This is a genomic window from Pseudoalteromonas sp. 0802 (assembly GCF_013350085.1).
Taxonomy (GTDB): domain Bacteria; phylum Pseudomonadota; class Gammaproteobacteria; order Enterobacterales; family Alteromonadaceae; genus Pseudoalteromonas.
Genome location: NZ_JABVXE010000009.1, coordinates 57,672 through 115,342 on the forward strand (window position 1 = coordinate 57,672; position 57,671 = coordinate 115,342).

Below are 57,671 nucleotides of genomic sequence, written 5' to 3' on the forward strand. Positions count from 1 at the left end.
TTGGTATGGACCAGACTCGAGTAACATCACATTCAATAACCCATTTGCACCAAATCCAGATTTAATACCTTCAGAAATATCCATCATGCATGCAAAGCCAACCCCCTCTCCAGGCAAGCTAGGATTGGTTGAGTTATAATTAAACTCAACTTGATACATCCCCTCAGTGCAAATATCTTGTTTGCAAAATAATCGCTCATCACCAGACTCAGCCCCATCAGGTGATACAGGATCTTCACTACATAAGCCTGCACCATAAACCTGTGCGTTAAATGATACTCCTCCAGATTGTTGCCAATCTAATGCAGTTACATCTTTGTAATTTACTTTTCCGCTTACTTCTCCATCACAACGAGCTGCATGTGCTGTAAACACAGCTTTTCCAGCCCCACCCTTTGAATTAAGAGTGCCGCCAGCGTTAACTTGAGCGTCTAACTTTGCACATCCACCCATAATAGCGAATGATGTGATTAACAAACCTAACTGCGCTTTTTTCATATTAATTCCTTGTTGTTTGTTTTTATTAAAAACAGCTAAAACCACTCAATAATAAAATATATTTAATTTATACAATTAGTTATGAGTGACAAAACAAGTAATAGAGGAAGTAAAATGAGAATTCAACACACTAAAAAGGGTAATAACCATGGCAAGAAAAACGATTAAATTTACTGTAAAAAAACACCTTATTTAACAATATATTAAAATTATTTTTACACAATATAAAAATGTATCAATCTGTACCAAAATGTAATCAAGCACTTAAATATTACAAAAACAGATACCAACTAGCACTTTAGCACTACAAAAATTAAACTAAGTAAGGACTTATACAGAAAAGAAAAAAGGTGACCAATCCTATGGCCACCTTTTTAGATCAAACTCAATTAACTATCCAGGGTAATTGGTTTGGATTTGCTAATGTTAACAGCAAAGCCCTTAACATTGATATTTTTATACGCCAGTTAAGCGTTCTCGGCGTTTTTTCCACAATAAGAACTGATAACCAAGTAGGCCATCGGCCTGAATATTGATCCGCCCACCTGCGGCTTTTATCACTTGCAATTGCTTTGGCTTATCGTCGAATTCAAATTTGAATTTATATGACGTCAGTGTTTGCTCAATCAAACTAATGGCAAGCTCGTGCTCTTTTGCAGCCTGAATGGTGACCATTTCATCCTGATTAAAGCGGTACTTAATTTGTTTATTTGTTGCGATTAGTTTCGGCATCAAATTAGCGATATGTTCATTCCAGTGCGCAGACTTTTTTGCGTATTCCATTGAAGCCGCTTCATCTAGCTCCCATGTGGTCAATAGCTCTTCAGGAACATTAAACCCTTTGTTGCTTGAGCTTGCAGCTTGATGGGTTTGCGCACTAGCTTGATCAGGAATAAAGCTTAGAATACATAACCATATTATTGTTATTAATGAACTTTTATACATTAGCAGGCCTTTGTTACAAAGATATTGAAATAAAGGCCCAGCCACCTAGCCGGACCTTTAAGCGCATAACACAAAATGGTATTAGTCATTAATATGTGCGCAGCGGCCAAATTCAGCACCTGCCGACACCGCATCAACCACTTGCTTAGGGAAGCTAAGTTCACGGTCGCGGCCGTTGTCACATACAAATGCCTTATTCGCGTCAATTTCTATTGATAACACTGCGCCAGCAATGCCTGCCATGATCTCAGAACCATCAGCACTTAGGCCAAACATGTTATCAGTAAGCAAGCCTTTTGCTTCAGTAACACCTTGCTTAGCAAAGAACTCTGCTGATGACATCCAGCCAATACCTTTTAAATAAATAGCGCCAACAAAACCGCCAGATAGAGGGCTACCAGCACGTCCGGTGATCATCGATAAGTCCTCATTTGCATCAAGAACCATCACTGAAGGTAAGCCAAATCCTAGTTCAACTAATTCTTCATGGCTGTAGCCTAGGTCGCAATAGTTGGTCCAGAAACTTATCGCAGGAATGTTGTCACACCAACGTAAGCTACCAATTTTTTGAGTTGTATTGGTTACTGTATCCCATACTTTTACGCCAGCAGGGCGACGGTTTTCGATGGCGCCAAAGGCGACATAACGACCATTTTCAGAAATAACTGAATTGTCGATTGCACCAAACTCCGTGTAGGTATCAACAAGCTCGCCATTCACCCAAGCAATTTGCGTAAAGCCATTCGTTGAACCTGTAATGGTTTCGCCATTACCAGAGATACGATCTGCTCGCGCCCATGCCGTACGACGAATTTGCTCATCGCCATTCATAATAGCGATTTCTTTACCGCTACCATAAGTACGGTCAACCATTTGGGTGCCAGGTAAAACGCTTGCTTTACCCGTGTTTGCATCCCAAACAGTAGGCATACCAACTGAACGCGCAGCTTCGCCTTCAGCACAGCGATTTGAACCATCGTATGGGAAGCGTGTTGTACCAACAATCAACTTACCATCATCATCCATATCCCAGATGCTATGTGAGCTTTGCCCCTGCTGACTTGAAAGCGAGCAACTATTCCCCGTTAAATCTTCAAGCATTGATACTTTGCCAGAGTTTATATCCCAGACGCCACCTTGCATCACGCCATTATCGTTAAAGTGTGCAGTAATGGCAGCTTTAGTTGCTGTTTTGTTCATTGCTGTGCTTGTAGAGCTTAATAAAGCGTAGCCATCAGGGCTTACTAAAGTATCAAACGAATTAGTCGCACTGTCGTATAAGAAAGGAATACCCGAAGAGGTTGTTCCAAGTGCTTTTTTACCGTTTTTAGCGTGATTCATTACAAACGCTGAAATCAGTGGCGTATATTGAATACCATCTTGATAACCGTTGAAGAACATCTCAACTTGTTTAGTTTCACCCGCTGAAACAACTATCTCTGTCATCGCACAGGCATTATCTATTCCCGGGTTTGCACTTTCGTTGTCATTCCAATATTCAGCTTCAGAAAGAATATTCGTTTGCTGAGTTGGATAACCACCGGCATTGATCTCTTGAGTATAAAGAGCATAACGAGCACCTGGCGTTAAGCCATTAATGGTAAATGAGCCATCTGGGCCGATACGGCCTTGTGTCATGTTACCTGACTGTTGGCTGATCACATCTTCGTAAGGGTTATCAAGGTTACGCGCTATTAAATTCACCCCTGAGTACTCTACTCCCTCTTTTGTTAAGAGCTTACCTTGAATAGAGCCAAACTGTGATTGGTACTGCGCTGTAGGATAAAGATCTGAGATATTAACGATGTCATCTTTCACATTAATGGTGTGTTGATTTGCACCAGCACTGCCGCGCACATTAATAAACGGGAACATCGTCTCAATGGCAGAATAATCTAACATACTAGAGCTGGTAAATTTAGTGACACCTTCACAACCTGGTACACCGTCGTATTGCGGACTATAGCTTGCCGACATATACACTAAATGGCCATTTGCTTGCGAGTGAGACATATTGATCGCATGGCCAAACTCATGGGTGAATACTCCACCAACTTGCGTGCCATCGGTATCACTAATATCAACAAACCAGCCATTCATTAAAGCTGTCGCTTCGATAATTTCGCCAGTTTCTTCGTCGGCCCATTCAGGGAATGCAATACCTAAAACAGCGCTTCTTGGCACACCAAAATAGTTTTCTAAAATGCCACCATCAGTGTCGTAATTGACCCAAAAGCCATAACCATTCTCAACACCATAAATTTGATCAACATTTTCTGCAGTCACATCCGCAATGCCTGTTTTCTCAAAAATCGTGCCCTGTACTGACATCTCGAAGGTCGACGTTTCTACATCAGACCACTCTTTCACAGCATTCGCCGTTACTTTGTTGGCTTGCTCAATCGTTAAAAATGTATAATCTCGGTCCAGTTCAGTGTATGCAGGGATCACTGTGCCATCAGGTAAAGTAACATCAACGTTAAAAACAGTGCCTTTTTCAAGTACAGTGAAGGTTTCGACATCGTTACCGTCTTTATCTTTGATAAGTTGGCCGCCATCTGTCCACACTGGAATACTGCCTTTTGAGGTGTCCCATTTATATGGCTGCATTGTCGGTTCATGAATATAGAGTGGGCCACCGGCTAACGCACCTGTCGAAATAGTTGCAAGGGTTAATGCTGCTGCGATTTTAGAAAATTTCATTATTGTTGTACTCCAGACAGTTTACCTACTAAATCCATAAAAACTCCCACATCGACTGCACCTGGTGTGGTTAAAAGATTTTGTTGCTCTGCTGATAAGCTGCTGGTATCTAACCCTTCAAAAACACCTTTGTTAGCAAAAATGTTTTCTACTTTGCCATTGCGCACTACAAATTTACCTTGAGCAAGGCCTACGGTCGTTTGAAACCCTGTGATTGATGCTGGCTTATACATAAAGGCAATCACTTGTTCGCCTTCTTGCCATTTAGAAAAACCTTCAGGCGTTGCGCCTAAATACACTTTGCCATTGCCCATAGAGCGAGGTTTTATCAGGCCAAACTGACGAAAAGTGTAATTTGAATCGTCTTTTAACTTGCCTTTTGCATCTGACGAAACCTGAATAGTCACTTCGGTATAGGGACGATTGTTATCAAAACCATCTGTTACGCTTACCACCTGGCCAGCAATAATGCTCTGTGACTCAACAGCCATCTCTTGTAAGTTTTGTTGTTTTAGTTTCATTGCATTGGCTGCGGGGCTCAAAGTCAGCATTGTGCCAAGTGCAAAAGCTGACGCGCATGACAACTTAGAAAGTGCACTGCGTAGTTTCATTGTTCTCTCCTTTGATTATTCAAATTAAAATGAAAGTAAGATTTTTTGTTTAGAAAAAATCAATTCACTAATATTTTATGATTGAATAAGTTCAGGAATTCACGAAAAACCATGTAGCGTTTTGTACACTTAAATTTAACATTTCGATTACAATTTTATTGTTGCTATTTTTCTCTGAAAAGATAGATTAAAGATTCAAATTAAAAGCAGATATTATTGATTTTTAATGATTTAAAATACCCCCAATTTATCATCGAAAATTAGCTTACCCGCACAAAAGTGAACAAAAGGTTAACAATAACAGTTGGTGTTTTTACACTTTTAAGATGCATTATGGGAATGGTAAATTAATAGCAATTAGCTTAGCTAAGTGAGCACGTTCTAAGCGAGTAGAGATTAGGTATGTCAGCAGAGAAACCCGCTGACATTAAGTGAAAAATAGTAAACTAAAACAGCTGCACTTCTTCAGTTTCAAGCGCAAAGGTTTTGCCGTTTGCAAAACTAATATCGATATAAAAAATATGGCTACTTTCAACTTCAGGTGCTTGGTTAGGCTTTAGCTCAATAAATATAGGTGCAGTGGTTGGTAATACAGCTCTCAAATCTTCTACACTGGCATAGTTGCCATCACTGTAGTAATCAAAATCATTAACAAACATCTCTGTGATATCAAACACGCTATTTAAACTCGTACCCGCGGTGAATTCATTGTTGTAATCAGCGCTTGAGTAAATATTAATAGCTGTAATGGTGTTCGCGCTCCCTAGTACCACAGCTGGGATAGCACACTCGGCATACTCTTTATTAGGGTCGGGCTCATTTCCTTCACTATAAACGCCTTCGCCAATACCACCTAGTTTAATGGTATAGGCATCATAGGCGAGTGCTGTATTAGCTTCGCTTTGCTCTGGGGTGACAACATAATTATTAATATCGATTGCAATGGGGTAAGGAGAGCACTCAAGCTCATCGTTTGAGTCTGAATTACAGCCAGCTAAACAGCTTGCAAGTAAACTAGCCAGTAAAAGATTTTTCATTATTGTCCTTATTAGTTTTATCATTTCCTGAGTTAATAATTGCCTATAAAACAGCCCACAACAAGTACTTAACTGCTAAAATTCGCTCACACTTTATACCCGTGTTGCTATACATGGTTAGGGTTCATGAAAATGCCATCAAATGACTATTTAATTAAATTAGGAATTTTCACGTAAAGCGCGTATAATTCGCGCCCGTTAATATTTAACCTTTTAAATTTAAAATTATTGGAGCATAAAGATGGCTTTAGAGCGTACTTTTTCAATCGTAAAACCTGATGCAGTTGCTAAAAACCACATCGGTGCTATCTACAACCGTTTCGAAACTGCTGGTCTTAAAATCGTTGCAGCTAAAATGGTTCACCTTTCAAAAGAAAAAGCTGAAGGTTTCTACGCTGAGCACAGCGAGCGTCCTTTCTTCGGTGCTTTAGTTGAGTTCATGACATCTGGTCCAGTAATGGTTACTGTTCTTGAAGGTGAGAACGCAGTACTTAAAAACCGTGAAATCATGGGTGCTACTAACCCTGCTGAAGCACTAGCTGGTACTTTACGTGCTGACTACGCAGACAGCATCGACGAAAATGCTGTTCACGGTTCTGACGCTGTTGAATCAGCTGCACGTGAAATCGCATACTTCTTCGCTGACGAAGAAATCTGCCCACGTACTCGTTAATTTCGAGTTCACAGCTAAGTCTGTGATGCAGAAGAAAAAGGGCTTTCGGGCCCTTTTTTAGTCATTAGCTAAGCCTATTGTAAATCTGTTTAGCTAATGACTAAGTCGATTAAATAATGTACAATCGCGCACCCAAACTACTTACCACCGTCACTGATTGAGGTTGTTTCATGGCCACTGAAAAAAAGATTAATTTATTAGATTTAAACCGAGATGCAATGCGTGAGCTTTTTGTATCATTCGGTGAAAAGCCATTCCGTGGCGATCAGGTGATGAAATGGATTTATCATTTTGGTGTAGACAATTTTGACGACATGACAAACGTCAACAAAAAGCTAAAAGAAAAACTAAAAGCTGAATGTGAAATTGTTGCTCCTGAAATCTCAGTTAGACAACAGGCAAGTGATGGCACCATCAAATACGCCCTGATGCTACAAGGTGGCCAAGAAGTAGAAGCTGTTTGGATCCCAGAAAAAGACCGTGCAACTTTATGTGTTTCATCACAAGTAGGTTGTGCCCTTGAATGTACTTTCTGCTCAACAGCACAACAAGGCTTTAACCGTAACTTATCAGTATCTGAGATCATCGGTCAGGTATGGCGTGTTGCAAAAGACATTGGTTTAGATGGCGATAGCACTAAGCGACCAGTTACTAACGTGGTAATGATGGGTATGGGTGAGCCATTACTAAACCTTAAAAATGTAGTACCAGCAATGGAACTTATGATGGACGACTGGGGTTTTGGTTTATCAAAGCGTCGCGTTACTTTAAGTACATCAGGTGTGGTACCTGCTCTTGATTTATTAAAAGAGAAAATTGACGTAGCGCTGGCTATTTCACTTCACGCACCAAACAATGAGCTGCGTGATGTACTGGTACCAATTAATAAAAAGTACCCTATCGAAGAGTTTTTAGCGGCGTGTCGTCGTTATATTGATGGCTCTAAAGCAAACAAAGATGTGACTATCGAATACGTTATGCTACAAGGTGTAAACGACAGCACAGATCAAGCACACGAATTGGTTAAAACTCTTAAAGGTACACCTTCAAAAGTGAACCTAATTCCGTTTAACCCATTCCCAGGTAATGAGTATGGCCGTTCGAGCAACAGCCGCATCGACCGCTTCTCTAAAGTATTACAAGCAGCGGGAATTACCTGTATTGTTCGCCGTACCCGTGGTGATGATATTGACGCAGCTTGTGGGCAATTAGTGGGTGATGTTGTAGACCGAACTAAACGTTTAGCGAAAAAGAAAATGCGCGAAGATAACGCTATTGCGGTAAATGTTCACCAAGCATAAGCGTAACTTTTAAAGATAAGCCTTTGTGACAAACTCGTTATTTTTAAAATAATAGATGCAACACAAAGGCTTTTCGGTAAGATAGGCATACGGAATCAAAGAAGAGATTAGGTAATGCGTTCTATACTTGCCATTACTGTTAGTGCAATAGCATTAACAGGGTGTGTTACAGAAAACAGCTACAATGGTAGCGACAGACCCGTTGTTGAAAAAAAGATTAATAATACCGGTGCTGCTCGTACTCGTATCGCACTTGCGTTACAGTACTTAAAGACAGGCAACAACTCGCAAGCAAAATATAACCTAGAACGTGCCGCAGACTTTGCCCCTGACCTTCCTGAAGTACACTATTCTTTAGCTTATTACTATCAACAGGTTGATGAACCTGAGCTAGCAGATAAAGCCTATCAACGCGCACTAAAAATCGCCCCTAATGATCCGAACACCTTAAATAACTACGGTGTATTTTTGTGTGGCATTGGCGAATACGACCGCGCTGCGGAAGAGCTTCTTAAGGCGATTTCAATTCCTAGCTATATCCGTGTAGCTGAAAGTTACGAAAACTTAGCCTTGTGCGCGATTGAATTTGATGATTTTGAAAACGCAGAAAAATACCTTAAGTCAGCACTAAATCACAGCTCACAGCGTCCTTCTTCAATGATAAGCCTTGCTGGTTTGTATTACGCAAAAAGCGATCTTCATAAAGCTGAAGATATCATTGAAAAATACGAGTCTTTAGGCCGAGTAACACCTCGAGCACTCATGCTCAGCTACTTAATTCAGCAACGCATGGGCCATATTGAAAAAGCTGAAACAACGGCAGGTATTATTCTACAAACCTATCCAGGTTCAGTAGAAGCAAAAACCATTTCATCTGGACAAACTAAACGCTCAGAATTTGAAGTTCTACGAGAAAAATACCGTCAAGCGCAGCTTGAAGAACTGAAAATCTCAAGCGATAACAGCACGGTTAGCAAAGATCAGCCAAAAATTCGCATCGTGAAAAGAAAAGCACCTGCAAAACAAGCTGTTGTTGCACAGACGTCAGTGGCTGCTACTGGGCAAAGCCTTGTAAAGACCACAAATGTTCCAACAACTAATGAACAAGCTTCTCCAGTTGAGCAGCCAACTGTAAACAAAACTCAACCCGAGCCACAAACTGTAGCGCAAAGTAATAAACAGGTGCCTACTGAGGTAAACTCAGACAGCGGAGAAAAGCCCGTAACAGAGACACTCGCCTCTTCACAAACGAGCGATACAACGCCAGAGACGCTCACAAAGCAAACTGACGAAGGTTTCCAAACAGTTTCCTCTCGTAAAGTTGAACAAACTCCAGTTATTGCAAAGCAGCAAACAGACGCGCAAAGCAATGATGAAGTGACCATAGTGTCATTTGGTGCACCGCAAACGCCAAGCGTTCAACAACAAACGCCAGCAAACTCGCAAAATACCAAAAATGATGCCAGCACTGTGGTGTTTTACGAAGCAGAAAAAGACGAAAACGTATTTAGTGGCAGTCAAACAACGGCGTCAACCGCAAATAGCACTGACTTTAGCGTGACAAACGAGCCGCTTAACTTACCCATGCTGAACGCAAATGTACCGGCGCTGAATATCCCGTATCATATTATTGAAAATGGTGAAAACCTCTTTAGCATTTCGGTGCGATACAATGTTAAACTACAGAAGATTTTGCTGTGGAATGGCTTAAAAGAATCGGATCGTGTACAAAACGGTACTCGCATTTATTTGAACGATCCGAACATTTATCACGACATCAATGATGGCGACACACTCTTTAGCATAGCCACACAGCATAGCGTATTGATCGATCAGTTAATGCGCTGGAACAAATTGAGCCCAGATGTCGCCCTAGAACCTGGGCATAGACTCTTATTGGTAGATCCAGACTCATACGCATTATGAATGAAGAAAACAATTTAGAACAACCACAAGAAACGCTCGGCCAAGCGCTAAAAAAGCGCCGCGAAGACGCAGGAATGAGCCTTGAGCAACTTGCTGGTGCATTAAAGTTATCAGTTTTACAGTTACAACGACTAGAAAACGACGAGCACGAACTACTAGGCCCTGCGACCTTCGTAAAAGGTTATATCAGAAGCTATTGCCGTGAGCTTAAAATCGATAGCCAAGCCATGCTTGAATTACTGCCTGAGCACGTTGAGCCTGAGAAAAAGTCAAAAATGCAGAGCTTTTCTCGCCGCACAGAAAAAGAAGCACATGACAGCCGTTTAATGCTGTTTAGCTACTTTATCTTAGCGGTGATCATTGGCTCGTCTGTGTTTTGGTGGTGGCAAAATAGCAACCAGAATATCGAAGAGCCGGTCACGACTGCGATGCCAAATCAACTTGAAAGCAGTGATATTTCACCTGACTTAGCTGTAGAAGCACCAGCTGAAGAAACCATTCAACCACTCGCTGAAGGCGAGCAAGAAATCGCTCAGCCTGAAGCTGATGCGCCAACGACCAGCAACGAAGCACAAAATCAAGCTGCATCACAAAACCAATCTGCTGCTCAGCCACAAACTGAAAAGGCAGATCCTGAGCACAGCGAAGTGGTGATGCACTTCAATGAAGATAGCTGGGTAGAAATTCACGATGGCAACGGCGATCGCATCGCTTTTGGTGTTAAAAAAGCAGGTTACATTATGACAGTAACCGGCCCACAGCCGTTTAATGTAGTATTAGGCAAACACCAAGTAGTCGATATTACTTTTCAAGGTCAAGCCGTCGATACCTCACATTTTGCCAAAAATCGCTTAGCTAAATTTACTTTACCGTTATCAGAGTAACCGCAATGTTTTCAGAATCTCCTATTAAACGCAGAAAATCGACCCGTATTAACGTAGGTAACGTACCAATTGGTGATGGTGCGCCAATTGCCGTTCAGTCGATGACTAACACCAACACCCTAGATATCGATGCAACGGTTGCACAAATTCAAGCTATTCAAGATGCCGGCGCCGATATTGTGCGTGTGTCTGTACCAACTATGGAAGCAGCTGAAGCATTTAAAAGCATTAAAGAACAAGTCACTATCCCGCTGGTAACAGATATTCACTTTGATTACCGTATTGCATTAAAAGTGGCTCAGTATGGTGCGGATTGTTTACGTATTAACCCTGGTAACATAGGTAGCGAAGAGCGTATTCGTGCCGTTGTAGACTCAGCACGTGAGCATAACATTCCGATTCGTATTGGTGTTAATGGCGGTTCATTAGAGCGCGACTTACAAGAAAAATACGGTGAACCAACACCAGAAGCACTTCTTGAATCAGCTATGCGCCACGTTGAGATCTTACAACGTTTAGACTTTGATCAATTTAAAGTATCTGTTAAGGCGTCAGATGTATTTTTAGCGGTTGGTGCGTATCGTTTACTTGCCAAAGAAATCGACCAGCCTCTGCATTTAGGTATTACCGAAGCAGGCGGCATGCGCTCAGGTTCTGTTAAATCGGCTGTTGGTTTAGGTATGCTACTTGCCGAAGGCATTGGTGACACATTACGCGTATCACTTGCTGCCGATCCGGTACAAGAGATCAAAGTGGGGTTTGATATTTTAAAATCATTACGCATTCGCTCACGCGGCATTAACTTTATTGCCTGCCCTAGCTGCTCACGCCAAGAGTTTGATGTGGTAAGCACCATGAACCAGCTTGAAGAGCGCCTTGAAGACGTGGTTGAGCCTATGTCAGTATCGGTGATTGGTTGTGTAGTTAATGGTCCTGGCGAAGCACTTGTAAGTGATATCGGCCTTGCTGGTGCCAACCGTCGCTCTGGCTTATACATCAATGGTGAGCGCCAAAAAGCGCGTATCGATAACGATAATATTGTCGACCAACTTGAAGGCTATGTGCGTGACTTTATCGCTAAGAAAGAGAAAGAAACGCCAATCGACATCAAAATCGTTGAATAATTCGCATATACTCGGCAAACCCTTGGGTTTGCCGTTTACCTTTACCGCTTAGACGGTATAATGACGGGTCAATTTTTTAGTTTTTCTTGAGGCGCGATTTTTTCAGCGCAAGTACAGTATTTAGGATTTATCAGTGGCAAAACAAATTCAGGCAGTTCGTGGTATGAACGATTGTCTGCCAGGCGATACGCAAATTTGGCAGAAAGTAGAAGACATTTTACGTGAAACAGTTTCATCGTTTGGTTATCAAGAAATTCGTTTTCCAATTGTTGAATCAACCGACCTATTCAAGCGCTCTATCGGTGAAGTAACCGATATCGTCGAAAAAGAAATGTACACCTTTGCAGACCGTAATGGCGATAACTTAACACTTCGCCCTGAAGGTACGGCAGTATGTGTGCGTGCAGGTAATCAAAACGGTTTACTGTATAACCAAGAACAACGTTTATGGTACATGGGCCCTATGTTCCGTCACGAGCGTCCACAAAAAGGCCGTTACCGTCAATTCCACCAATTTGGTTTAGAAACATTCGGCATTGCCACTGCTGATATTGATGCAGAAGTTATTTTGCTGACAGCCCAATTATGGAAAGAGTTTGGTATCAGTGAGCACGTTCGTCTGGAGCTTAATTCATTAGGTTCAAATGAAGCGCGTGCAGACTACCGCGATGCACTTGTTGCTTACTTAGAGCAACACGTCGATGTACTTGATGAAGACTCTAAGCGTCGTATGCACACTAATCCTTTACGTGTGTTAGATAGCAAAAACCCTGATGTACAAGCTATTTTAACTGATGCGCCTAAACTATCTGAGCACTTAGACGCTGAATCAAAAGAACATTTTAAAAATTTATGTGAACGTTTAGACGCTGCAGGCGTCGAATACACGGTAAATGAAAAGCTTGTACGTGGCCTTGACTATTATAACCGCACTGTTTTTGAGTGGGTAACCGATAGCCTAGGCGCACAAGGAACCGTTTGTGCCGGTGGTCGTTACGATGGTCTAGTTGAACAACTAGGCGGTAAAGCAACACCAGCGGTAGGTTTTGCAATGGGTCTTGAGCGTTTAGTGTTATTACTTCAAGCGCTAGAAAGTGTAGGTGACATCCGCCGTAGTGCTGATGTATATTTGGCAGCCATGGGCGATAAAGCCAGCATTCAAGCGCCAATCATTGCCGCTCAATTACGTAAAGATGTTGCAGGTCTACGTGTTATGGTGCACGCAGGCGGTGGCAACTTTAAAAAGCAATTAAAACGCGCAGATAAAAGCGATGCTCTTGTAGCGGTTATTATCGGCGAAGATGAATTAGAACAAGGCGTTGTGACTATTAAGTACTTACGTGAGCGTAAAGAACAAGTCACCTTAAAACTAGAAGAAGCGAAAACGCTACTAGCTGAGCTTATTTAAGCCCAGCTAGCAACAGAGGTAAGCATGGAAATTTATTCAACAGAAGAACAACAAGAAGAAGCGATCAAACGCTTTTTCCGTGAAAATGGTTTAGCACTTGCAATTGGTATTGTTGCAGGTTTAGGTGGTTTATATGGTTGGAAAGCTTATAACCAAAACCAAATCACCACAGCTGAGAAAGCATCTGACTCTTTCACACAACTTGTTGAAAGCGGTGCCGTGCTAGAAAAAGCGGATACGTTTATTAAAGACAATGGCGAGTCAAGCTACAGCACGCTAACAGCATTTGTTGCGGCGAAAGAAGCCGTTGACAAGAATGACCTTGATGCAGCAAGCGAAAAGTTGAACTGGATCATCACCAACGAGCAAAACCCTGAGCTTAAAGCAACGGCAACAACGCGCCTTGCTCGTGTTCACCTTGCACAAAAGCAATATGAGCAAGCGCTAACAACGCTAAACGCCCAGCTTCCAGCATCATTTGCTGCTGCAGTCGCTGAATTAAAAGGCGATGTTTATGCTGCACAAGGCGACAAAGATCAAGCTCGCAGCCAATACCAAGCTGCTGCTGAAAATGGCGGCCTTGAAAACAATCCGTTATTACAAATTAAACTTGATGACTTAGCACAAACTAGCCCAGCGGCGTAAGGGGTTAAGATGAAGAAGTTAACAGCGGCAACACTTGCTCTGTGTATCGCAACCCTGACTGGGTGTTCGTCCAGTGATGACGAAGAAGAACTGGTACTGCCTGAAATTGTTAATCAATTTGAGACAGAAGTGGTTTGGCAAGAATCAATCGGTGATGGTGTTCAGCACTATTTCTCGCGCTTAACGCCGGCTATTCATAACGATGTTGTGTATGTAGCAAACCGCGAAGGTGAAGTTGAAGCCCTATCGCTTGAAAATGGCGATACGCTATGGCAAACCGATGTGCGTGAAAACCCAGCCTTCTGGCCTTGGGAAACCACAGAAAGTGCCAAGCTATCGGGCGGTATTTTACAAGCTTACGGCAAAATTTTCGTTGGTTCTGAGCATGGTTACTTAACTGCTCTTGACCGTGAAACAGGTGAAATCGTTTGGCGCAAAACTATGCCAGGCGAAGTACTTGCTAAACCAGCTGCAGGCGACGGCCTAATTTTTGTAAACCTAGGCTCAGGTAAATTATTAGCTGTACACCCAGATACAGGCGAAGAGCGTTGGAGCTTTGAACAAGAAGTGCCACCACTTACATTACGAGGTCAAAGTTCACCAACTGTAGCCAACGGTGGTGTATTACTAGGTCTTGAAACAGGTAAATTAAGCGTATTAATTTCTGAAAATGGTTACTCTGCGTGGAGTGCTGAAATTGCTTCTCCAAAAGGTGCGTCTGAGTTTGAACGTTTGGTTGATGTAGATACACAAGCATTAATTAGCGGTCCATATGCTTATGCAATCGCCTATAATGGTAACTTAGCAGCCGTTGATATTCGTTCTGGTAATGTTGTTTGGAAACGTGAGTACAGCAGCTACCGTGATTTATCAATGGATAGCCAGTCTATCTATGTTGTTGATAGCGATGGTGTTGTTTACGGTCTAGATAAAACATCAGGTATTGAGCGTTGGAGCCAACCGGCACTGCGCGGCTGGTACTTAACAGGCCCTACCGTGGCTGGTAAATATTTAGCACTAGGTGACCAAGAAGGTAACCTACACTGGTTAGACAAAGAAACGGGTGAGCTTGTATCGCGCGAAGACTTTGACAGCTCAGGTTTCTTTATTGAGCCAGTTGTTGCCGGTGACAAGTTAATTTTATACACCCGAGATGGTGAAGTTAGCGCGGTTAAAATTCCAAACTAACTTACTAATAGTAAACGTTATTTTTCTAAGGCTTCGCTTGGCGAAGCCTTTTGTTGTTTTTTTAAGAGGTAGTTTATGCTTCCCGTGATCGCTCTTGTTGGGCGACCCAATGTGGGCAAATCCACATTATTTAACCGTTTAACACGTACTCGTGACGCCCTCGTAGCCGACTTTCCAGGCTTAACACGAGATAGAAAATATGGCCAAGCTGATTACGATGGCTATGAATTTATCGTGGTAGACACGGGTGGTATTGACGGTTCTGAGCAAGGTATCGAAACTGAAATGGCTGAGCAATCTCTACTAGCGATTGAAGAAGCCGATATCGTGCTATTTTTAGTTGATGCCCGCGCAGGTATGACCGCCGCAGACCAAGCGATTGCTAACCACCTTCGTAAACAACAAAAGAAATGTTTTGTTGTGGCAAACAAAGTGGATGGCATTGATGCAGATTCATACTGTGCAGAGTTCTACCAGTTAAGCTTAGGCGACGTACATCACATTGCAGCGGCTCACGGCCGTGGTATCACGCAATTACTTGAAACAACTCTACAGCCTGTTATTGCAGAACTTGCAGGCGAAGCTGAAGAGCTTGAAGAAAGTGATGACGAATTGGTTGATCTTTACAGCGAAGATGAAGAAGGCGAAGACAACCAGCAAGCCTTTGCTGACAAACCAGTAAAGCTTGCTATTATCGGTCGCCCTAACGTTGGTAAGTCAACACTTACAAACCGTATCTTAGGTGAAGAACGTGTAATCGTTTACGATATGCCGGGTACAACTCGTGACTCTATCTATATTCCGATGACACGTAACGACAAAGAGTACATTCTTATTGATACCGCAGGTGTTCGTAAGCGTAAGAAAGTAAGCGATGTTGTAGAAAAATTCTCTGTGATCAAAACCCTTAAAGCAATTGAAGACGCTAACGTTGTATTGCTTGTGGTTGATGCGCGCGAAGGTATTTCTGATCAGGACTTAAGTTTACTTGGTTTTGCCTTAAACGCAGGTCGTTCATTGGTTGTTGCTGTTAACAAATGGGACGGCCTTGATGATTACGTTAAAGAACGTATTAAGTCAGAGCTTGACCGTCGTTTAGGTTTCATTGATTTCGCACGTTTACACTTTATCTCTGCTTTACATGGCACAGGTGTGGGTCACTTATTTGAGTCAGTAGACGAAGCATACGAGTCAGCGACTAAGCGTATTAGCACAGCGATGCTGCGTCGTATTATGGATATGGCGCAAGCCGATCACCAACCGCCACTTGTTCGCGGTCGTCGTGTAAAACTTAAGTATGCTCACGCAGGTGGCTATAACCCACCACGTATCGTGATCCACGGTAACCAAGTTCATGACTTACCTGATAGCTACAAACGCTACCTAATGAACTACTACCGTAAAGCATTAGGTATTATGGGTACGCCAATCAAAATTGAATTTAGAGAAGGCGATAATCCATACGCGGGTCGCACTAATAAAGTGACTTTATCGCAAAAACGTAAAATTCGTGCATTTGCGAAAGAAAACCGCAACAAGTCTTAGTTGCCAAGAATGACGTTAAAACCTTGTAGGTTGTATCTACAAGGTTTTTACCAATAACCTAAGCTCTGATCAACATACAGATCTCCAATTATTTCTCCCATATCTTTTTTCATTTGACGTACTTGGTTCTTATGAAGCTTCCTTGATTCACCGATACGAGAGCTTGCTACGGCAACAAGAGAATATAGTGCCCTACTTTTTCCTTCAATAGCCTTTCTCCGACTAACAACATCTACTTCTTGTATATATTGTTCTTTTAAATCAACGAAGTGGAGATACACTAAAGATATATCTTGTTCTTCAGGATATGTTTCATCAGCACACCAGCAGCTCAGTTGAATTTCAACCTTATGAGTAATAACGTCTAAGAATCTAGGCTTATATATTTCTTTTTTTTCTATTGGGTGAATGATCTGGAGAGATCCTCCATTAACTAAAATACTTAAGTAACTTATCGTGTTTATTGTTAAAGTATTATCCGTTGTCATTGACTCAATAACTATTTTTTTATTATCGGTAACTTGAATTAAGTAGCCATTTTCTGTGTTTTTTGAAAATAAAACAATTTTTATTGGGTAATAAATAATTACTCCTAAAAAGCTTAACAAAAAAATAAAAAAAAGATATATCTTTCTATTTAAAAACAAAATACGGCCCCTCAAATCAGCTTTTAAATATTTATAAAAAGCCATAATTAATCATTACTTTTATTCATCAACTATAGATAAAATCAAAGGGAAAACTTCTTCAATGATAATATTATTAGATGTATCTCTAAATAAAAACTTTAATTCAGTTGGATACTGAGATTTAGGAGTATCTACATCAGCAATAAGTTTGTACTCAACAAGTGCTGCACCTCCTAAACAATTCATGCTAATTAATTTAAAAGTAACTCCTTCAGGTAATGCTGACAAATGATAAGTATAATTATATATGCTAGCAAGCTGCTGCTCAGATAAAGGTATATCTTCGATTTGGACAGGGCTTTCATTTTCCTGAGCAATCTCTATAAGTTTTCCTTGTACAGTTTTTTTGATAGTTACATTTAAGGATTTACTATCAGACTCAAGATTATTTGTTGCTTCTATATTTAATTCATGTGTACCCTCAGGTAATTGCAATACATGAGAAAACTCACCGGCCTCATTAAGGTTTACTGACTGTTCATTAATTACTATTTCAGCATTCGGATCTGTAACGTACCCTTTGACATTAATTGCATTTTGATAAAAAACACTCCTATTTGAGGGGTACAATAATTCTACAGATAATGGTTGAGATAGCACTTCAAATGAAACAGTTTTAGTCACTGATTGATAGTTATTATATGCATTAAAAACTACCTCATGATTCCCTTCGCTGTAAGATAAAATCGTGGAGAATGATCCATCATTGCTAACTATAACTGGCTTCATATCTATCGTGAGGCTCGCTAGAGAATCGCTTACACTTCCTGAGAAAACTATATCTGAACTCGAATAACTAACACTATCTTTGGGTTCAGTAATAGTTAAGTCTAGCTCCCCTGTCCAAACATTAACAGTATACAACTCGTTTATTTCCTGCTCAGAGTTTGATAATTCTAACCTAATTAAGTTTACACCCTCATCTAAATTTAACTCAAATGAAAAGCTGCCCAATTCAGTAATGGGAACCTGACTTCCATTTATTAACAACGTTGCCGAAGGATCATTTACACTGCCAGTAATGGTGTAATTATAAGTACTTATAGTAAGTTCTTGACTTAAATTATCTAAGTTTAACAATAGACGTTCAATATCAAAATAAATATAAAAATCTAAAATATCAGTATAAATAACCTCTCCTAAAACATTTAAAAAGTCAATAATTAAAGTTGGCTTATATAAACCTGGAGAAACATAATCATCAATGAAAAATTGATATTCAAATATTACTGTATCTTCAGGTTGTCCTTCTAAACTTTTATAATTAGCATTAAAATGGATTCCGCTATTTTCGTTATTTTCAAGCCTTACTCTATAATTAGAGAATGCTGAAACAACTTGACTCGAAGCCTTAATTTTCCACTCATTTACTACACCACTATTAGGCTCTAACTCAATGTGGCTTTCTGAAGGGATAATACGTTTAATCACTTTAGTTGCTTTTGTTTCTCCAAACGCATTTTTTGCGATAATTTCAAATATATTTTCTCCCTCATTTAAAGTTGCAAAATAGCTAAAGGAGCCACTCAGGCTATTAATTTCAATAACTTCACCATTAACAGTCAAAACAGCTTGCTTACCATTAACTATCCCCCCTATTAACTCTTCACCTCTACTGGTCGTGTAATAATCATCTAATGGGGAAGAAAATATAATCTCTGGACTACCATACTCCACTTTAAAATTGACCAACTTTTCAGTAGTACCTGCACTATTTTCTGCAATGATAATTACTTCATGTTGACCCTCAGAAAAAACAGCACTGTAAGAAAAAAAGCCGCCACTTGATATTTCAACTAGATGACCATTTATAAATAGTTCATCTATAGGTATTGATAGATCTACTTCACCCTTAATATAAACCTCATCATTTTCATTAGTTATTTTTACGACTGAATTGTTACTTGGGGTAGAAACATCATAAATAGGAGGAGGAGTAGGTTTTCTTAATACAGTAAGTGACTCCTCTGCCATATTATCATTTATAGATGAATGAGCTTTAATAGTAATCGTGTTTTCACCTATAAGTAATGGCATATCATACTCATGATACAATCTGTTTCTAAACCACAAATTATCGTCATACTGTTTTTCAGCTAAAGTTCCATTTACATAAACATTAGAAAGGTTATCATTTTCAACTTTAACTCTTACTTTAATATTTGGGTAGAATGTCTCTTCAAGATCTACAGGGGTTACTATATCAATTTCAGGTATTAGATCAGGTCCAGTAACAACATCTACAAATTGAAAAATACTCATATCATATGAGTCGGGATCAAGGCCTTCATTATTATAATGAGCGAAATTATAATGCTTCCATAATGAATCAAACCCTTGTACTGCACCTCCTTCATTAGTTTTGAAACCATATGAAACCTCTCCAACGTAAAGTCCACCATAATTTTCTTGATTCGGGCCAACCTGGTACCAGCTAATCAAATTTAATTTATCATATGTCGATGATCGTTTCTCACTCTCCCAGGTATACCCCGGCCCTAAGTATGTCACAAATATATCACTGTTTTTTTGTGTAACGATTTGACCTGATTGCAAGGTATAAACTAACTGTTCATATTCTAAGTTTAATTGGGAAGTTAGTAATTCGCCTTCATGATTACTAACATCAATAACATAAGGGCTATCAGACAAACTCACGCTTCCTGCAAATAATAGTTTCTCTTCAATTCCATTATCTAAAGTAGTAGGTATAACATCAAGGCTATGATTATTAATAGCGGCTGATGTAGGAGTAAAATTTACAGCTGATGCTAAAATCGTTGTTTTATCTGAATGAACTTTTTCATTATCTTCATGATTCCATATATATATTTTGGGTTCTAAATTTATCTCAACATATTCGCCTTTAATATCTACCTTCTGATAATAGATTAGTTCACTTGAGTTATCATAAACTCGTATCCCACTAATTTCTTCAAATTCATCGCCAACTTCAACACCTTTTTGATATATTTCATATGGGAATTCAACTAACAATTTTCGGCGAGATAACTCATCTAGTCCTAAATCAGCAACAATGTTGCTTTTACCCAATCGACCATACGCACCATACCCTCTTGGCTTATTATATGGAGCTGGGGCGCGAAAAAGGCCACTTTTAGAGTCAAGAGCGTAGCCTAAATCAAAAGTGATTCTTTCAGCTCTAGCATACAAATCATCTTCAATTGTCATCCAGACTTTAACCGATTCTAGAGTGTGAACCTTTAATTTAAACTCTTCATGCTCATAGCTAACCACACTCACTAATTTTTGAATAGTTCCGTCTTCATATTCAATGTCAACTATAATAAAGTTTCTACCTGGAATTAAAGGAGCTTTATAATCAATATTTAAACTAATTTCATTTACGTTATCAGATTCTCTCCAAAATCCATTATTAACCCTAGCTCTCTTTATATTACCATCTGAAAACACATTTATAACCGGGGTAGAGGAGTGGAGATATTCTCTATCTGAAACATTTAAAACGCGCGCCTCATATTTATTCCTAATCACTTTCAACGGGTACTGGCTTAATTTACCATTCAATTCTGTAGTAATATAAATCCAATTAATATCACTTGATAAAGGGACAAACGCTGAAAAATTTTCACCTTTAACTAAAGCGTCAACACCGTTAATTTTTACACTAGTATTGGCTTGAGAAGTTGTCCCTACAATTTCAACTTGCGCACCAGAAACATGTTGATTATGTGAATGAGATGTGACTAACAATCTAGGATAAGCTTCAGGATAATAATCTAAGCGATATTCCTCTTCTGTAAGCACGCCCTCTTTATTAATTTCAAATAATAAATAGTTTCTTCCCGCTTTTAAGTTAATGGGTATATCGAAGTACCCATTCTCTAGACTAATTGGTTGGTCGCTATATTTTAATGAATCAGCTTCTAATACTCGCCCTTGAAATCTAACACTACTTTCATTAACTGTTTCTCCATCATAGTGTGAAGTTACAAACATAGCTCCCCCACCACTTTCATCTATCAAAGTAATAACAACCCAAATATCCTCGATATAAGGAAGAGAGCCAAAAACATCAGTTGATTTTACTGGAACGTAAAAATGATGTGCGCCATACTGTTGATTCGTAGCTACAGCACTAAACTCAAGAATAATGCCTGGACTTCTGCTTTGATCCGCACTGATAAAGTTAGCTTCAAACCCAATTTCATTTATACTTGGGTAAGAAGAAGAAGAGCCATCTAATTCTGCTGATTTGAGCTCAGCATCATAAAAGTATTCAACATATTCAGGAATAACAGGTAACTTCTCTTCATCACCAACTACAGATTGATATAACTCAACTTTTTTTGATGTACCGGCTGGTAAGGAAAGAACAATTGGAGAAGAGGAAACTTGGATACTTTTTTCAATTTTGGTTTCAAACTCACCGTAAGCAGTTACAGTAATAGTGTTTTCCCCTTCATTTAAAAGAACGGGATATATAATAAAATTACCATTTTCTAACACCCCTTCAACACCATTAGCAATAATACGTTCAGCTCTGCTATATGTTCCAGCAAGAGTTATAGATTTAGCTCTAAGAGGTTGGCCACTTTCATGACTTGTAATTTCAAACGATGGAGGTAAAACAAACCTAATCGTAAATTCAAAAAGTATTGGTAATCCATATTCGTCCCTGCCTTTTAATACAATAAGATTATCTCCTTCAGAAAGCTCAAAATTTATCACTTCAAAACGTCCGTCTATGAGCTCAACAGCTTTATTGTTAATTAATAAAACACCTTCTTGTGTATAAATAAAGCCCGAAAAATCAATACTCTGCGAATTTACAGTTTGAATATCATCTAAACTATTTATTGAAACTCCTTGTTGAGTGTTAGATGGTTTGTCTATTAGAAAAGAAGAATTTGCTTCTATTTCATAACTCTGACTTTTATTGATTTTAAAGTCTTCCCCCTGCAGCTCACCATTCAAATAAGCCACTGTTTTAAATAAGCCTGACTCTAAATCAACTCCAGATATAGACTTAATTTTAGTTGGACCATATTTTTCTAAAAGCGAAAAAGCCGTTTCTCCAACTTTTGTACAGGGTAATGCAGTTAAGTTAACACCAATTGAAAACTCTATTGATGCACAGTTTATTGCCTTAGCTTCAGGCAAAGCATATTCTGAAATTGAGTCAACAACTACACCACCATATACCTCTAACTCAAAGTCACTTCCTACCCATGTTTCTCCATCAAATACATATTCATCGGTTACATTACCAGCTAGGTTTACTCTCGCTAGCCGAGTAATAAACTCTTCACCACCTAATACTTCAACTAAACTTGAGGCCACTTTAGAATCCAGAGCCTCTATTGGATAATAAATGTAGTTCTTTCCTTTAATTAATTTAAGGTTAGGAGTTAAAAGATCCGTCCCTAACAATAATTCCTGACTATTACTTACCCCATCATTATCAAAATCCGCATTCCCATCACTAACATTATCGGACCATGAGAATGCATTCATTGGATCTGTATATAGCTCATTTAGCTCAATATCATTAGGAACCCCATCTCCATCTATGTCTTCATCACATAAGTCACCCTCTTCATCTCCATCAAGGTCACTTTGGTCTGGATTATGGAAATCAGGACAATTATCGACCGCATTTAAAATTCCGTCGCCATCGATATCCTGAGGTGAAAAGTCACACGCATCACCGACGCCATCACCATCAGTATCAATTTGATCAAAGTTACTTGTAAATTGGCAATTGTCATCCTTAACGAATGAACTACCGGCTACGAGCATATTTAATAGTTCAGTGTGATCTGAAGAGCTATAAGCACTAAAAGCGGAACCATCTATTGATGTTAAAAAAAGTTGACTTCCCATCTCAGGTGTGTGGGAAGGTAGCCGAATGTTAATGTCTTGGTTTAGTGTGGTAAGTTTTATCAAACTACTGGGTTGATTAATTAACACACAATCACAGTTCTCACCATCAACAATTGAAACTAATTGCCCTAGTTTGCTTTCATCTTCAGGAGAAAGTTCCTTTTTAGTAAATTTATGTAGGCTCATGTCGAACTCGCCTAGATAAATTTGCTGATTTTGATCTATGGTTTGCTTTGCAAAATAGATTTTCGCATTGAAGTTATTTGCAAATGGTAAATCAATAACTTCAACTGACTCAATACCATATAGAGTAAGAGCAATATTTGATGGCGCTCCAAGCTGTTTATAATCTAAAATACTGTCGTTATCGTCATCGTCATCACACTCATCTCCATAACCATCCGTATCATTATCTTTTTGAAGGGTATTTGCTATTGTCGGACAATTATCGATAACGTCACCAATTTGGTCACTGTCAGTATCGAGCTGATCTGGGTTAGCAACTAAAGGTGCATTATCTTCAAAGTCTGCTATACCATCACCATCATCATCATCATCGCATACATCTCCGAATTCATCGTTATCAGTATTTAGTTGACTAGCATTAGGTATTGCAGGGCAATTATCATTCCTATCAGAAATACCATCATTGTCCTTATCCGCATAAGGAGGGTGTGTGTTAATATCTTTCGGATCATAACCTCCCTCAACTTCATCGCCATCAGAGAAACCATCTCCATCTGTATCGATTGATAACGCATCAGTAAAAAAAACCATTAATTCTTGATAATCGCTTAATCCATCATTATCAGTATCAACATTAACAGCTGAAGTACCTGATATTTTAACCTCTTGATAATCACTTACACCATCTCCGTCGGTGTCGGCTAAACTAGCTTTTGTTCCTAATTCAAATTCTTCAATATTAGAAAGACCATCACCGTCAAGATCAAGAGACGCATCATTAGTATTAGGGTCCATTCCATTCTCTAACTCATACCAATTCGGTATACCATCACCATCAGTATCAATCACACTTGAAACTAATAATTCATACGGTATTCTTTGGAGGTGACCTAATTGCGAGTTGTCTGGCAAAGAATAGCTATTGTCTATTATTCCTGTTGATGTGTGCCCCTTTAATTCAACTGTTGATTGCCGCAATAACATGTGCTTTTCACCATCTGATACATTCGACAAACTGACAGCAGCCATGTTCTCAGGAAGAGAGTCCCCCACTATATGAGAAATAGGGTATTGAGTATCAGAGAATTTAAAGTAAATTAATTTTCCAGAAGAGCTTTGCTCACTCTGAGAGGTAATAAATGCAGCCAAAGTATCATTTAAAACTATATCTTCTTTGCTCATCGTTTTAACATGAAAAAGCGCACCAGACTTAGGTAGAAGCTCTTTGACACCGCTTTCAAGTGTTTGCTCAAGCCCAAAATAGTAATGAGTATTAGGTTCTAAATTATACACCCGAACCCTAAATAACCCCTGTTGTAACATTTTCTGCTCGAGGCCATTACTTTCTGCATATGTAAATTGAAATGAGCTAATACTTGCTTCTACTGGCTCATTACCCTTTGGGTCCAAAAAAACTCTTAAATTACCTGTAGAGTCTTTTGGCGCAGCCCACGCCACCACAAAAGAGCGAGTATTCACATCAGAAATCTTTACACTCGAATTAACGAATTCGCCAGCCTTCGTAATTAAACTCATAAAGCCGATTATAAATACCAGCATTAAATTCCATTTATTATTCATTGCGTTCCTACTCCTGGCATTCAATTGACGTTGGGTAATTAAATGTACAACTAATTTCATTAGTATCATTACCGGCTGAATCTGATACTTTTAATTTTACTGTGTTTAAGCCTTCTGTAAGCTCAGAAGATTTTGGTTCATAGATAAGTTGGAAGTGCTCAGGGGAACTAGCAACCGATGATTCATTAATCTGTGAAATTTGGAGGTGTTCAAACCAAATTCGCGCAAAATTTGGAGCCTGATTCAACTTCAAGCTATCTTGAATATTTAACCCATTTATTTCAGTTCCATTCGGTAAAGTAATATTTAGAGTATTTAAATCAATGCCACTTACCTCTTTAATCCCTGGGTAAATATCAGAATGACTCCCCAGCCCTTCATCACTATCATCCACGATAAATGACAAACTAATTGGCTGTGGATAAATCCAAGAAACTCCTGTTAAGTCCTTGACGTTCATTTCTTTCGCTACATTCCACCAATGTATATCAATCTCGGTTTCAGCAGTCGAGCCTGCAGGCGCTACACTCGTAGATCCCACTAATATGCCGTGAGAAAAGTTAGGGATCACGGCCTTAACTACAATAGCCTTCCTGGAGCTAAACTGGCCTACATTATCAACGTTAACGACAGCCTCTCTTGCCCTATATGCTCGAGCTTGCAGCTCTCCACTACAAAAAATAACTTGGTTTGCATTTTCAATATCAACACAACTTAAACGTGTATCAGTTGGGATTATTTCTGTTCCAATTTCTTGATCATTATGAACAGTGACATGAACTTCATCTCCTTTGTGTATTAGTGGTACCAATTGTGAAAAATCACTTCGGTTAATATCATAAAATACAGATGCAGAATCAGTGAAATGCCATCCATAATCTTGTTCATTACTTCCGGTATAATTTCTCTTAATATAGACATTGCTTAATATCGCAGCATCGCTGGGTACTAATTGTGAAGGGTCAAATTTCAGCTTTCTCATAAACCCATGAGGTTTAAACACTAATGGTTCATCTAAATGTTGTCCTATTAAAGCACTAGATATAGGCTTTACAGATGCCAAAACAGGCCCCATATCAACATCAAGATCAAAACTAATAATTTGGCTTCCTACTTGGAGGTTTAAAACGTAAGTTTCTGCTAAACCTATGGATCCTTTATTACCAAACTCATCTATTGTTGGTATTACATCACCTATACTAATTGAGCCAAGCCAAATACCGCGTTCATTTGTTCGAAAGTCTTCAAGCTGAGTCCCATTGACATACCCTGGCATCACAGCAATACCAGAGGAGGGCGCAGGAGATAATAAAGTGATTTTTTCATCTGCTACTGGATTCCCAAAACTATCTTTTGCTATAAAGCCTAAACTATTGATGCTTTGGGTATATAAAGTTTCACGCAATATAGAAGAACGATTAGACGATATTGAAGCTACAGGCCCAGCTTTAACCTCAGCCGTAAAAAGCAATGGCGCAGATTGACCAGGAATAGTCATTAGTACAGCTTGAGGAAGTTCAATAATTGGTTGGCTTAAGTCACTAGTATCTGAGTTTAAGTAGAGCTGTTCACCAAGCTTATGAAAAACTTCTACCTTTCCATTAGCATCAGATTCAACTTTAACTCGTGTTTGAGTAGCTTCGCCAGATTGCTTACCAAGTTTACCGCCACCAGAAATAACTAGCCATTCAACAGGCACACCAGGAATACCTTGTCCCTGAGCATTCAAGAATGTCGCACGCCAAGGCTCCGGAAGCATTTGACCAACAGGGCATTTATTAGCACAGTTTTGTTCTGTTCTATCTATTTTAATTTGTGCAATTGGCTCTTCAATTACTTTCACATTCAGTAATACTGGCTCAATATCATTAAAGCTAGGCACACTTACTACTAATTGAAAGTCATTAGTTAAATCAGGTACAGCAACTGCTACCCCAATCAAACCATAATTATCTGATTTTAGAGTTTTAAGATAGGAATCATCAGATACAGTATTAATGGAGTCCGCAGAAGTTGCATTTAAATCTTTTGTTGTTAAAGGCAAAGATAAGCCCGTTACTTTCTTATAAGCCTCTGCGTTATTGTTGCCAGTTCTTTGAGAAATTACTACATCAGCATTTGATACAGGTTGACCACGCTTATCTGTAACGAGCATTAATATAGGTTGTTTTAACTCCGTTCCTTTTACAGCAACTTGTGACTCTCCCATTAAAACTGATGTTCTTGCAGCTCCTTGCGGAGCATCCAAATCAAACGATAACCTATAAGCCCCGACCGATTTGGCCGAAACAACTAATGTATATATTCCCGTTTCTTTAATCTGAAAGTTTTGAATATTTACTTGTGAAGAGCCAGTAATTGCATCTTTTTGTAATAATAAACCGCCATAAGGGTTTAATATTTGTAGGCTTAATCCAGGTTCGCTGTTCACAGGAATTAAATTAACATTTAGTTTAGATCCATCTAACGCAACAAAAGTATAAATATCTTGTTCACCAAGGCTACTGATAGAGCCCTTAACTTCCATACCCGATAATAATTGACTTAACGCATCATCTTTCTCTTCTACTTCAGTAGACTTCACCGACAAAGTGACACTATTGCTAATAAGCTCATTAGTAATTACCGTAAGCTCATATTCGGCAGGTGTTATACTATTAGGAAGCTGTATTAACAGAGAATTATGTGACGCACTTTGTATTGGTAGACGCTGATTTCCCAACAATACAACATTCAAATTCACATCAGCATTAAACCCTTGCCCAGAAATAAGTACGTAATCACCAGGTAATGCTGATCCCGGTGAAATAGCACTAATAATAGGTGGACTAACATCAATCTTAGACAATTTGAACTTGCCAATATCTCTTAGCATTCGAATTTCAACAGCAACTCCATGAGTCAAAGAAAACTTATCACCCATTATTTGATTGTTGATATATTGAGTTTCTAAATATTGTTTCTTTACAGAGTCATAAAACCTAACACTTTCAACAGTGTAGCTTGATCCTATAGCCTCAATTAGTTGATATGAGTCAAAGTTTGCAGGGGGGCAAGTTATTGCAACTAGATTTAACCCTTTTTTCAGCTCAAACTCATGGCAATAAGTCGCGCCAGGAAAAACTAAATCACCTCCTGCATCAGAGCTTATTAAATAGCCCTCGCCTTCTTGAATATCAAAATTAACACCTTGTGGTTCTCCATCCACCATAAATGAAAATTCAAACCCACCCGTTTCCTGGTTAAATTTTTCAATACGATTTATTTTCATGAAGGTAGAAAGTTGATTCAGAAGAGAGTATGAAGTTAAACCGAATGGTACTTTCTGAGGGTAACCAAAATAATTTAATCCTGCTTTTAACTCGAAACTAAATTCACTCGCTATTTTTTCATTTATGTAAAAATCAATGCTCTCAACATTTAACCCAGCAGTAACATTAAATAACATGGGTACTTCAGTACCACTTTCGTAAGATGACTCGGATAAATCATAGTATTCCCTTTCAAAAAAAGTATTCTCTGGTGGGTTTACTATAGATGTAAGACGCTCAGCTTCTAACCCAGGGTGAGTACCATCAAGAGGTTCAATTTTTAAAAAGTAATTACCTACTGGTAACCTTAAGTTATATTCACCATCAATTAAACTATATGTACCCACTTCTTGAACGAGAGTGTCACTATTTACTGCATAGACATGCGCCCCTCTAATAGTATTACCAGTAACTCCATTAAAAACTTGACCACTAATTGTACCATAGCGCTGTTTTGCTTCGTCTTTTCCCATATAACTGACTAAAGTAGAAATATCATCATTTTTTAGCAATGCGCCTCTTGATAAATCATTATCGGCATATGGCGTCATAACACTGAATTCAACTGAACTGTGTGCTAATCCTATACAGTGGCCTATTTCGTGTAGTGCGACATTATGAAGTAACTCTTTAGTAAAGGTTTTAGACCCATCAAAAAAAATATCAGCATTGAAGATGCTACCTGCTGGGTATAAACCAACTGGTATATCACCCTCACCATCACCATCAAGATCGTTATTATTTTCAGTAATTAACACTTCTTCACCAAACGATGAAGTTGAACATACAGCAAGCACACTAGACGGAAAGTCATATTCGCTATTAACAAACGAAATTACATTAATACCATCAATATAAGCTGAAAGTTGACTACCATCCCCACTTCCTCTTTGTTTAGTTGTTCCCTGATACTCAAATGTTACGTTACTATCGGGTAAAACCTGCCAAGCAGAAAACGCTTCATGTAACTGCTGTTCAACGATCGAAATAGACAAAGGTGGATAACCAAGTTCATTTAAGTGCCATTTATAAGGAGAATTAGTTTCTTCCCAGTGGATTGGTACGAGCTGATTGTCATTGTTATAAACATATCTCGGACTGCCTGCCAAAGCTTGTATTGAAACAAAAGTTAAGAGTGGCCAAATCCATTTTGCTATTTTCATTACTTTAATCCTTTTAGCGCTTACAATCAGAGCTAATTAAAAGTTGCTTTAGATATGACTGCTTGGCATTTGTGAGCAAATCGATGCCCATTTTTATTGGCGCAGTCAATTCGCACCTGTATTCAAGACTAAGTGAGTCAGTGCCTTCTTCATACTTAAACGAATACAACTTAAGGTTCAGCTCTGAAAATGATTGCTCTTGATCCCACCAAGTAGTCAAAGCAATATGATCACTCAGCGGCATAGTAGGGGTACCTTCTAGAACTAAGTTTGTTAGGTTAAAAATGCTATTCCTTGTACTGGCGCTAACTGAGATCGGAAATTGAGCAAACTCCGGAATAGCCAATAAGTAGTGACCAAACTCACGGTTAGCACTTGGGGCAATAACATAAGGTAATTGTTCACTAAATGACATTTGCTTAACAGAAGGAAGTTGAAAATTTATGCCAATATTATTTAAATTTTTAATAGACTTACTTATAGCCTGCTGCTTATTCCCTAAGTTGAAATAGGTTGCATAGCTGGCATTCTCAGAAATATATCGTGGTTGTATAAATAAAACCTCAGCGCTATGTGGAGTCATATTGAAAGGTAAGAAGTCAATTTCTTCAGCAGCTAAAAACCCACAAAAAAAAGATAAAAATAGAAAAGTGTTAAACTTAATAACCATATTTTTTAACTTCCATGTTAGTTAATATCTGATGAAGTTTTATCTTCAACTTTAGAGGCTAACGTGTCCGGCTCATTAATGCTCTGCACATCAACACTTGGTTGCTGCTTTAAACTAGCTATCCCTGTGGCTCCTAAAGCAAGGCTTTGAGCATTTAAGCGTGAAATAATAAATTTATCAGTAAAATTAACTTTATTAATTTTCTGGTGCTTTAAATTAATAACCTTTCCAGTAACTGATTTAATATTTTTAGATTTCTTAATGTTAGCTTTATAAGCTTGATTAAAAAGCGCATCAGACAATGTTTTATTTTCGAGCTTGGCTTCATCTGCATCAATTATTTTAATAAAAGAATTTTTCATTAAATGATTTAAGTCTTCTACATTTTTTATCTCTTTTGCATTTACTATATTAGTGGCAGCTCCAACTGAAAACAGCCCGATTAATATAAACCTAATCATTTTCATTGCCTTTTTTTGATTTTTTATTAAGCAAAAGTTGTTTAATACGATTTTTTGCGCTTGACAAAGTAAGTACTTCTTTTTCAAATACTATTTTATTTTCCTTTGCTAATGACTTATTGATTCGTGGTGAGCTAGCGCTCTTTTTAATACCATCAGATAAAGCTAGCTGTTCAAAATCAGGCAAGGTCACCTCTTCAGTTCCAACACCAGACACTTTCACCATCGCATTATCCCCTTTGACTAAACGCTGTTGCCCTTTATCATCTACCTCAATAAAAAAAAGCGCTTCTTCGTCTTTTTGCAACGTAATTTGGTGAGTAAAGTGTTGGTTAACAATAACATTCAGCACAGGGTGCACAGCAGCGCCCCCTAATTGAGTAATCACAATTTCGTTTTCAGGTACTCTGCCATAAACACTTGCAGATATATCATCTCTAACTAAAACTCGGTGATGCGTAACAATTTGCCCTTTCTCCCATTGCGAATTATTAGAAATGACACGTCCTTGCACTATTTTATCGGCTAAACCGACCTCATTACTGAAATCCTTAGCGATAACTGCATTACTTAAACAAAGAAAAATAAAAACAATCGACCTCATCACTTACTCCTTTTTTGACTCAGGCTCAGCAATCCCTTTTTGAACGCGTAACCTTACGTCAGGCGTTTTACTATCAAATAAAAGAACGTGATTTTTATCGTAGCCAGGGTCATAAGCAAATGCGCCCTGTTTATTTGCATAAGTGCCAAACATTTCACCAGGTATTGATGTATCTGAGTGCCAGTAATAACTGTTCTCTTTTGAGCTATAACGCGTTTCGCCATCATCAAAAATAGTATATTCAGCCCCGCTACGCTTTACATAACGCCTTGCAGGGGTTGTCGGTGTTGCATCTAACAGCGCACCATGAGCAAGGTTGTCACTTGGATTACCATTTATATCTCGGTGATTATTCAAATCAGCGGCCTGTACTAATAAAGTAACGCGTCCATTTAAATCGTTATTAAACAGCGATTTTAAAGTCGTTGAAGGTACTTTTATTTGCCAACAGTTGCTGGTCAGATTGTCTGATTGCCCTACAGTAAAGCAGCCTTTAAAACTTGAGTTAGTTAAAATCGCACTCTCTAAATTGCGGTTTTCAAAAAAAGCCTGCTGACCGTTTAACGCAAGCCCCAATAAAAACTCACTATTCTGTGCGTCAGGTGCTCTGATAGCTTCGTTAAACTTTAAGTTAATGCTAATTGCTTTATCTTGCGTTATAAAAGATAAATTGGGAATCGTTTGCGCTTTGTAGCGCTGGGCTATAAAGGCAAAATCTTCTGTGGTGTGTTCGTCCTCTCCTTCCTCATGAGCCATTGTAATGCGCCCTGTGTTATTAATTTTACCCTGCCATTTCATTCCATAGCGTTTATGCCCGTCTTGTAATACTTCAACTTGTTGTAAATAGGGTGGTAAATTTGCAACATCGTAAAAAAACTGACTGTAGCCCACTAAAAATTCAAGTGAGTAAGGAATAAGCTTTTCGGCGAAACGCTCTAACAAACTATCTCCGTCATAACACCTAAGCTCTGTTTTAGAAGAATACCGACACGTTTTAACCAAAGGGTTACTTACTGAATAAGGTTTTGTAATGTCTTGACGAATATAATTCGGCCTAAGTAGCATTTCTCCCGGTGCAATCGGCTTACCCGCTACTTCGCCTTCATAGACAATCCCTTTCATTGTTTGTTCTATGTAATAATAACCTTCAGGGCCGCCAAATACACTGGCCTCCCACCATTCAGCCCTTAAGCTATTGAAATAACCATCATAGTGAAAATCATGTGCCTTAAATTCACCACTCTTGTCGAAAGTCTTAGCAGCAGCATGCATTATTTCGTATTCTGGTAATACACTGCGCTTCCCTAGATTGACCCTTAAGCCACAGGCATTAAAATTAGGAACTTTAGGGCGATCAAAATCGCTTAAATCCCCAAAATAAAACATTTTACTTAGCTCGCCACTACCGCAAAGTTTACCGGCAGCTTCGTAAGACGCTTTTGTCGCTTCAAAGTCATAGCGCCAATACTTACCATCTTGTTCGATTAGTAATGGATCAGAATATGAAAAATCGAGGGGAGCGACTGAAAAATCGATAGATAAATCCGCTTGAAACAAAGCCGTATTATAAATACCCCGCGACATATTCGTTGGGTCTAGGTAGTTATCAAGCAAAGCGTACGTTGCAGGGTCTGTTTTACGTCCCCAAATCTGCCCAGCATGACTGATGGCTTTACTAAAGGTAGCGGACCTATACCAAATATCTGTATCCCACCCCTGATTAAATTCATAAATCTTACTGGGAATAAAGTGTGCCTCATAATCATCAGGCTCCCCGAGTAAATCTTTAAGTCTAGTTAAGTGCGCATCACCATGTATGTGTGCAATTGAGCTCATATCTTCTGCGTGGTGCAATGCATGACCAAATAACCACATGGCTTTAGCGCTGCTTAACTTTCGCCCTTCCTCTTCCAAGCTTCGCCAGCCATAACCATCGGGGTCCATTTCGTTTAAATCATCTATCGTATTTAAATACCCCATGGTGTGTATTGCATCGTTAAAAAAACGCCCTGCGGTTATTTCACTCGGTTCAATTTTAGCGTAAGTTGCTTCTATGGGCCATGTTGCACCAACTAACTCGTTTACACGGCCTAACCAATCATCAACAGACAGGGCAGCCCCAGTATAAGCATGCTGAAAGTGCGACATCACACGATTTGTTGGGGAGTCTTCCATTACCACCCCATCAAGTACATTAAGGCTTTTTTTTCTGAATGCCGGGTAGTTGGGGCTTGCCTTATCCTCATCTATTTCTTTTTCTTCTTTTCTTGCGAACTTTGGGTCGTAGCCCCATAAATAAGGGTAAGGTTGGTCTAGTTTCACCGCATAATGTGCATCTCCCACCAACTTAGTAACATAATCTGGGTGGGTTTGGTAAAGCTGAAAATAATTATTAACACTTTCATCTTGGGATTTTAGAGATCTATAAATAGCTTCTGTAATCCTGGGGTGACTGGTATTAGTGTCATGTGCAACACAGTTAAACGTTTGTATCATCACACAGACAACAAACCACTTACTTATTCCCTTACAAACCTTCATACTCAACCTTCCTTGGTTTTAAAATTTGCTTTCTGCAGTCAACCATATCCCAACAATCTGTTTCAGGTACACCGTAATACCACGCTTTAAAAATAGGTTGATACTTTTCAATCACACGTTGTTGCATGCGTTTTGAAAAATGGGGTAAGTAAACCGTTTTAGTCAACGTGATATGCCTTGCAATCATCTGTCCTAAATTAAAACGCTCTTGGCGATACATCATGTCTGCTTCTTTAAATTCTCTGCTATCTGGTGTGAATTTTTGCATGTCTTGTTTATAACCAGTCGCCCAGCCAGCTACTTTATTCATTTGTTCAGCAAAGGGCTTAACAGTAAACGTAACATAAATGGGGTCATCAGCATCGGTAGGTGGAAAACCTCGTGGAAACACGCCTTGGTGATAATTAGGATGGGTCACAGTAAACTCAATCGATGCATAGGCATTAGGTTGTAATAAATCTAACCGCTCCCGCGGGAAGGTGATTTGCTCATTCGCATAGGCTGCTTTAAAATATTTATAACCAAATTCAATACCGCAACTACTATGACCACACGACTCTGAATAGCCCGACTCTATTAAAAAAGGGAACTCTGGCACTGAGCCATCTTCTGTTTTAATTGTCACAACGATGGGCCCGCGATAACCATGCGCTTCATCAAATAAAAAATCACAACCTGTGGTAAACAAACAGGCCAGTAACACGCTCATAAACACCACTAATTTTTTCACACTATTGACCTTGTATTTTAAAAATTATTTAGCGCTAATAATGGGGTTGTCGGCACTGCCACTAATTTGGTAGCCATAAATATCGGCAAGCTGCGCAAGCTCAGGCGACAAGGCAAGGCCGTTGTCTGTATCAAACAATAGTCCTAACGTTTTTAATAAGTCAGCTTTATTATTTTTTAAAATATAACTGAGTGCCTCGTCTCTTTCGTAATCAATCATAGCTTCGTTAAACGTACTTGATATGAGTAAGTCTTTTTCTGCTCCTGTTGCACGTTTATATGCACTGTAGCGCACAGCTAATATAAGTAAGTCTTCGTCTAGCTCAGTTCCCATAAAATTGGTAATGATATATTCGCTGTTAGCAACTTCGGCAAGGCCAAGTAAGGTGAGTAATTTTGTATCAAAGCCAAAGTTGTCAGTGATTGACTGATTAAGTGCGCTGGTCAACTGGGCAATTGCAGCGCTATCATCAATTACACTTAATTTACCAAATGCCCAGCTTGCAGGCCCTCTAAATACAGGGTGCCCTCTTTCACTGGCAAAAAAGCTGACTCTATCTTTGACTGCATCGTTAGGATGTAAAGTAAAATACATCAGTGCTTCTCGCAATCTGAGCCCACCAATTTCATCACTATTTAAATAGTTAACAAAAAATGATTCAACCTCTGAGTTCGGACCAGCTAACAAGAGATTAAAACTAATACTCTTATGAGCAATCGCTGTTTTATCTGTACCTGCAATCAAACTCATTAGCTGTTGTTGAAGGCTTGTATACAGCTGATAATTATTTATGTGGTCAGCTAAGGCTAATTTATTTTTTAAAATTGCATTAAGTATATTGTCGAGCTCAGTAATGTTTGGGGTGGGTGATTCGCGGTCGTTATTTTGACTCAACTCAGCCGAGTTTAGTTGCGACACCAAACTTGGAATTTGACTAAGACCATGATCAGACTGAGAGTTTAACTGTTTTATTTCAATTTCTATCTGATCAATATCATTTAAAGTAACAGCTAGCGATATATTATTAAAAAAAACAGCTACCATCACAATTAAATATAAAAAAAACCTACTATGACTTATATTCAAAACAATTCCTTTTGAAAAAACACATAAAACTTAAACAACTTTACACCAACAATAAAAACCATCAAACAAAAAGCAAAAAAAACAAACAAAACAATTAATGAAAATTAAAAAAATAATAACTTTTAACTTTTAAACGAGCTGTATAAAACAAAAGCTTGCCATTAAAAAAACAAACACCATTATAATGCAACGAACAAACAAATAAGTTTAATAATAATGAAGTTAATATGGATGTTATTCTATGTGTGCCTAGTTTTTTCTGCACATGTTTCTTCAGAGTGTTTAATTGCTGAAAATATAAAAGGTGTCAATTTAAGAGCTCAAGCTACATCATCATCAGAACTTATAGGCAGGATAAGTGTAGGTGAGAAATATGTAATTATAGGAACGAACAGCACAGGTAGCTGGTTAAATATTTGGTACAATGATGCTTCATATTGGGCTTATGGCAATGGATATTTCTCGCAAGTTCAAGACTCTTGTATTGAGTTATTTCAAGATCAAGTCGTCACTCTTGATCCAGATACTTCGTCAGAAGTAATTGGCACTGCAAGAGCAGGATCAAGTTGGGCTATAGTTTCAAGCTCTGCGTCATGGTACGAAGTTTGGTATGACGGTAAGCTTGGATATATTGAAAATAAATCGAATAACTCAACACCGACCGTTGTATCCAAAGCAAATAGTTCAGCTTATATAAATATGCAGTACACCTATCAGCCAGTGATATCAACAAATGACAATATTACTTGGCAAATGATTCAAGGCCCATCCGGTAGTGTTATAAGTGCAGGAATTATTAAGTGGACACCTTCAGCCGGAGATAGTGGTCTTCAATCATTCACTTTACGAGGTATTTTAGCCAACTCAGAAACTGTAATTGAGCACTCTTTTGAAGTCACGGTAAAAACTAGTAACCAGTCAGCATGTCGAGTAGCAGAAGTTATAAGAAGTGTAAATGTAAGAGCTGAAAATACTAGTTCTTCTTCTATACTAGGTTTTCTAAATCGTGAAGAACACTACAACATTATAAATACAGAAGGTAATTGGGCTAATATCTGGTATGAAGGCCAAAATGCATGGGCATACAGTAACGGGTATTTAATTGAAGGGGGTGGCAGGTGTATTTCAATTAATAATGAAACTCATATTAATCAGTCTCCTTCACCCACAGCTAATAACTTTGGTACTATAAGTGAAGGTGCTACCATTGTTGTTCTTCAAGAAGTTGCAGACTGGTATCAAGTTAGTTGGCAACAAGAGCTTGGTTACATTTTAAAGTCTGACAGCCAAGAACTAGAAACAAATGAAACAAGAAATTTCATAACAATACCAAACAATGATTCATTTATAGGGTCAACGTATAGATATGCCCCACGTCTTAATAATAATCAGAATGTTACTTATGAGCTTACTAAAGCTCCATTGGAGATGTTTATTGATCAAGGAGTTATTTATTGGCAACCAACAGATAATGATCAAGGAAGTCATGAAATTATATTAACTGCATCATATTCTGGTGCGGCAGATATAACACAAACTTTCTCTGTAACCGTAAAACCAACCAACTTAGGAAATTGTGCGATATTTGAATCTATTAAAGGGGTTAATATTCGTGCTGAAGATACAGGCTCTAGTGAAAAAGTAGGTTATTTTAATGTTGGTCAGCAATACTCAAGGGTAGAGCAGCGAGGTAATTGGGCTAATTTTTGGTTTGATGGTATTCCTAGGTGGTCTTATGAACCAGGGTACTTGAACCTCACTATGAGTAGTTGTGCGACAGTTATAAGCCAAACGTCAGTTATTGATTTAGCAGGGAATGAACTTGGCACCATCCCAAGTGGTTCTCAGTGGGTTGTTCTTCAACAAACTGATAATCAGATTGAAACATGGTATGACGGAAAAATTGGCCTTATAAATAAAGTTCAGCTTCAATTTACAGAACCTCTTGAATTTATTTCTTCTCCGGATAATAAAGCATACGTAGGTTTTCCTTTTTCATATACGCCGATTGTAAATCAAGATAGCAATATAACTTTTCAATTAAGTATACATCCTCAAGGAATGGAATTAGATAGTGGCACTATCAATTGGCTTCCTGGTGAGGAAGATATTGGTAATCATTTAGTGAAAGTAATAGCTTCATCTCCAGGTAAAGAAGATGTGATACAGGAATTTTATTTACAGGTATTAAATGAAGAACAGGACTCTTGCGCTATTTTAGAAAGCGTAAAAGGTGTAAACATCCGTTCAAGTGCCAGCGGAAGCAGTACAAAAGTAGGCTATTTTAGCATCGGTGATCAATATGCCCTCATTGAAAGGCAAGGAAACTGGGCTAGCTTTTGGTACGATGGCCAACCTCGCTGGTCATATACTGTTGGATATCTAAATGAAGTTCAAGGCGAGTGTGTTTCAATGAAAACTGAAACTCCGGTTTACAACCTGAACGGCAGTAAAATTGGTTATGCTCCTGAAAATGCGAAATTTGTAGTTTTAAGTCAGACTGAAGATTACATTGAGACATTATATGCTGGTGAAATAGCACATATTAATAGAGCTGACTTAGTTCAAGGAGAGCGTAGATATACATCAAAACCTAATAAAGTTGCTTATATTGGAAGTAATTTTTTGTATTCACCTAGCTTAAATAACAATAAGGATGTTAGCTTTCAATTAGTATCTGCTCCACTCGGTATGGAAATGATAGATGGAAGAATATCCTGGCAGCCAAATGAAGCTAATATTGGGCTCCACACTATTGAAATATCTGCGTCATATCCAGGAAAAGAGGACTTAAAGCAAAGTTTTATCTTATCTGTAGAGTTGCAATCGAATAGCCTTTGTGAGATTTACACCGCAATAAAAGGTGTAAACATTCGAACAAGTAATACAAGTTCAAGTACTAAGGTAGGTTATTTTAATATTGGTGAGCAATATGTTTCAGTAGAACAAAACAACAATTGGGCTAGCTTTTGGTATGATGGTATACCCCGCTGGGCATATGCTAAAGGTTATTTAATACAAGAACCAGCTATTTGTGCTACTGTAAATAATTATGCGTCTATTTATGATCTAGATGGTAATGATATAGGCTCTGTTTCGAGTAATTCACGAATAGTAGTTTTACAGGAAATGGACGATAGTGTTATAACTTGGTTTGATGGTAAGCTAGGCCGTTTGAATAAATCAGATCTTGCCCTAGACATTCCTGATAGTAATTACGAGTTTCTCTCAACACCTACTACGCAGGTTATGATTGGTGAGCTATTTTCATATGCTATCAGTGTTAATTTCACTGGTAATGTTGAATATAGTCTCGTACAAGCACCAAATAGTATGGTAATAAACCAAAATGAAGTAACGTGGATCCCTTCTGACTCAGATATTGGTGAATCCACAGTTATTATTCGTGCCATAGTTGATGGTCAAGTAATTTTACAAACCTTTGTTGTCGAGGTTTCAGCACTATTTCCACTATGTAATAATTTAAATAATCGGAATGTTAGTTTTATCGAAAAAGAAAGCTAAGCTTATATTTTGATTATGAAACCTTGTAAGTATGACTTACAAGGTTTTTTTATTGCTAAAACTATGCTTTATTTAATAAACGAACAATAAATAGAGCAGCATAAATGGACTTTTTAAGTCAGGTTATTTACGTCGATAACGTAGAAGAGGTACTCGACTTTTACTATCAAGCATTTGGTTTAAGTACCAACCATATCAGTGACGATGCCGAATACGGTGAACTTGTGACAGGATCTGTAAAACTTGCTTTTGCGACCCACCCGCATGCGCAATCATACTTCAAGCAAGGCTATATTCGCGCCCATCCTAAGCAACCAGCTCTTGGTTTTGAGCTAAGATTCAGCTGCCATAATTTAGTCGAAAGTTACGATAAAGCTGTGCTTGCTGGTGCTGAGCCATTGTGCCCGCCAACTAAAAAAGACGCCCAGCATTATGCGTATGTTCGCGCTATTGAAGGCACTTTAGTGTGTTTAGTAGAAGATTAGCTTTTTGTAAGGTCCGTTTTTGTTAGGTCAGTATGCAGCTCAAGGGTTAACTCGCGTAATAACTCGATTCGCTCCAAACTCATATTTGAGCGTGCCATTAACTTAGCCGTTAATTCTTCAGCATCAACTTTAAGTTGTATGCCCTGCTCTGTTAACGAAATTACTTTTTTACGCTCATCTTCATTTGATACCTGACGAGTCAATAAACCTTTGCTTTCTAGGCGCTTAACTATTGGTGTTAAGGTGCCAGAGTCGAGGTGCGTGTCATGAGAAAGCGCTTTTAAGCTCACTTGGTTATTATACCAAAGAGAATGCATCACAATATATTGCGGATAGGTTAAGTCATAAGCTTCAAGGATTGGTCGAAACGCTCTGATCAACGCATTGGTTGCACTGTATAAAGTGAAACATACATTGTCTGATAACTTGTTGCTCATGCTGCTACCCTAAACTGAAATACAGCCATATTATTGCCTTAATTTAGTTTGCGCGCAAATTATTTTCCGACGATCTATTGCCTTTTATAGTAAAGATCATTAAATTGATCGCAAATAGTTTGCGCACAAATGTTTTGTGCAACTCATTAATTGATTCTAATCTAGCAGATTCGAGGTTTATATGGCGACAAGTCAACAAATTCATTTAGTTTCACGCCCAACGGGTGTACCAACACAGGCTAATTTTGCGCAGGTAGAAGTATCACTTCCTGATTTGAACGACGGCGAAGTGTTAATTAAAAATACCTGGATGTCAGTTGACCCTTATATGCGCCCACGCATGATCGATCGTAAATCATATATCGCGCCATTTAACTTAAACGAAGTGATGGAAGCTGGTGCTATCGGCGAAGTGATTGAATCACGCAATGATGACTTCCCTGTAGGAAGTAAAGTAAGCCATATTAGCGGCTGGCGTACCATGCACATTAGCGATGGCAGCGACTTAACGTTACTACCAAACGTACCATTACCAGACCAACTGTTTTTAAGTACTATGGGTATGACTGGGTTAACTGCATGGGCAGGATTAACAAAGGTAATTAGCCTAAAAGAAACCGATACCGTGTTTGTTTCAGCTGCATCAGGCGCTGTAGGTAGCGTTGTTTGCCAAATTGCTAAGCTAAAAGGCTGTAAAGTGATTGCTTCGGTTGGCTCTGACGAAAAAGCACAAATGGTTAAAGCGTTGGGTGTTGATGCAGTAATTAATTACAAAACGGTAGCAAACCTAACAGAAGCCCTTGAACAAGCGGCACCACATGGCATTGATGTGTACTTTGAAAACGTAGGTGGCGATCACCTTGAAGCAGCACTCAATGTAATGAACGATTACGGCCGTATTCCTGTATGTGGCATGATCTCAGGTTATAATAATGACACTGCACAGCCAGGGCCAAGCAACCTGTTTTATATCAACTCGAAAAAGCTCACCATGCAAGGCTTTATCGTGATTGATTATTTTGATCAGTTCCCTGAGTTTATTGAACAAATGGGCGCGTGGATCAGCGAAGGTAAAATTAAATCTGAAGAAACGGTATACCATGGTATCGAAAATGCCGTTGATGCATTTCTTGGTCTGTTCGAAGGTAAAAATAAAGGAAAAATGCTAGTTAAGCTTTAACGCCTAACGTGCAAATAAAGCCTGTATCTTAGTTGGTACAGGCTTCTTATTTTCAGTCATTCAAAATCGATAAATACGCAAGTTCTGCTAGTTTCTCTAATGATGACGTTGCATTAGACTCAGGCTTTTCAGCATGAACTGAGTAGCGCCTTTTTGGGATCTTAACTTGAATAAAACCATGATTATTGGCCATATCAATACGCAGCATTTCACGTTCTTTTGGCGTTAAATGATTTTCATGGATCTTTTCAAGCTCACCATGATCAAGCCAAATAGCAGCACAATTTGGACATTCGTCTATTTCAACCACTTTTAGTGGGGTGAAAAAGCGTCGCATCATCACCACGTCAGGGCAATTCGGACAATTAATTCGCTTTGCTAAATCAACACATTCTGTTGGCAGGGTTTGTAAATGAGCCACCAGCACTTGCGCGGGTTTTAAATTCGGATCGCTAAAGTGAAATATTTGTCGGTTATCAAAAAATACGCCACCGCTTTTTGATAAATACACGTTAACGTCGCCAATGCTCACTGCTTCAAGGGCTGTTTTAGTACGCGGGCAAAACATAGACCATCCTTGTGTCATAATTAAGCTAGCGCTTTTGTAATTAACGGTTTAAGCGGCTCAGGTAAGCTGATGTTACCAGCTAATACAAAGTCATGTGCTTCGTTTGACATTTTTTGCCATGTTTTACGAATAATACCCAACCATTTTTGCTCATCGTAATCAGGCTTACTACTTGCAAAATCAAGCATGTAATGTTCAATAAAAACAAGGCTTGCAATGTCTTCAATCAATTGGCTATCGGGGTTTCGTTTTATGTTCTTTTTAGCAACGGCTGCGTATACGCGCTCACATTCTTCCGGTGCGTAACCCGCCGCTTTCATAAGGGCTGTTACACGCTGGGCATGAAAGTCATATAAGGCAGTACGCCATTGATAATAACCTTGCTTACCCATAGGAAAACCACTACGAGGAGAGCGCCAACGCTCAATATGTTGACCCCGTGCGGCAATGCGCATCAACTCATCGGCTTGGGGATTAAAGCGGTTTAGCATGTCGGTCATACGCATTGCGTATAATGACTCTTTTGCTAGCTCTTGATCATCTTGTTTTACACGATTTGGATCGACAGCATTCGCTGCATCTATCGCTTTTATAACGGCTTGGTACATAGTGTTTAATCTTACTTGTGCTTGCAATCCATTGTATTTAGGTACAATTATTTTTTTAACTTGCTAAAAATTCAACTAAAACTCTAGCTCTTCGCTAGACAATCAGTTAACCCTAAACTAGTATTTTTAAAAACGAGCTTAGTACTTAAATACCCACTCAATTCAGGGACGCCATTGCGTAATATTACATATTTTTCGTTGTTATTTACTTCTTTTTTTCTCAGTTTCTGCTTGTTTTCGGCGATCGCACTAAAAGTGTTTTACGATAGACAAGAAATGCATGAGATTGAGCTAAGTGCAGCACTTAACAGTTACAGCAATAAACTTGAAAAAGCCCTCGATAACGCACTCCTTGGTCCTTACCTTGTTCGCGCCGCGATGCGTGACTTTACATACACACAAACTGAATTCGAAACCCTTGCCACTGAGATATTAACTCATAGTGATGGTAGCCAAACTATTCAACTCGCACCAAAAGGGGTAATTCAATACAGCTACCCGCTAACCAGTCACGAGAGTGTGATTGGTGTCGATTTATTTAAGATGCAAAGCATTCAAGAGTCTTTACAAACAGCCATTGATACTCAAAAAATGCGAATCGATGGACCTAAAGAGTTGGCTCAAGGTGGTCAAGGCTTAGTCGCTCGATTACCAATTTTTGATCAAAATGAGTTTTGGGGGTTTGCAATCGCGGTGCTGCGCTTTCCAGAATTTATTGCAAATTTGAGCCCTGAGAGCACCTCCCCCTCTCACCTCTATGAGGTTTGGCAAAAAACAGCGAATAACTACGTGCCGCTTTTAAATAACCACCGTTTTGAGCAAAGCCACTGGTCAACTTACAACCTCGATGTTGAAAATCAACATTGGGTTGTGGGTATTAAAGACGAGTTTGCTTATCGAGCGCATGTTGAATTTTTAGTATTACTACTCATAGCTCTGTTACTTTCATCAGTTAGCTGCTATTTGATTACGATTACTTGTCGGTTACGTGAGCATGAGCAAAACCTCGAAAAACTTGTGCAAAAGCAAACCTTAGAGCTGTCTGAACAGGCACTTGAATTAAAACAAGCTCAGTCACTCAGTGGCGTAGGCAGTTGGCATCTGTCGCCTGATAAAAGCATTAGGCAATTATCATCACAAGCTAAATCGCTATTCAAAGAACAAAGCAAAGCGCAATCAATTACTGATGTCTGTAAAAAAATCGATAGCTTTTATAAAAATTCGTTTTTAAATTTTATTCATACTAAGCCTAGTAGCCCAACTGAAATTGAGTACACGATTAAACTCAATGGAGAAAAACGCTGGTTTCATGAACACGCTGAATGGAACCCTAAAACCAACAACTTGGTTGGTACGATTAAAGACATAAGTACTGAAAAACAACGCCAACATGAGCTTTACCAGCAAGCACATTTTGACTCGATCACCGGCCTTGCCAATCGCCATTACAGCGAAAAATATATCGCTAGCTTATGCCCTGAAGACCAGTACAGTAGCGGCCTTACTTTATTGTGTGCCGAGATCAAAGGCTATCGTCAATTAGAAGATATTTACGGTCAAGATTACTTAAATGAACTACAGACAACGATAGCTAACCGGCTAATTGAATTTTCTGACTTACATCAAGCGTTTTGCGCTCATATAAAACCTGGCTGTTTTTTAATATTACTTAAAGAAGCCATTTTTGATGAAAAACTCGCCGCCCTATTAGATAAATTACAGCATCAGGTCGGCGGTATTATTGAAACCGCTGGTAGCGCTCATTTTTACCACTTATACATTGGCGTGGGTTATCCACACTTACAAAACATCGATGCGGCTGAGCAAATCAATACAGCTCTTATTGCGATGAATGAATGCCCCCGTACACAAAAACCATTTACTGTTTATAGCCAATCCCTGAAAGAGAAGCTTATTGCACAAAGTAACCTCGAAAGTGATCTACGTCATGCGCTTGCGGCCAACGAACAGCTAAGTATGGTGTATCAGCCAATTGTAAACACTATAGATGGCACACTGATTGGCTGCGAAGCGCTTGTACGTTGGCAGCACCCTGTTCGAGGGTTTGTGTCACCAGTGGAGTTTATTGCCATCGCTGAGCAATCAGAGCTCATTAATTTATTATCTCGTTGGATTGTTGCTAAGGTTGCTGAAGATTGCCACCGCATGGTTGAAAATAACATTCGTATTAAAGTGTCGATCAATCTCTCACGTAAACAGTTCTCTGATGTGCATTTAGTTAAACGACTGAGTAAAGAAAAAGCTAAGCTATTTCCGGCTAATCAAAAAATTAATCTTGAGATCACCGAATCCGCCCTATTTCAAAATACCCAGTACGCCATAAACCTAATGCATGAACTTAAATTAGCAGGTTTTAATTTGTCACTTGATGACTTTGGAACGGGTTATTCATCACTGTCGTCGATTCAGCAGTTTCCGCTAGATAACGTTAAGATTGACCGTGCCTTTATTTGTAATTGCGTGGATAACCCACGAGATGGTTTATTTTTACAAACGATGAGCGATTTAGCTCATCAACTAGATTTAACGATTACCGCAGAAGGGGTCGAAAGCTCAGAGCAGTGGCAATTGGTGAGTGATAAAGGCATTGATTATATTCAAGGTTACTTAATTTCAATGCCCTTATCTATTGATGATTTTATAACGTTTGACCCGGTTGCGTAAGATCCACTGCCAAGCTTTGTTTAGGCTTTTCGATCATACGGGAAAGCTCTTTTTCACCATCGCTGACAATAATGGTTGGTGTATACATTAAGTCGTGCTGTTTTGCTAACCCTGCAGGGTCTAGCTTGTCGTAGCCAACAGCCACTAGTTTAAGTGAGCCTAACTGCACCTTTGCAGTATCGAGAAGCTTCAAAAATCGAGGCACTTCACGTTTTGAATCATGACACCAAGTGCCTAAAAACACCAAAACTTGCTTACCTTGCAGTGCTTTTATAGTGCTTAACTCTTCTTTGCTCGGTGAGTATTCATCGTATTCTTCACTGAACGCAGAGTAGTCTTTAAGTAAGTCATCACGACTTATCTCTCCACTGTATGGAGCGGTACCTGCAAATGTCAGGGCAGAGAATAGCAAAGCGGCGATATAAATTAGTTTTTTCATTTTTTTTGTTCTCAAGATATTTTCTTCACCTTAACCAATTTAGCAACAACACTCCAGCAGGCTTTGTGCAAAGAATCGTTATTTTTTGCAGGTTAAATTGGCATGTATAGTAAAAACAAACTACTATATTAGATATATCTAATATAAGGTTTTACTATGTTTTCCCTCAGAACAATTGTGATTTGTACTGTGTTACTTTCACCTAGTCTTTATGCCGAAACAAACTCAGCGACTCTAGAAACTCAAGCAGCTGAGCGAGCAACTGAATTTGCCACGACGCTTAAATCAGCATTGGCTGCTGCAATCAAACAAGGTGGTTTAGTTGAAGGAATCAACGTGTGTAAAATGCAAGCTCCGGCCATTGCCGAGAGCTTATCAACTGATGGCTGGACGGTAGCGCGTAAAAGTACTAAAAACCGTAATCCAAATAATAAACCCGATGAATGGGAAGCTGAAAAAATCGCTAAGCTACTCGATATGATCAGAAATACAGAAAGCATCGACAATGTGGCTTTTTCAACCAATAAAGATGGTCAATTTCGCTTTGCTAAAGCGATAAAAGTCGCGCCAGTTTGCCTCAATTGTCATGGCCAATCGATTGCGCCAGAAGTAAAGCAAGCACTTAGCGAGCATTACCCAAATGATTTAGCGACAGGCTATCAGCTTGGTGACCTAAGAGGAATATTCTCTATTACCAAAACGCTCGAAACCACTGAAAAATAAAATAGTACTTCGAAACAATAAAAGACCAACAAAGCAGTAAGCCAATGAAGTTAACCTTTAAAAGCAAAGTATTTTTAGCATTAAGTATTGCGATTTTAATCATCGACATTTGCTACATTTTGCTTAATTACACACTAGAAAAAGAAACACTAAACAAAAACCTAATAAACCAAGGCGAAAACCTCGAATCAAGTTATCAATTACTAATGTCGCAAGAGCAGGAAACCATGCTTGCCATTGCGACCTTTGTAGCAAACGATCCTGAAGTTGCAGAACTCTTTTATCAAGGTAAGCAAGCTATTGAACAAGAGGGTGGAGGCAAAGGAAAAGAACGCGCCGCCGCAATTCGCAAACAGCTATTCAATAAAGTCGCACCTGCTTGGCAAGAAGTACAAAATAGCTTTTCAGCCCGCCAGCTGCATTTTCATCTAGGGCCAGGCTCTACCAGCTTTTTACGAGTGCACAATGATAAAAAATATGGCGACACCATGCATGATATTCGACATATTATTGTTGATGCTAACCGCGATAAACACGCTCTTTCAGGGTTAGAAACGGGTCGAATTTACTCCGGTATCCGCGGTGTAGTGCCCGTCTACTTCACCGATAAAATTAATCAACAGCGTATTCATGTAGGCTCATTAGAAGTCGGCACCTCATTTGATTCACTGCTCGATACGCTCGACAATGAGTTTGATTTAGGTATTGCGGTATTATTTACAGCTGAACATATCGATAACTTACTTTGGGAAGATGCCAAAGCAAAACGTTTTGGCAGCAAACTGAATCAATGCAACTGCTATTTAGAAGCTATTTCCAGAGATAATGCAACCGACTTTATTACCTCAATAACCAGCGAAACTGTATATAACCAAACAACGGTAAAGCAAAGTGAAATAGCCGGTAAGCATTATGCGATTACCTATATTCCTGTACGCGATTATCTCGGGCACAAAGATCCAAGTCAGCCTGATATTGGTAACATCGTACTTTGGCGCAATATTGATGAGCAAATAAATGCCTTCAACGAATCCATGACTTACAACATTGCTTACGGAATTATTGGTTTTCTCTTGCTAGAAATACTTATTTATTTTGCTGTAAAACTCGCCGTGCGCTCACTAGAAAATGAAGTAAAGCATCAAGCAAACAAACTTTTAAAAAACAGCTGGGAGTTAAACCTTGCTGACAAGATAATCGAAAACCTGCGCGAAGGTATTATTATTACTGATGAAGATGCTGCCATCGTTCGAATAAACCAAGCCGTTGCTGATATCACAGGCTATAAAAAAGATGAGTTACTAGGTCAAAACCCAAATATATTAAGTTCTAACACCCAGCCGAATGAGTTTTATGAGTCTATGTGGCAACAACTAGATGATAAAGGCTATTGGCAAGGAGAAATTTGGAACCGCAGAAAAGACGGTGAGTTCTTCGCTGAGTCAATCACAATCACAGCCGTAAAAGACGAAAGTGCACAAGTTCGCAACTATGTTTCGGTATTTTCTGATGTAACACAGCAAGCCAAACAGCGCCAACATTTAGAAAAAGCAGCATTTTTCGATACCTTGACTGGGTTACCCAATCGTATGTTACTTGCCGATAGATTAGCCCAGGCAATTGAATTGGCAAAACGCAACAACAACTTAGTTGCTTGCGTATTTATAGACCTAGATAAATTTAAACCGGTTAATGACAGTTATGGTCATCAAGCTGGCGATCACCTTTTAGTGACCTTAGCCGCTCGTATGAGCACAATACTTCGTAAACAAGACACCCTAGCACGAATTGGCGGTGATGAGTTTGTTGCTGTGATTGGCAATCTCACAGAGCAAGAAGCTTGTTTAACCTTAATTGAACGATTAAACGCTGAAATTTTAAATCCGGTAAAATACCAAGACGACATGCTATGCGTATCAGCAAGCATTGGTATTTCATTTTATGACCCGATGCATGACATATCAGCTGAAACTTTGCAAAAACAAGCCGACAAAGCGATGTATAAAGCAAAAGAGCTGGGTCGTAATGGCTATCAAATTTTTACTGATAGCATGATGGATAACTAAATAAACGATGCGATCTCTTGTTCAACTTGGGGCTCGCATAGTTTACTCTTAGCCATTAAAATACCCTTTTAAAATCAACCATGGAGCCATTTATGTCTTTTCCTCCTTGCCCACAATGTAACTCTGAATACGTGTATGAAGATCAACACAATTTAGTATGCCCAGAATGCGCTCATGAGTGGGATCCTAATGCGGTTGATACCGATGATGTGATCAATGTGAAAGATGCTAACGGCACCTTATTAGCTGATGGCGACAGAGTGACTGTTGCGAAAGATTTAAAAATTAAAGGCAGCTCACAAGTGATTAAAATAGGCACCAAAGCCGTGATCCGCCGCGTGTTAGATAAAAAAGACCACGAATTAGATTGTAAAGTTGATGGCGTTGGTGAAATGATGGTTACCGCTAAGTTTGTTAAAAAAGCCTGATAGCATTATCAAAATTGTTATATATTGCTGTGAATAATTACGCAGCAATTTCAATATGCTAACTTTTTTAATAGCCAAACTTTTCAACAACAATCCCCGTTACTTCACAATGTTCGCAGCTCAACTGCCAGCCAGCAGCCCATGTGGTTGCGCTAATATCTCCTTTGCAAAGTGGGCAAACTTCGCCAGCAAATGTACTGGGGGTAATATCTTTAGCTTGCTTAGAAAACGGTCTTAGAAACCATAGAATATTATCGTCGATACTGATGGTTAGATCGTGGCGTAACGTCTCGCAATAAGCATCAAACACCGCTTGTTTGTAATGTTTTGCGTGCTCAGCAGATTGACTGGCATAAACACTCGACGCATTTTCGATGTCTTTAAGACGCTCGGGCCATGCTTGTGCGTCTATATTCGCTTTGCAATCTAGCAGCTCATCAAGAGTGTAACTTGCATAGTTTGGTTCAAACATCATTGCCATCCTTGCTTTAGGTTATTAATTCTTTGGGTATTCAGTTTTTTGAATACAATGTACCATTTTCCTTTATTTGCAACAGCCATTGCTCAAATAAATTGTTCGCGATACTCAGCTCTTTATCTGAAAGTGTCGGGTATTGTCTTTGCTCAAACCACGCATAACGATTATACACATCGTTATTTTGCGTGATTTCCAACCTACTTATCACTCTTGTTGCTAAGTAAGTTACAAGAAAACAATAATAAAAGCGAAGCTAAACTTCTAAATATGACAGCCTAAAATCATGATGGCGATCAAACAAACTAACAACTTTGTACCCAAACATTGAGTTAAAGTTATTAACTTGCTAGATTATTTTTTGTTCGAAAAATAATCCCTTTACTTAAGTTTATGCAAAATATGGAGATCATCGAATGCGCCTCATGCTCAATACATCGATTTTTATAATTGCCGCTCTTACCCTTGCTGGCTGTGGCGATAATAAAACAGAAACAACAAATTCAGAAGATATAAAAACTGCGAGTTCTACTATTAAAAGCACGCAAAAATTAGTCACTCCAGAAAACTACATAAGAGCTGAAGATGACTTTTCATTTTTCGACTTTCAACTAAGAGCAGGCGGTAAAATCAATGAGTTCTTTTACATCACTGAACCAACGCCACTGGATCAGCAAAGTGTAGTAAGAATGAATAAAGATACTCTGTATGCAGGCGCTGTAGTAGATACTGAAGGAGGTGCTACTGTAACAATTCCTGAGTTTCCTGATGATCGATATTTCTCGGTCTATGTTGTTGATAATGATCACTACGCAACAGCGGTATTTTATGAGTCAGGAACTCATGCTTTACCTAACACAACAAAGTATCAGGCAGTTATTCAAAGGATCCAGCTTCTTGCTCCAGATGACCCTGCTGATGTTGCTCTTGTAAATGAATTAAAAAGAAAATTATCATTTCTACAAATAGTAATGACACTTTTCCAAAGCCAGACTGGGATAAGGCATCAATGCTTAAACTTCGCGCTGACTATGAAAAAGAGTTTCAAAAATTCGCGCAATACGAAGCTGATTGGATGGGTAAAAAAGGAGAAGTTAACGAACAAAGCCGCCACTTAGCAGTGGCTGGTGCTTGGGGTCTATTTCCTGAAAAAGACGCTGTTTATATAAACTATACAGGCCCTGCCGATCCAACTAAGTGCTATTCTGCAACATACGAAGTACCTGATAATGATGCGTTTTGGTCTATTACTGTTTATGGTGATGATGGCTTCATGAAATCAACGAACAACATAATTAATGATCGTAATGTTACCCTAAACGAAAATGGAACATTCACCGCATTTTTCGGCTCAGAACAAGCTTGTGGCGATCAAGCTAATAGAGCTGATATTACTCAAGGCTGGAACTTTCTCATGCGAGTTTACAGGCCAGGAGAGAGTATTTTAGACAGAACATATAAGCTACCTGAAGTCACAGAAATTTAAATTACTATCTTGAGCCTGAATTATGAACTTCAGGCTCATTACAGCCATTTTCACTGCTTAACTGCGGTTTCGCTTCGTTTGCTTTAAACAGGTGAAAACTTAAAGTTAGAAAGTTACCAGAGCCTATTAAGGGGTCTAGTTCGTCTTTATTAGGAATATTGTGTATGGACGCATTACCGTATCTACAAAAGGTGACACTTAAACGAGATCACGTTTTCTCTTTTGATACATATCCATTCTCTATTCCTGCGGTTAATCAGCTCTTTGAAATAGACTTTTCGAAACATGTAACAATATTTGTAGGTGAAAATGGTTCTGGGAAATCGACTCTTTTAGAAGCAATTGCTATCGGGTTGGGTTTTAACGCCGAAGGTGGCTCTAAAAACTTTAACTTTCAAACTCAGCAATCGCATTCAGAGCTTCATAAGTACTTGCTACTCTCAAAATCGTTTAAGAGATACAAAGATGGTTTTTTCTTGCGAGCAGAAAGCTTCTATAACGTTGCATCAAACATTGATGACTTAGATATGGGATTTTCTGGGGAGCCTAAACTGATAGATGCCTATGGTGGTACATCCCTTCATCACCAATCACATGGCGAATCTTTTTTAGCGCTAATGGTAAACCGTTTTTCCGGTAATGGGCTTTACATTTTAGATGAGCCTGAGGCCGCACTTTCTCCTTCTAGGCAGTTGGCAGTTTTAAGTCGCATGTTTCAACTAATTGAACAAAACTCTCAGTTCATTATTGCCACACACTCACCAATTTTAATGGCGTACCCAGGCGCAAGGATCTACCAAGTGGGAGCACAAGGTATTGAACAGATAAATTATGAGGATACTGAGCATTACCAAATTACAAAGGCATTTTTAAACAACCCGCAGCCAATGCTCGAAGAGCTTTTCAAGCCTGAAGGTGACTGATTTTATTATTTCTGATGCTATGCATGAACAAAGGTAAGCAAGAAAGCATGCTTACCTTTGTAGGGCGTGTTTAGATTTAACTAAATTTGTTTTGGTAATTTAGTCGAAATAACGGCGGTAATAACAATAAATAACAGCGATATAGCCAAACAGGCTGCTAAGCCATAAAGCTGAAACACTAAGCCCGACAACACAGTACCAATTAAGCGTCCCATGGCATTGGCCATATAGTAAAACCCGACATCGAGTGACACGCCATCGGCATCAGCCATGCTAACAATTAAGTAGCTATGCAAAGATGAGTTAATCGCGAATAGCACACCAAATAACATCAGTCCGCCTATCAGCATTGGTTTTACTGCCCAGTCAAAACCAATAGCAAGGGCAATGGCTAAGGTGGCTAAAGCAAGCAGTGATGCCCACTTAACTGTTTCTGCACTTGGTGATGTTTGCTTATTTAGCTTAATGATTTTAGGTGCAAAAGATTGCACTATCCCATAACCAATGATCCACGCAGCTATAAAAGCCCCCACGGTCCAATGATCCCAACCAAAGGCTTGTGATAAAAACACCGGAAGTGCAACTACAAACCAAACATCACGGGCACCAAACAAAAACAACCTCGCGGCCGACAAGATATTGATTGAACTGCTTTTTGAAAATATCTCGTTAAACTTGGGTTTGTTTTTGGCTTTGCCTAAATCATTTTTAAGTGCATAAATACTAAAACACCACACCACCAGCAAAGTAGCAGCCATAGCAAGCATTGCGCCTTTAAACGACATTAATGTCAGTAGTAAGCCACCTAAAAAGAAGCCCACACCTTTTAATGCGTTTTTAGAGCCCGTAAGTATCGCCACCCATTTAAACAAGGTGCCTTCTTGGCCACTGGCAACCAGCATTTTAATTGAGCTTTTCGCGCTCATTTTATTGAGATCTTTTGCAATGCCCGACAGCGCCTGCGCTAACATCACATAGGCAACACTCAGCCATTCAGGAGGGACTGCCAGCATGAACAAGGCTACAACCTGTATGGCAAGGCCAATGTTCATGGTCTTGTTTAAACCAAGCCTTGCGCCTAAATAGCCGCCCACTAAGTTAGTGACAACACCAAAAATCTCATAAAACAAAAACAGCATGGCAATACTCAAAGGCGAGTAGCCAAGCGCATGAAAATGCAGTACCACCAACATTCTCAATGCGCCATCTGTTAGCGTAAATGCCCAGTAATTCCCAGTGACAATTAAGTACTGCTTTATATCAGCGGGAAGATTAGCCAAACGCGTCATTGCTTTTAACCTTGTAGTGATCGCGCAACTTTACGGGCAAGTTCAGCGGTGCGGTTTGCATAACCCCATTCGTTATCGTACCAAACATACAGCTTAACTTGAGTCTCGTTCACAACCATGGTTGATAGCGCATCAACAATGCTTGAGCGTGGATCAGTTTTGTAATCGATAGAAACAAGTGGCTTTTCTTCATAGCCCAAAATGCCTTTTAGCTCACCTGCTGCGGCTTCTTGCATCCATTGGTTAATTTGCTCAGCGGTGGTTGGCTTTTCAACTTCAAACACACAGTCAGTGATTGATGCATTTGCTAAAGGCACACGAACTGCGTGGCCGTTTAATTTGCCTTTAAGTTCAGGGAAAATATGTGTAATCGCCGTTGCAGAGCCGGTTGTAGTTGGAATTAAGCTCATGCCACATGCGCGAGCACGGCGTAAATCTTTATGGGGCGCATCTAAGATAGTTTGCGTATTAGTGATGTCGTGAATAGTGGTCATTGAACCATGTTTGATACCAATTTTTTCTTGCAGAACTTTAACCACAGGCGCTAAACAGTTGGTAGTGCACGATGCAGCTGTAACAATATCGTGCTGATTTACGTCGTATAAATCATCGTTTACACCCATTACAATATTCAGCACACCGTCTTCTTTTACAGGGGCAGTGACAACAACTTTCTTCACACCTTGATCAAGATAGGCTTGCAGTAATTCGGTTTTTTTCATCACGCCAGAGGCTTCAATAACGATATCGCAACCAGACCAATCAGTGTCTGCAATCGCTTTATTTTGTGTAACGTTAATCATCTGACCATCGATGATCACAGCATTATCGTTACTTTCAACCTCATGAGGCCAAATACCATGTACCGAATCATACTTTAGTAAGTGAGCCAGTGTAGCTGCATCACCCGCTGGGTCATTAATTTGCACAAACTCAACGTCGTCCCATGCAAACGCTGCTCTTAGTGATAAACGACCCATACGGCCAAAACCATTAATGCCTACTTTAATTGCCATTGTTAAGCTCCTACTTTTTAAAATTGTCTAACTTGTTTTACTGGGTTTGCCGACAGTTAACAGCAAACCGTTTTGTTTAATTGCAACAGCGCGCCACACGGGTTGGGCGATCATCGCCCATCGCATTTAGCCTTGCTAACTCGTTTTCTATGAAATTAGGTTCGTTTACCACGGTCGAGGTAATTGTTTGTTTCATCCACATTGGTAAGGTCGGGTTTAAAGAGTAAAACACCCACTGCTGGTGTTTTCTATCCGACAAAATACCCTGTTTTTTAAGTTGCGCTAAATGCCTTGAAACCTTTGGCTGACTCTGCTCATTAAGTGCCGTCATTAGTTCGCATACGCAAACCTCTTGCTCAACGGCGATAAGTAATAAGCTTTTTAAACGAATATCATCTGCAAGCGCTTTATAAAATGTGGTTGGCGAAATCGCTGCTGGTTTTTCTTTGTTATGGGATTGCACAAACTGTTTGATTCGCTCATTGAGCTCTTGCAAGGTTTTTTCAAAGGCGTGAGGTTCAGGACGCGTTTTAGGATCGATAAAATCCCATGCAAGGCAATGGCTGCCATCGACGCGATTGGCACATTCTTTGGCTGCCTCATCACATAAGGTAATGACGTAATCAAAATTCAGGTTAGTTACATCGTTTAAGTGCTTTGAGTGTAAGTCATCGGTTTTTAAACCAAAATGCTCAATCGCCGCAAGCGTACGAGGGTCTACCGCATAAGGTTCAGTACCTGCACTAAAAACCTCAAACTCACCTTTACCATGATGTTTAAGCAACGCCTCAGCCATAATTGAACGGGCTGAATTTTCTGTACATAAAAAGAGAACTTTCACGACTCACTCCATAACAATTTGGTTATATAATATTTTTGTTATATGAAGTACGCAAGTCATTTATCTTCTATAATGACTTAGCTAAAGTTGAACTAAGAAAGGATCTGGCGCATCTGTGCGCCAGCTTAGATTTTGGCGTGTTTAGAGTGCTGATTTTGCTTGTAAAATTAAATAGCCACTCATTACTTTTTCAAGCTGGGCGTAGTCTTTTTGCTGAGTAACAGCCCCTGCGACCACCACCTGCGTTGTTGGCTCATACATCACCAAAGTGCCCCAAAAGCCACCATGTTGATAAACCAAGGTGCCGTTATAGTCTTTTGCAAATACACCTAAACGGTAAGGGCTATCTGCTGGTAAGCCGTTATCAGAGAGCATGAGTTTGAGCGTTTCTGGGTGTTTGAAGACCTTCCCCGAAAATAAAGCCTGATAAAATTTAGCCATACCGATTGGGCTGGCAACAAGCCCACCACCACCATATAAATCGACAGTTGGGCTCCAATTAAAAGTATCGGTGCCATGCAAGTATTGATGTACGCGTCGAGATTCATCCACAGCAAACGAATCACCACGTTCCCAGACCACATTTTCAATCTGATTTTTATCGAAACTTAAGTATTGGCGAACCGCTTCAGGTAGCGGTAAATCTGTCACTCTTTCAATAATATGGCCGAGTAACACATAACCGGTATCTGAATATGAAAAACGCTCACCAGGTTTACCAACTGGGTCGCCCCACTCTACACACCCTTTAATTTGCTCGCGCATCGCAATATCTTGCTGCGGATGTGCCATTATGCCAGCTAAATACTGATCGCTTTGGGCGTGATCGTATAGCCCTGCCGTATGACTCAGTACTTGCTTAAGCGTCATTTTATCAAGGGCATAACCATCGCTTTCAAGAAGCGCATAAAAGTCATCAGAAATTAACTTATCGAGCGTTGTATCAAGGCTTAGTTTTCCTTCCTCGTGCAAACGTAGCACCGTTGCCGCAGTAAAGGTTTTGGTCACACTGGCAATTCTAAATAAACTATTTGGGTTAATAACTTGCGGCGCATTTTCTTTACTTTGCTTTGCCGTTGAAAAAGCATGTCCATCATCAACAATCACATGAAGTGCAAAACCTGTAAGGGGAGCTTGTTGGTTTGCATTGAGAACTTGGCTCATTAAAGCATGGTGAGTTTCGAGTGGCTTTGTAGGCTCAGCAGTCACTGGCAAAGCCATTAGTGATAGAGCAACAAATAAAGAGCTTAGTGTTTTTTTACTCGCTTGAAAGCACCTGCGTTCCATAACATTTTCCTTAAAAAATAGTCCTTAATTAGCGCCTACAGCTTTCGAAAAAAGGCAGTTGAGCAGCCTAAAAACTGCTTAACTGACATTAACAAACGACTTTCGTGTTGTCGAATTAATACGTTAACACTATTTAGCTAGCATATTTACAGCCATAATAACCAACAGCCCCGCAAAGATCTTTTTGATGGTGGAGACAGGTAAATGATGCGTTGCTTTTGCACCTAATGGTGCGGTAAACCACGAAGTACACACAATGCCAAACAAGGCAGGCAAATAAACAAAACCTGCAAAGCCTTCTTTTAATGTAAAGTACTGGCTGCCCGAACTGATGTAACCCACTGAGCCAAATAGCGCAATGACAATACCGCAGGCCGAAGCACAGCCAATGGCTTTTTTTATATCAACCGAGAAAAACGTCAGTAACGGCACAAGTACCGCACCACCGCCAATGCCTATCATGGCAGAAAGCCCCCCTGTGATGCTTGTATAAAGCGTTAAAAGCCCTTTATTAGGTAGCGAGCGTAATGTTTGGCTGTCGTTTTTACTGCTGAAAATCATTTTTAATGCAATAAGCACCACACTCACAGCAAACACTATTCGCACCACATTTGCAGGTAATAGAGAAGCAAAAAAACCACTGATAAGTGCACCTAGTGCAACCCCAGTCATAACCCACGGAGCCAATTGCCAAGGCACATTACCATTTTTGTGGTGAGCGATAGCTGATGACGTAGATGTAAAAAGAATTGAGGCAAGCGATGTAGCAATCGCCACCAGCACCACTTGCTCAGCAGGTAACACCTGAAAGTGCAGCAAGATCATGCTTAAAATAGGCACAATTACTAGGCCTCCACCAATTCCTAATAGCCCAGCTAAAAAGCCCACTCCGCTACCTAGTATGGCGCAAGCAATAATAAGCACGATTAATTCATTCATTATATTTGTCTGTGTTGTTGATTTAGGAAGACGAGTATAACAACAATAAAGTACGGGGTTGCTCTCAAAAGTCCTGTTAAGTATTGAATATTACTCACGTTTTATATGAAATTACTGCAACTCCAACAAATCAATTTAGAAATCCAGACGTCTAAAATAACTTTAAAGTATTTTTTCACTATCCCTTCCTAAATGTTTTACTAAAACAGCAAATATTCATGAATCTGCCTCATGTTTTACCTGAAATAAAAACGTTTTTCTTCATGATCGTAAGAACGTATAAATTTATTAGCGCTGCAGAGCAACCTAAGGTTAATGACCTAGCGATTTAAGGAAGGTAAGCAGCAATCATTTATCTCAGGACTTTTGGATACATTGCCATGAACAACGATTTCAGATTTACAATTAAAAGCATTTGCCTCGACGAGAATTATCATCCGTCAAAAAGCACACGACTTACCACAAACTTTGCAAACCTAGCTCGCGGTGAAAGTCGCCAGCAGAATTTGCGTAATGCATTAAAAATGATTGATAGCCGCTTTAATGCGCTAGCAAACTGGGATAACCCGCAAGGCGACCGCTACTCAGTAGAGCTTGAGATCATCTCAGTTGATCTAGAAATTGCACATAGCACAGAGGCATTCCCGTCAATTGAAGTGCTAAAAACGAATATCATTGATCACCAAACTAATGAACGTATCGAAGGTATTGTTGGTAATAACTTTTCATCTTACGTGCGTGATTATGATTTTAGTGTACTGTTGCTTGATCATAATAAAGCGAAAAGCGAATTCAGCATTCCCGAAAACTTTGGTGATTTACACGGCAAACTCTTTAAATACTTTATTGATTCAGAAACTTACAAACAGCATTTTAAAAAGCCACCGGTTATT

General features: G+C 39.3%; 44 protein-coding genes (2 of these 44 cut by a window edge). 20 read left to right on the forward strand and 24 right to left on the reverse strand.

Features of this window, described 5'->3' with window-relative positions; all coding sequences use genetic code 11:
- The 5 genes from HUS61_RS14295 to HUS61_RS14315 all read right to left on the reverse strand — a co-directional run.
- Positions 1-498, reverse strand: partial view of a hypothetical protein gene (locus HUS61_RS14295; RefSeq protein WP_058584534.1) — the 5' portion only. Its footprint begins 84 nt before the window's first position; the window shows 498 of its 582 coding nt (coding positions 1-498); it begins with the start codon at positions 496-498; the stop codon falls past the left edge of the window.
- Between the two features lie 456 nt (positions 499-954).
- Positions 955-1,443, reverse strand: coding sequence for a hypothetical protein (locus HUS61_RS14300; RefSeq protein WP_175082883.1), 489 nt, complete (start codon positions 1,441-1,443; stop codon positions 955-957).
- Positions 1,444-1,524: 81 nt separating this feature from the next.
- Positions 1,525-4,146, reverse strand: coding sequence for a hypothetical protein (locus tag HUS61_RS14305; protein WP_175082884.1), 2,622 nt, complete (start codon positions 4,144-4,146; stop codon positions 1,525-1,527).
- On the reverse strand, positions 4,146-4,757 hold the full coding sequence (locus tag HUS61_RS14310; protein ID WP_063704208.1) for a hypothetical protein: 612 nt from the start codon (positions 4,755-4,757) through the stop codon (positions 4,146-4,148). Before HUS61_RS14310 ends, HUS61_RS14305 begins: the two co-directional genes overlap by 1 nt.
- 446 nt (positions 4,758-5,203) lie before the next feature.
- Positions 5,204-5,794 carry a DUF5034 domain-containing protein gene (locus HUS61_RS14315; protein WP_175082885.1) on the reverse strand — a complete coding sequence of 197 codons (591 nt, stop codon included), beginning with the start codon at positions 5,792-5,794 and terminating at the stop codon, positions 5,204-5,206.
- Positions 5,795-6,035: 241 nt separating this feature from the next.
- On the opposite strand from HUS61_RS14315, the gene ndk reads away from it, so the two are divergent.
- The 9 genes from ndk (at position 6,036) to der (ending at position 16,488) form a co-directional block, all read left to right on the forward strand.
- Positions 6,036-6,467: a nucleoside-diphosphate kinase gene (gene ndk / locus HUS61_RS14320; RefSeq protein ID WP_036972405.1), complete on the forward strand. Its 432-nt coding sequence runs from the start codon at positions 6,036-6,038 to the stop codon at positions 6,465-6,467.
- 170 nt (positions 6,468-6,637) lie between these two features.
- On the forward strand, positions 6,638-7,768 hold the full coding sequence (locus HUS61_RS14325; protein WP_175079522.1) for a bifunctional tRNA (adenosine(37)-C2)-methyltransferase TrmG/ribosomal RNA large subunit methyltransferase RlmN: 1,131 nt from the start codon (positions 6,638-6,640) through the stop codon (positions 7,766-7,768).
- Between the two features lie 114 nt (positions 7,769-7,882).
- Entirely contained in the window at positions 7,883-9,694 is a 1,812-nt protein-coding gene (gene pilW / locus HUS61_RS14330; RefSeq protein ID WP_175082886.1) for a type IV pilus biogenesis/stability protein PilW, read from the forward strand.
- Entirely contained in the window at positions 9,691-10,578 is an 888-nt protein-coding gene (locus HUS61_RS14335) for a RodZ domain-containing protein (protein WP_175082887.1), read from the forward strand. The genes pilW and HUS61_RS14335 overlap by 4 nt, the downstream gene beginning before the upstream one ends.
- Positions 10,579-10,583: 5 nt before the next feature.
- Complete coding sequence (gene ispG / locus HUS61_RS14340) at positions 10,584-11,702, forward strand: flavodoxin-dependent (E)-4-hydroxy-3-methylbut-2-enyl-diphosphate synthase (RefSeq protein WP_054553525.1); 1,119 nt, start codon at positions 10,584-10,586, stop codon at positions 11,700-11,702.
- 133 nt (positions 11,703-11,835) lie between these two features.
- Positions 11,836-13,110, forward strand: a complete 1,275-nt coding sequence (gene hisS / locus HUS61_RS14345; RefSeq protein WP_175082888.1) for a histidine--tRNA ligase — start codon at positions 11,836-11,838, stop codon at positions 13,108-13,110.
- A 24-nt stretch (positions 13,111-13,134) separates the two neighbouring features.
- A complete protein-coding gene (locus HUS61_RS14350; RefSeq protein ID WP_175082889.1) occupies positions 13,135-13,755 on the forward strand; it encodes a tetratricopeptide repeat protein in 621 nt (206 codons plus the stop codon).
- A gap of 9 nt (positions 13,756-13,764) precedes the next feature.
- On the forward strand, positions 13,765-14,943 hold the full coding sequence (gene bamB / locus HUS61_RS14355) for an outer membrane protein assembly factor BamB (RefSeq protein ID WP_062565865.1): 1,179 nt from the start codon (positions 13,765-13,767) through the stop codon (positions 14,941-14,943).
- A gap of 75 nt (positions 14,944-15,018) precedes the next feature.
- The gene (gene der, locus HUS61_RS14360; RefSeq protein ID WP_054553521.1) at positions 15,019-16,488 is read left to right on the forward strand and encodes a ribosome biogenesis GTPase Der; all 1,470 of its coding nucleotides are present in this window, start codon (positions 15,019-15,021) and stop codon (positions 16,486-16,488) included.
- Between the two features lie 47 nt (positions 16,489-16,535).
- Here der and HUS61_RS14365 read toward each other — a convergent pair whose 3' ends face one another.
- From HUS61_RS14365 to HUS61_RS14405, 9 genes are read right to left on the reverse strand one after another with little or no spacing between them, the layout of a single operon-like run.
- Complete coding sequence (locus HUS61_RS14365) at positions 16,536-17,180, reverse strand: hypothetical protein (RefSeq protein ID WP_175082890.1); 645 nt, start codon at positions 17,178-17,180, stop codon at positions 16,536-16,538.
- A 15-nt stretch (positions 17,181-17,195) separates the two neighbouring features.
- Complete coding sequence (locus HUS61_RS14370) at positions 17,196-24,812, reverse strand: thrombospondin type 3 repeat-containing protein (RefSeq protein WP_220094660.1); 7,617 nt, start codon at positions 24,810-24,812, stop codon at positions 17,196-17,198.
- Between the two features lie 7 nt (positions 24,813-24,819).
- A complete protein-coding gene (locus HUS61_RS14375; protein WP_175082892.1) occupies positions 24,820-29,286 on the reverse strand; it encodes a matrixin family metalloprotease in 4,467 nt (1,488 codons plus the stop codon).
- Between the two features lie 13 nt (positions 29,287-29,299).
- Positions 29,300-29,956 carry a hypothetical protein gene (locus HUS61_RS14380; RefSeq protein ID WP_175082893.1) on the reverse strand — a complete coding sequence of 219 codons (657 nt, stop codon included), beginning with the start codon at positions 29,954-29,956 and terminating at the stop codon, positions 29,300-29,302.
- Between the two features lie 17 nt (positions 29,957-29,973).
- Entirely contained in the window at positions 29,974-30,417 is a 444-nt protein-coding gene (locus HUS61_RS14385) for a hypothetical protein (protein WP_175082894.1), read from the reverse strand.
- Positions 30,410-31,021, reverse strand: coding sequence for a hypothetical protein (locus HUS61_RS14390; RefSeq protein ID WP_175082895.1), 612 nt, complete (start codon positions 31,019-31,021; stop codon positions 30,410-30,412). The genes HUS61_RS14385 and HUS61_RS14390 overlap by 8 nt, the downstream gene beginning before the upstream one ends.
- A 3-nt stretch (positions 31,022-31,024) precedes the next feature.
- Positions 31,025-33,562 carry a hypothetical protein gene (locus HUS61_RS14395; RefSeq protein ID WP_175082896.1) on the reverse strand — a complete coding sequence of 846 codons (2,538 nt, stop codon included), beginning with the start codon at positions 33,560-33,562 and terminating at the stop codon, positions 31,025-31,027.
- On the reverse strand, positions 33,549-34,292 hold the full coding sequence (locus HUS61_RS14400) for a hypothetical protein (RefSeq protein WP_282658934.1): 744 nt from the start codon (positions 34,290-34,292) through the stop codon (positions 33,549-33,551). The genes HUS61_RS14395 and HUS61_RS14400 overlap by 14 nt, the downstream gene beginning before the upstream one ends.
- Before the next feature lie 24 nt (positions 34,293-34,316).
- The gene (locus tag HUS61_RS14405; RefSeq protein WP_175092369.1) at positions 34,317-35,378 is read right to left on the reverse strand and encodes a hypothetical protein; all 1,062 of its coding nucleotides are present in this window, start codon (positions 35,376-35,378) and stop codon (positions 34,317-34,319) included.
- A 216-nt stretch (positions 35,379-35,594) separates the two neighbouring features.
- Here HUS61_RS14405 and HUS61_RS14410 point away from each other — a divergent pair, with 216 nt between their 5' ends.
- Positions 35,595-38,903 (forward strand): hypothetical protein, encoded by a 3,309-nt coding sequence (locus HUS61_RS14410; protein ID WP_175082898.1) that lies wholly within the window; start codon positions 35,595-35,597, stop codon positions 38,901-38,903.
- Between the two features lie 104 nt (positions 38,904-39,007).
- A complete protein-coding gene (locus HUS61_RS14415) occupies positions 39,008-39,388 on the forward strand; it encodes a VOC family protein (protein ID WP_063527321.1) in 381 nt (126 codons plus the stop codon).
- Here the strand turns inward: HUS61_RS14415 and HUS61_RS14420 are convergent.
- Entirely contained in the window at positions 39,385-39,825 is a 441-nt protein-coding gene (locus HUS61_RS14420; protein ID WP_175082899.1) for a MarR family winged helix-turn-helix transcriptional regulator, read from the reverse strand. The genes HUS61_RS14415 and HUS61_RS14420 overlap by 4 nt on opposite strands.
- Before the next feature lie 181 nt (positions 39,826-40,006).
- Between HUS61_RS14420 and HUS61_RS14425 the strand changes: the two genes are divergently transcribed.
- On the forward strand, positions 40,007-41,005 hold the full coding sequence (locus tag HUS61_RS14425) for an NADP-dependent oxidoreductase (RefSeq protein ID WP_175082900.1): 999 nt from the start codon (positions 40,007-40,009) through the stop codon (positions 41,003-41,005).
- A gap of 52 nt (positions 41,006-41,057) precedes the next feature.
- Here the strand turns inward: HUS61_RS14425 and HUS61_RS14430 are convergent, their stop codons facing one another.
- Together HUS61_RS14430 and HUS61_RS14435 are read right to left on the reverse strand one after the other, a co-directional pair.
- Positions 41,058-41,573, reverse strand: coding sequence for a zf-TFIIB domain-containing protein (locus HUS61_RS14430; protein WP_062565869.1), 516 nt, complete (start codon positions 41,571-41,573; stop codon positions 41,058-41,060).
- Between the two features lie 20 nt (positions 41,574-41,593).
- Positions 41,594-42,181, reverse strand: a complete 588-nt coding sequence (locus HUS61_RS14435; protein ID WP_175082901.1) for a DUF4202 domain-containing protein — start codon at positions 42,179-42,181, stop codon at positions 41,594-41,596.
- A gap of 276 nt (positions 42,182-42,457) precedes the next feature.
- Here HUS61_RS14435 and HUS61_RS14440 point away from each other — a divergent pair, with 276 nt between their 5' ends.
- The gene (locus HUS61_RS14440) at positions 42,458-44,866 is read left to right on the forward strand and encodes a bifunctional diguanylate cyclase/phosphodiesterase (protein WP_175082902.1); all 2,409 of its coding nucleotides are present in this window, start codon (positions 42,458-42,460) and stop codon (positions 44,864-44,866) included.
- On the opposite strand, the gene HUS61_RS14445 is transcribed toward HUS61_RS14440, so the two are convergent.
- The gene (locus HUS61_RS14445; RefSeq protein ID WP_175082903.1) at positions 44,841-45,305 is read right to left on the reverse strand and encodes a thioredoxin; all 465 of its coding nucleotides are present in this window, start codon (positions 45,303-45,305) and stop codon (positions 44,841-44,843) included. The genes HUS61_RS14440 and HUS61_RS14445 overlap by 26 nt on opposite strands.
- Before the next feature lie 156 nt (positions 45,306-45,461).
- On the opposite strand from HUS61_RS14445, the gene HUS61_RS14450 reads away from it, so the two are divergent.
- The 3 genes from HUS61_RS14450 (at position 45,462) to HUS61_RS14460 (ending at position 48,522) form a co-directional block, all read left to right on the forward strand.
- On the forward strand, positions 45,462-46,028 hold the full coding sequence (locus HUS61_RS14450; protein ID WP_175082904.1) for a DUF3365 domain-containing protein: 567 nt from the start codon (positions 45,462-45,464) through the stop codon (positions 46,026-46,028).
- Between the two features lie 44 nt (positions 46,029-46,072).
- Positions 46,073-48,094, forward strand: coding sequence for a diguanylate cyclase domain-containing protein (locus HUS61_RS14455; RefSeq protein ID WP_175082905.1), 2,022 nt, complete (start codon positions 46,073-46,075; stop codon positions 48,092-48,094).
- Positions 48,095-48,186: 92 nt separating this feature from the next.
- Entirely contained in the window at positions 48,187-48,522 is a 336-nt protein-coding gene (locus HUS61_RS14460; protein WP_175082906.1) for a zinc ribbon domain-containing protein YjdM, read from the forward strand.
- Between the two features lie 67 nt (positions 48,523-48,589).
- On the opposite strand, the gene HUS61_RS14465 is transcribed toward HUS61_RS14460, so the two are convergent.
- Positions 48,590-48,997 (reverse strand): hypothetical protein, encoded by a 408-nt coding sequence (locus tag HUS61_RS14465; RefSeq protein WP_175082907.1) that lies wholly within the window; start codon positions 48,995-48,997, stop codon positions 48,590-48,592.
- 416 nt (positions 48,998-49,413) lie between these two features.
- Here HUS61_RS14465 and HUS61_RS21530 point away from each other — a divergent pair, with 416 nt between their 5' ends.
- The 3 genes from HUS61_RS21530 to HUS61_RS14475 all read left to right on the forward strand — a co-directional run bounded on the left by HUS61_RS21530 (position 49,414) and on the right by HUS61_RS14475 (position 51,406).
- Positions 49,414-50,115 carry a DUF1254 domain-containing protein gene (locus HUS61_RS21530; RefSeq protein WP_220094661.1) on the forward strand — a complete coding sequence of 234 codons (702 nt, stop codon included), beginning with the start codon at positions 49,414-49,416 and terminating at the stop codon, positions 50,113-50,115.
- The gene (locus HUS61_RS21535; protein WP_220094662.1) at positions 50,073-50,483 is read left to right on the forward strand and encodes a DUF1214 domain-containing protein; all 411 of its coding nucleotides are present in this window, start codon (positions 50,073-50,075) and stop codon (positions 50,481-50,483) included. The genes HUS61_RS21530 and HUS61_RS21535 overlap by 43 nt, the downstream gene beginning before the upstream one ends.
- Before the next feature lie 164 nt (positions 50,484-50,647).
- The gene (locus tag HUS61_RS14475; protein ID WP_175082908.1) at positions 50,648-51,406 is read left to right on the forward strand and encodes an AAA family ATPase; all 759 of its coding nucleotides are present in this window, start codon (positions 50,648-50,650) and stop codon (positions 51,404-51,406) included.
- 80 nt (positions 51,407-51,486) lie between these two features.
- On the opposite strand, the gene arsJ is transcribed toward HUS61_RS14475, so the two are convergent.
- The 5 genes from arsJ to HUS61_RS14500 all read right to left on the reverse strand — a co-directional run bounded on the left by arsJ (position 51,487) and on the right by HUS61_RS14500 (position 56,778).
- Positions 51,487-52,695: an organoarsenical effux MFS transporter ArsJ gene (arsJ, locus tag HUS61_RS14480; RefSeq protein WP_175082909.1), complete on the reverse strand. Its 1,209-nt coding sequence runs from the start codon at positions 52,693-52,695 to the stop codon at positions 51,487-51,489.
- Positions 52,696-52,700: 5 nt separating this feature from the next.
- Positions 52,701-53,711 (reverse strand): ArsJ-associated glyceraldehyde-3-phosphate dehydrogenase, encoded by a 1,011-nt coding sequence (locus HUS61_RS14485; RefSeq protein ID WP_175082910.1) that lies wholly within the window; start codon positions 53,709-53,711, stop codon positions 52,701-52,703.
- A 76-nt stretch (positions 53,712-53,787) separates the two neighbouring features.
- Entirely contained in the window at positions 53,788-54,552 is a 765-nt protein-coding gene (locus HUS61_RS14490; protein ID WP_175082911.1) for a metalloregulator ArsR/SmtB family transcription factor, read from the reverse strand.
- Between the two features lie 141 nt (positions 54,553-54,693).
- On the reverse strand, positions 54,694-55,839 hold the full coding sequence (locus HUS61_RS14495) for a serine hydrolase (RefSeq protein ID WP_175082912.1): 1,146 nt from the start codon (positions 55,837-55,839) through the stop codon (positions 54,694-54,696).
- Positions 55,840-55,968: 129 nt separating this feature from the next.
- Positions 55,969-56,778 carry a sulfite exporter TauE/SafE family protein gene (locus tag HUS61_RS14500; RefSeq protein WP_175082913.1) on the reverse strand — a complete coding sequence of 270 codons (810 nt, stop codon included), beginning with the start codon at positions 56,776-56,778 and terminating at the stop codon, positions 55,969-55,971.
- A gap of 380 nt (positions 56,779-57,158) precedes the next feature.
- Between HUS61_RS14500 and HUS61_RS14505 the strand changes: the two genes are divergently transcribed.
- A protein-coding gene (locus tag HUS61_RS14505; RefSeq protein ID WP_175082914.1) for a DUF1852 domain-containing protein crosses the window boundary here: on the forward strand, positions 57,159-57,671 show its 5' portion. The gene runs 465 nt beyond the window's last position; only the first 513 of its 978 coding nucleotides appear in the window; the start codon lies at positions 57,159-57,161; its stop codon lies off the right edge, out of view.

Coding starts and splice junctions, on each gene's coding strand:
- HUS61_RS14415 (WP_063527321.1), top strand. CDS start 39,008: ATGGACTTTTTAAGTCAGGTTATTTACGTCGATAACGTAGAAGAGGTA.
- pilW (WP_175082886.1), top strand. CDS start 7,883: ATGCGTTCTATACTTGCCATTACTGTTAGTGCAATAGCATTAACAGGG.
- HUS61_RS14335 (WP_175082887.1), top strand. CDS start 9,691: ATGAATGAAGAAAACAATTTAGAACAACCACAAGAAACGCTCGGCCAA.
- HUS61_RS14495 (WP_175082912.1), bottom strand. CDS start 55,839: ATGGAACGCAGGTGCTTTCAAGCGAGTAAAAAAACACTAAGCTCTTTA.
- HUS61_RS14350 (WP_175082889.1), top strand. CDS start 13,135: ATGGAAATTTATTCAACAGAAGAACAACAAGAAGAAGCGATCAAACGC.
- HUS61_RS14465 (WP_175082907.1), bottom strand. CDS start 48,997: ATGATGTTTGAACCAAACTATGCAAGTTACACTCTTGATGAGCTGCTA.
- HUS61_RS14425 (WP_175082900.1), top strand. CDS start 40,007: ATGGCGACAAGTCAACAAATTCATTTAGTTTCACGCCCAACGGGTGTA.
- HUS61_RS14395 (WP_175082896.1), bottom strand. CDS start 33,562: ATGAAGGTTTGTAAGGGAATAAGTAAGTGGTTTGTTGTCTGTGTGATG.
- HUS61_RS14455 (WP_175082905.1), top strand. CDS start 46,073: ATGAAGTTAACCTTTAAAAGCAAAGTATTTTTAGCATTAAGTATTGCG.
- HUS61_RS14435 (WP_175082901.1), bottom strand. CDS start 42,181: ATGTACCAAGCCGTTATAAAAGCGATAGATGCAGCGAATGCTGTCGAT.
- HUS61_RS14485 (WP_175082910.1), bottom strand. CDS start 53,711: ATGGCAATTAAAGTAGGCATTAATGGTTTTGGCCGTATGGGTCGTTTA.
- HUS61_RS14380 (WP_175082893.1), bottom strand. CDS start 29,956: ATGGTTATTAAGTTTAACACTTTTCTATTTTTATCTTTTTTTTGTGGG.
- HUS61_RS14365 (WP_175082890.1), bottom strand. CDS start 17,180: ATGGCTTTTTATAAATATTTAAAAGCTGATTTGAGGGGCCGTATTTTG.
- HUS61_RS14430 (WP_062565869.1), bottom strand. CDS start 41,573: ATGTTTTGCCCGCGTACTAAAACAGCCCTTGAAGCAGTGAGCATTGGC.
- HUS61_RS14300 (WP_175082883.1), bottom strand. CDS start 1,443: ATGTATAAAAGTTCATTAATAACAATAATATGGTTATGTATTCTAAGC.
- HUS61_RS14310 (WP_063704208.1), bottom strand. CDS start 4,757: ATGAAACTACGCAGTGCACTTTCTAAGTTGTCATGCGCGTCAGCTTTT.
- HUS61_RS14390 (WP_175082895.1), bottom strand. CDS start 31,021: ATGAGGTCGATTGTTTTTATTTTTCTTTGTTTAAGTAATGCAGTTATC.
- HUS61_RS14315 (WP_175082885.1), bottom strand. CDS start 5,794: ATGAAAAATCTTTTACTGGCTAGTTTACTTGCAAGCTGTTTAGCTGGC.
- HUS61_RS14420 (WP_175082899.1), bottom strand. CDS start 39,825: ATGAGCAACAAGTTATCAGACAATGTATGTTTCACTTTATACAGTGCA.
- arsJ (WP_175082909.1), bottom strand. CDS start 52,695: ATGACGCGTTTGGCTAATCTTCCCGCTGATATAAAGCAGTACTTAATT.
- HUS61_RS21530 (WP_220094661.1), top strand. CDS start 49,414: ATGCGCCTCATGCTCAATACATCGATTTTTATAATTGCCGCTCTTACC.
- HUS61_RS14410 (WP_175082898.1), top strand. CDS start 35,595: ATGAAGTTAATATGGATGTTATTCTATGTGTGCCTAGTTTTTTCTGCA.
- HUS61_RS14450 (WP_175082904.1), top strand. CDS start 45,462: ATGTTTTCCCTCAGAACAATTGTGATTTGTACTGTGTTACTTTCACCT.
- HUS61_RS14375 (WP_175082892.1), bottom strand. CDS start 29,286: ATGAAAATAGCAAAATGGATTTGGCCACTCTTAACTTTTGTTTCAATA.
- HUS61_RS14440 (WP_175082902.1), top strand. CDS start 42,458: ATGCATGAGATTGAGCTAAGTGCAGCACTTAACAGTTACAGCAATAAA.
- HUS61_RS14445 (WP_175082903.1), bottom strand. CDS start 45,305: ATGAAAAAACTAATTTATATCGCCGCTTTGCTATTCTCTGCCCTGACA.
- HUS61_RS14385 (WP_175082894.1), bottom strand. CDS start 30,417: ATGATTAGGTTTATATTAATCGGGCTGTTTTCAGTTGGAGCTGCCACT.
- HUS61_RS14475 (WP_175082908.1), top strand. CDS start 50,648: ATGGACGCATTACCGTATCTACAAAAGGTGACACTTAAACGAGATCAC.
- HUS61_RS14325 (WP_175079522.1), top strand. CDS start 6,638: ATGGCCACTGAAAAAAAGATTAATTTATTAGATTTAAACCGAGATGCA.
- ndk (WP_036972405.1), top strand. CDS start 6,036: ATGGCTTTAGAGCGTACTTTTTCAATCGTAAAACCTGATGCAGTTGCT.
- HUS61_RS14500 (WP_175082913.1), bottom strand. CDS start 56,778: ATGAATGAATTAATCGTGCTTATTATTGCTTGCGCCATACTAGGTAGC.
- HUS61_RS14460 (WP_175082906.1), top strand. CDS start 48,187: ATGTCTTTTCCTCCTTGCCCACAATGTAACTCTGAATACGTGTATGAA.
- HUS61_RS21535 (WP_220094662.1), top strand. CDS start 50,073: ATGGGTAAAAAAGGAGAAGTTAACGAACAAAGCCGCCACTTAGCAGTG.
- ispG (WP_054553525.1), top strand. CDS start 10,584: ATGTTTTCAGAATCTCCTATTAAACGCAGAAAATCGACCCGTATTAAC.
- bamB (WP_062565865.1), top strand. CDS start 13,765: ATGAAGAAGTTAACAGCGGCAACACTTGCTCTGTGTATCGCAACCCTG.
- der (WP_054553521.1), top strand. CDS start 15,019: ATGCTTCCCGTGATCGCTCTTGTTGGGCGACCCAATGTGGGCAAATCC.
- HUS61_RS14305 (WP_175082884.1), bottom strand. CDS start 4,146: ATGAAATTTTCTAAAATCGCAGCAGCATTAACCCTTGCAACTATTTCG.
- HUS61_RS14370 (WP_220094660.1), bottom strand. CDS start 24,812: ATGAATAATAAATGGAATTTAATGCTGGTATTTATAATCGGCTTTATG.